Origin of the sequence: Caballeronia sp. LZ008, from assembly GCF_031451435.1 — a bacterium.
GTDB classification, from domain to species: domain Bacteria; phylum Pseudomonadota; class Gammaproteobacteria; order Burkholderiales; family Burkholderiaceae; genus Caballeronia; species Caballeronia zhejiangensis.
In genome coordinates, this window is record NZ_JARUXK010000004.1 from 587,526 (window position 1) to 644,619 (window position 57,094).

General features: G+C 64.3%; 52 protein-coding genes (2 of these 52 only partly in view). 20 read left to right on the forward strand and 32 right to left on the reverse strand.

Features of this window, described 5'->3' with window-relative positions:
- The 9 genes from QCE49_RS27450 to QCE49_RS27490 form a co-directional block, all read right to left on the reverse strand.
- Positions 1–1,136: the start of a cellulose biosynthesis protein BcsC gene (locus QCE49_RS27450; protein ID WP_250460398.1), read on the reverse strand. Its footprint begins 3,370 nt before the window's first position; the window shows 1,136 of its 4,506 coding nt (coding positions 1–1,136); the start codon lies at positions 1,134–1,136; its stop codon lies beyond the left edge, outside the window.
- Positions 1,130–2,272, reverse strand: coding sequence for a cellulose synthase complex periplasmic endoglucanase BcsZ (bcsZ, locus tag QCE49_RS27455; protein WP_175979199.1), 1,143 nt, complete (start codon positions 2,270–2,272; stop codon positions 1,130–1,132). Before bcsZ ends, QCE49_RS27450 begins: the two co-directional genes overlap by 7 nt.
- A 1-nt stretch (position 2,273) precedes the next feature.
- Entirely contained in the window at positions 2,274–4,763 is a 2,490-nt protein-coding gene (gene bcsB / locus QCE49_RS27460) for a cellulose biosynthesis cyclic di-GMP-binding regulatory protein BcsB (protein ID WP_250460396.1), read from the reverse strand.
- Positions 4,764–4,765: 2 nt separating this feature from the next.
- The gene (bcsA, locus tag QCE49_RS27465) at positions 4,766–6,982 is read right to left on the reverse strand and encodes a UDP-forming cellulose synthase catalytic subunit (RefSeq protein WP_033537141.1); all 2,217 of its coding nucleotides are present in this window, start codon (positions 6,980–6,982) and stop codon (positions 4,766–4,768) included.
- The gene (bcsQ, locus tag QCE49_RS27470) at positions 6,979–7,767 is read right to left on the reverse strand and encodes a cellulose biosynthesis protein BcsQ (RefSeq protein ID WP_175979200.1); all 789 of its coding nucleotides are present in this window, start codon (positions 7,765–7,767) and stop codon (positions 6,979–6,981) included. Before bcsQ ends, bcsA begins: the two co-directional genes overlap by 4 nt.
- Positions 7,764–8,498, reverse strand: coding sequence for a cellulose biosynthesis protein BcsP (bcsP, locus tag QCE49_RS27475; protein WP_239295024.1), 735 nt, complete (start codon positions 8,496–8,498; stop codon positions 7,764–7,766). The genes bcsQ and bcsP overlap by 4 nt, the downstream gene beginning before the upstream one ends.
- A 122-nt stretch (positions 8,499–8,620) precedes the next feature.
- Entirely contained in the window at positions 8,621–9,076 is a 456-nt protein-coding gene (gene bcsD, locus QCE49_RS27480; protein ID WP_008353636.1) for a cellulose biosynthesis protein BcsD, read from the reverse strand.
- 576 nt (positions 9,077–9,652) lie between these two features.
- Complete coding sequence (locus QCE49_RS27485; protein ID WP_008353634.1) at positions 9,653–9,850, reverse strand: hypothetical protein; 198 nt, start codon at positions 9,848–9,850, stop codon at positions 9,653–9,655.
- A gap of 52 nt (positions 9,851–9,902) precedes the next feature.
- Positions 9,903–10,139: a hypothetical protein gene (locus tag QCE49_RS27490; RefSeq protein WP_033537140.1), complete on the reverse strand. Its 237-nt coding sequence runs from the start codon at positions 10,137–10,139 to the stop codon at positions 9,903–9,905.
- A 153-nt stretch (positions 10,140–10,292) separates the two neighbouring features.
- Here QCE49_RS27490 and QCE49_RS27495 point away from each other — a divergent pair, with 153 nt between their 5' ends.
- A complete protein-coding gene (locus tag QCE49_RS27495; RefSeq protein ID WP_250460394.1) occupies positions 10,293–10,907 on the forward strand; it encodes an NAD(P)-dependent oxidoreductase in 615 nt (204 codons plus the stop codon).
- Positions 10,908–10,913: 6 nt separating this feature from the next.
- Here QCE49_RS27495 and QCE49_RS27500 read toward each other — a convergent pair whose 3' ends face one another.
- From QCE49_RS27500 to QCE49_RS27520, 5 genes are all read right to left on the reverse strand, one after another.
- On the reverse strand, positions 10,914–11,381 hold the full coding sequence (locus QCE49_RS27500; protein ID WP_144403834.1) for a DUF3331 domain-containing protein: 468 nt from the start codon (positions 11,379–11,381) through the stop codon (positions 10,914–10,916).
- A 348-nt stretch (positions 11,382–11,729) separates the two neighbouring features.
- Positions 11,730–12,566: an ABC transporter permease gene (locus QCE49_RS27505; protein ID WP_008353631.1), complete on the reverse strand. Its 837-nt coding sequence runs from the start codon at positions 12,564–12,566 to the stop codon at positions 11,730–11,732.
- A gap of 5 nt (positions 12,567–12,571) precedes the next feature.
- Positions 12,572–13,843: an ABC transporter permease gene (locus tag QCE49_RS27510; protein WP_051079071.1), complete on the reverse strand. Its 1,272-nt coding sequence runs from the start codon at positions 13,841–13,843 to the stop codon at positions 12,572–12,574.
- Positions 13,844–13,907: 64 nt separating this feature from the next.
- Positions 13,908–14,942 (reverse strand): ABC transporter substrate-binding protein, encoded by a 1,035-nt coding sequence (locus QCE49_RS27515; RefSeq protein WP_409017527.1) that lies wholly within the window; start codon positions 14,940–14,942, stop codon positions 13,908–13,910.
- A gap of 56 nt (positions 14,943–14,998) precedes the next feature.
- Positions 14,999–16,105: an ABC transporter ATP-binding protein gene (locus tag QCE49_RS27520; RefSeq protein ID WP_008353628.1), complete on the reverse strand. Its 1,107-nt coding sequence runs from the start codon at positions 16,103–16,105 to the stop codon at positions 14,999–15,001.
- Positions 16,106–16,293: 188 nt separating this feature from the next.
- Here QCE49_RS27520 and QCE49_RS27525 point away from each other — a divergent pair, with 188 nt between their 5' ends.
- The gene (locus tag QCE49_RS27525; protein ID WP_250460392.1) at positions 16,294–17,787 is read left to right on the forward strand and encodes a PLP-dependent aminotransferase family protein; all 1,494 of its coding nucleotides are present in this window, start codon (positions 16,294–16,296) and stop codon (positions 17,785–17,787) included.
- Positions 17,788–17,801: 14 nt separating this feature from the next.
- On the opposite strand, the gene QCE49_RS27530 is transcribed toward QCE49_RS27525, so the two are convergent.
- Positions 17,802–18,380, reverse strand: coding sequence for a TetR/AcrR family transcriptional regulator (locus tag QCE49_RS27530; protein ID WP_250440522.1), 579 nt, complete (start codon positions 18,378–18,380; stop codon positions 17,802–17,804).
- Positions 18,381–18,478: 98 nt separating this feature from the next.
- Here QCE49_RS27530 and QCE49_RS27535 point away from each other — a divergent pair, with 98 nt between their 5' ends.
- A complete protein-coding gene (locus QCE49_RS27535) occupies positions 18,479–18,946 on the forward strand; it encodes a nuclear transport factor 2 family protein (RefSeq protein ID WP_250460390.1) in 468 nt (155 codons plus the stop codon).
- Between the two features lie 12 nt (positions 18,947–18,958).
- On the opposite strand, the gene QCE49_RS27540 is transcribed toward QCE49_RS27535, so the two are convergent.
- A complete protein-coding gene (locus QCE49_RS27540) occupies positions 18,959–19,981 on the reverse strand; it encodes a transporter (protein ID WP_008353624.1) in 1,023 nt (340 codons plus the stop codon).
- Between the two features lie 259 nt (positions 19,982–20,240).
- Between QCE49_RS27540 and QCE49_RS27545 the strand changes: the two genes are divergently transcribed.
- The 3 genes from QCE49_RS27545 (at position 20,241) to QCE49_RS27555 (ending at position 21,676) form a co-directional block, all read left to right on the forward strand.
- The gene (locus QCE49_RS27545; protein ID WP_033537148.1) at positions 20,241–20,585 is read left to right on the forward strand and encodes a hypothetical protein; all 345 of its coding nucleotides are present in this window, start codon (positions 20,241–20,243) and stop codon (positions 20,583–20,585) included.
- Positions 20,586–20,647: 62 nt separating this feature from the next.
- Entirely contained in the window at positions 20,648–21,079 is a 432-nt protein-coding gene (locus QCE49_RS27550; protein WP_008353620.1) for a response regulator, read from the forward strand.
- A 321-nt stretch (positions 21,080–21,400) separates the two neighbouring features.
- On the forward strand, positions 21,401–21,676 hold the full coding sequence (locus QCE49_RS27555) for a hypothetical protein (RefSeq protein ID WP_008353619.1): 276 nt from the start codon (positions 21,401–21,403) through the stop codon (positions 21,674–21,676).
- Positions 21,677–21,782: 106 nt separating this feature from the next.
- On the opposite strand, the gene QCE49_RS27560 is transcribed toward QCE49_RS27555, so the two are convergent.
- Positions 21,783–22,736 carry a chemotaxis protein gene (locus QCE49_RS27560; protein ID WP_008353618.1) on the reverse strand — a complete coding sequence of 318 codons (954 nt, stop codon included), beginning with the start codon at positions 22,734–22,736 and terminating at the stop codon, positions 21,783–21,785.
- A 286-nt stretch (positions 22,737–23,022) separates the two neighbouring features.
- On the opposite strand from QCE49_RS27560, the gene QCE49_RS27565 reads away from it, so the two are divergent.
- From QCE49_RS27565 to QCE49_RS27575, 3 genes are all read left to right on the forward strand, one after another.
- On the forward strand, positions 23,023–23,463 hold the full coding sequence (locus QCE49_RS27565) for a CBS domain-containing protein (protein WP_175979204.1): 441 nt from the start codon (positions 23,023–23,025) through the stop codon (positions 23,461–23,463).
- 116 nt (positions 23,464–23,579) lie between these two features.
- Positions 23,580–24,578: a diacylglycerol kinase family protein gene (locus tag QCE49_RS27570; RefSeq protein ID WP_033537147.1), complete on the forward strand. Its 999-nt coding sequence runs from the start codon at positions 23,580–23,582 to the stop codon at positions 24,576–24,578.
- Positions 24,575–25,426, forward strand: coding sequence for a metallophosphoesterase (locus QCE49_RS27575; RefSeq protein ID WP_008353615.1), 852 nt, complete (start codon positions 24,575–24,577; stop codon positions 25,424–25,426). The genes QCE49_RS27570 and QCE49_RS27575 overlap by 4 nt, the downstream gene beginning before the upstream one ends.
- On the opposite strand, the gene QCE49_RS27580 is transcribed toward QCE49_RS27575, so the two are convergent.
- A complete protein-coding gene (locus QCE49_RS27580; RefSeq protein WP_250460388.1) occupies positions 25,410–25,805 on the reverse strand; it encodes a PPC domain-containing DNA-binding protein in 396 nt (131 codons plus the stop codon). The two genes, QCE49_RS27575 and QCE49_RS27580, sit on opposite strands and share 17 nt — an antisense overlap.
- Positions 25,806–25,909: 104 nt before the next feature.
- Between QCE49_RS27580 and QCE49_RS27585 the strand changes: the two genes are divergently transcribed.
- Positions 25,910–26,299 carry an MAPEG family protein gene (locus QCE49_RS27585; protein WP_008353613.1) on the forward strand — a complete coding sequence of 130 codons (390 nt, stop codon included), beginning with the start codon at positions 25,910–25,912 and terminating at the stop codon, positions 26,297–26,299.
- Positions 26,300–26,315: 16 nt separating this feature from the next.
- A complete protein-coding gene (locus tag QCE49_RS27590) occupies positions 26,316–26,990 on the forward strand; it encodes an alpha/beta hydrolase (protein WP_008353612.1) in 675 nt (224 codons plus the stop codon).
- A 654-nt stretch (positions 26,991–27,644) separates the two neighbouring features.
- On the opposite strand, the gene QCE49_RS27595 is transcribed toward QCE49_RS27590, so the two are convergent.
- The 9 genes from QCE49_RS27595 to cobA all read right to left on the reverse strand — a co-directional run bounded on the left by QCE49_RS27595 (position 27,645) and on the right by cobA (position 38,873).
- Complete coding sequence (locus tag QCE49_RS27595) at positions 27,645–29,660, reverse strand: hybrid sensor histidine kinase/response regulator (protein ID WP_241484858.1); 2,016 nt, start codon at positions 29,658–29,660, stop codon at positions 27,645–27,647.
- Positions 29,661–29,910: 250 nt separating this feature from the next.
- Positions 29,911–30,069 (reverse strand): hypothetical protein, encoded by a 159-nt coding sequence (locus QCE49_RS27600; protein WP_160172890.1) that lies wholly within the window; start codon positions 30,067–30,069, stop codon positions 29,911–29,913.
- 162 nt (positions 30,070–30,231) lie between these two features.
- Positions 30,232–33,027: an Hsp70 family protein gene (locus tag QCE49_RS27605; RefSeq protein ID WP_250459871.1), complete on the reverse strand. Its 2,796-nt coding sequence runs from the start codon at positions 33,025–33,027 to the stop codon at positions 30,232–30,234.
- Entirely contained in the window at positions 33,028–34,920 is a 1,893-nt protein-coding gene (locus QCE49_RS27610) for an Hsp70 family protein (RefSeq protein WP_250459869.1), read from the reverse strand. It abuts the gene before it with no gap.
- Positions 34,917–35,513 carry a DUF2760 domain-containing protein gene (locus tag QCE49_RS27615; RefSeq protein WP_250435658.1) on the reverse strand — a complete coding sequence of 199 codons (597 nt, stop codon included), beginning with the start codon at positions 35,511–35,513 and terminating at the stop codon, positions 34,917–34,919. The genes QCE49_RS27610 and QCE49_RS27615 overlap by 4 nt, the downstream gene beginning before the upstream one ends.
- A gap of 279 nt (positions 35,514–35,792) precedes the next feature.
- Entirely contained in the window at positions 35,793–36,278 is a 486-nt protein-coding gene (locus QCE49_RS27620) for an adenosine-specific kinase (protein ID WP_175979211.1), read from the reverse strand.
- A gap of 45 nt (positions 36,279–36,323) precedes the next feature.
- Complete coding sequence (locus tag QCE49_RS27625; protein WP_250459867.1) at positions 36,324–37,445, reverse strand: CmpA/NrtA family ABC transporter substrate-binding protein; 1,122 nt, start codon at positions 37,443–37,445, stop codon at positions 36,324–36,326.
- Positions 37,446–37,460: 15 nt separating this feature from the next.
- Entirely contained in the window at positions 37,461–38,033 is a 573-nt protein-coding gene (locus QCE49_RS27630) for an ANTAR domain-containing response regulator (RefSeq protein ID WP_034471835.1), read from the reverse strand.
- A gap of 72 nt (positions 38,034–38,105) precedes the next feature.
- Positions 38,106–38,873 (reverse strand): uroporphyrinogen-III C-methyltransferase, encoded by a 768-nt coding sequence (cobA, locus tag QCE49_RS27635; protein WP_250459865.1) that lies wholly within the window; start codon positions 38,871–38,873, stop codon positions 38,106–38,108.
- A gap of 618 nt (positions 38,874–39,491) precedes the next feature.
- Between cobA and QCE49_RS27640 the strand changes: the two genes are divergently transcribed.
- The 9 genes from QCE49_RS27640 to QCE49_RS27680 all read left to right on the forward strand — a co-directional run bounded on the left by QCE49_RS27640 (position 39,492) and on the right by QCE49_RS27680 (position 51,041).
- A complete protein-coding gene (locus QCE49_RS27640) occupies positions 39,492–40,817 on the forward strand; it encodes an MFS transporter (protein ID WP_008353599.1) in 1,326 nt (441 codons plus the stop codon).
- 12 nt (positions 40,818–40,829) lie between these two features.
- Complete coding sequence (gene nirB / locus QCE49_RS27645) at positions 40,830–43,352, forward strand: nitrite reductase large subunit NirB (protein WP_250459863.1); 2,523 nt, start codon at positions 40,830–40,832, stop codon at positions 43,350–43,352.
- Positions 43,353–43,370: 18 nt separating this feature from the next.
- The gene (gene nirD / locus QCE49_RS27650) at positions 43,371–43,715 is read left to right on the forward strand and encodes a nitrite reductase small subunit NirD (protein WP_008353596.1); all 345 of its coding nucleotides are present in this window, start codon (positions 43,371–43,373) and stop codon (positions 43,713–43,715) included.
- Positions 43,712–44,971: an NAD(P)/FAD-dependent oxidoreductase gene (locus tag QCE49_RS27655; protein WP_175979215.1), complete on the forward strand. Its 1,260-nt coding sequence runs from the start codon at positions 43,712–43,714 to the stop codon at positions 44,969–44,971. Before nirD ends, QCE49_RS27655 begins: the two co-directional genes overlap by 4 nt.
- Before the next feature lie 28 nt (positions 44,972–44,999).
- A complete protein-coding gene (locus QCE49_RS27660; protein ID WP_250459861.1) occupies positions 45,000–47,729 on the forward strand; it encodes a nitrate reductase in 2,730 nt (909 codons plus the stop codon).
- A 603-nt stretch (positions 47,730–48,332) separates the two neighbouring features.
- Positions 48,333–48,683, forward strand: coding sequence for a hypothetical protein (locus QCE49_RS27665; protein ID WP_175979217.1), 351 nt, complete (start codon positions 48,333–48,335; stop codon positions 48,681–48,683).
- Between the two features lie 123 nt (positions 48,684–48,806).
- Positions 48,807–49,154, forward strand: coding sequence for a hypothetical protein (locus QCE49_RS27670; RefSeq protein WP_008353591.1), 348 nt, complete (start codon positions 48,807–48,809; stop codon positions 49,152–49,154).
- A gap of 144 nt (positions 49,155–49,298) precedes the next feature.
- Positions 49,299–50,270: a hypothetical protein gene (locus QCE49_RS27675; RefSeq protein ID WP_008353590.1), complete on the forward strand. Its 972-nt coding sequence runs from the start codon at positions 49,299–49,301 to the stop codon at positions 50,268–50,270.
- 144 nt (positions 50,271–50,414) lie between these two features.
- On the forward strand, positions 50,415–51,041 hold the full coding sequence (locus QCE49_RS27680) for a hypothetical protein (RefSeq protein WP_175979219.1): 627 nt from the start codon (positions 50,415–50,417) through the stop codon (positions 51,039–51,041).
- A gap of 10 nt (positions 51,042–51,051) precedes the next feature.
- On the opposite strand, the gene QCE49_RS27685 is transcribed toward QCE49_RS27680, so the two are convergent.
- From QCE49_RS27685 to QCE49_RS27705, 5 genes are all read right to left on the reverse strand, one after another.
- On the reverse strand, positions 51,052–52,548 hold the full coding sequence (locus tag QCE49_RS27685; protein WP_008353588.1) for a heavy metal sensor histidine kinase: 1,497 nt from the start codon (positions 52,546–52,548) through the stop codon (positions 51,052–51,054).
- A complete protein-coding gene (locus tag QCE49_RS27690) occupies positions 52,545–53,258 on the reverse strand; it encodes a heavy metal response regulator transcription factor (protein WP_008353587.1) in 714 nt (237 codons plus the stop codon). The genes QCE49_RS27685 and QCE49_RS27690 overlap by 4 nt, the downstream gene beginning before the upstream one ends.
- A 92-nt stretch (positions 53,259–53,350) precedes the next feature.
- Positions 53,351–54,805, reverse strand: a complete 1,455-nt coding sequence (locus QCE49_RS27695) for an efflux transporter outer membrane subunit (RefSeq protein WP_250459859.1) — start codon at positions 54,803–54,805, stop codon at positions 53,351–53,353.
- Positions 54,802–56,043 carry an efflux RND transporter periplasmic adaptor subunit gene (locus tag QCE49_RS27700; protein ID WP_250459857.1) on the reverse strand — a complete coding sequence of 414 codons (1,242 nt, stop codon included), beginning with the start codon at positions 56,041–56,043 and terminating at the stop codon, positions 54,802–54,804. Before QCE49_RS27700 ends, QCE49_RS27695 begins: the two co-directional genes overlap by 4 nt.
- A gap of 21 nt (positions 56,044–56,064) precedes the next feature.
- Positions 56,065–57,094 carry the final stretch of an efflux RND transporter permease subunit gene (locus QCE49_RS27705; protein WP_250459855.1) on the reverse strand. 2,156 nt of this gene lie beyond the right edge of the window, so the window shows 1,030 of its 3,186 coding nt (coding positions 2,157–3,186); its start codon lies beyond the right edge, outside the window — the gene reads right to left on this strand; the stop codon is at positions 56,065–56,067.

A 57,094-nucleotide genomic window follows, 5' to 3' on the forward strand; every position in this document is an offset into this window, starting at 1 on the left:
GCCTTCGCTTGCGCGATCTGGCCGTTGCTGCGCGCGCCGATGGCATCGCTCGTATAGGTCCAGTAGGTCGCGCTCGTGAGCGCGTCTTTCCAGCGCGCCGCATTGCCGGCCCGCGACGCGCGTTCGAGATACGTGCGCGCTTCGGAAAAACGCTCCTGCTTCAACGACGCGACGCCCATGCCGCCGAGCGCATCGGCGTCGTTCGGGTTGCTCGCCAGCACCGACGAAAAACGCGCGCGCGCCGTCACGAGATCGCCGCGATCGAGCGCGGTGAAACCTTCCGCGACGGTCCGTCCGCGCGCATCGACGGCGGCGTCGGCCTGCGAGCGCTCGCGTGCCGATCTGTCCTGCTGCACCATCGAATCGAAGCGCGCTTTGACGGCGGCGTCATCGGGCGCGACTTGCAGATACGCCTGATAAAGCGGCGCATCCGATGCGCGCGCGCCGAGCCACAAGAGCGCCTGCCGCCAGCTTTTTTTCGCGTCGGCGCCGACAGCGCTGTCGCCCGACAGCTTCGCGAGCCGCGCGATGCCGTCGCGCCGCGTCGTATCGCGATACGTCAGATGCTGCGCATAGGCGAGCTGATAGCGCGGCTCGTCGGGATTCTCGCGCGCCAGTTGTTCGAGGCCGCGCCGCGCTTCGTCCCAGCCTTGCGGCGTGGCGGCGAGCGCCTGGTAATACTCCAGCTGAAGTCCGGGCGTCGCGGGCTTGCCGTCGATCGCGCGCTTGTATTCCTGCACCGCCGACGCGCTTTGTCCGCTTTGCGCGAGACGCCGCGCGTCGTTCACGGTCTGATCGCGCGAACTGGTTTCGCCAAGCCGCCGGCCGAGTTCGTCGATGTTCGGATAACTCGGCGCGACCTGGCGCAACTGCGCGAGATACTGCTGCGCGCCGCTGCCGTCCTTGCGATCGGCGAGCACCATGCCCATGCCGAAAAGCGCATCGGGCTGCTTCGGATTGATGCGCAGCACTTTCTGCCACGCCTGTTCCGCGAGATCGCCGCGCTTGTGCGCCTGCCAGTATTTGCCTTGATCGATGAGCACGTTCAGCGGATCGGCGGCGGCCTGCGCGAAGGCCATCGCCGGTGCGGCGCAGATCAGCGCCGCGATCACGCGTTTTCTGGTCTGGATCAGCATGCGCTTCTCCAGTTCGGCACGAGACGGCCGTTTTCATCGAAGCGATATCGACCGTCGATGAAACCGCCGCCAAAGAGACCGAGCACGCGATCGTAATAGACCGGCTCGCGTCCCGCGCCCGGCGGCGCGGTCAGCGCTTCGAGATGCGCGCGCGCGAGGCCCAGGCCGCGTTCGTCGTTGAGCGCCTTGAAGTACGGCGCGAGCGCCGCCCAGTAAGACAGCGGACCTTCGCCCGTCGCCGCGCCGGTCGTCACGTTGACCTTTTCCGGCGGAAAGCCCGCCTGCGCGACGCTCTGGCGCATGCCGCCGAGCGCATCGAGCCACGGACGCGCGAGCGGATCGCCCGGCGACGTCATGCCGGCCCACAGATAGACGCGGATCGCGTCGTAGCTGCCGACATCGCCGTTCTTCGGATCGACGACGAACCGGCCGTTCTGATACGCGGCCCAGTCCGGCGCGTAGCCGCGCGGCGACGTCACCTTGATCGTCTTCGCGGCGCTCTGCGCGAGCTTCGTCCACGGGCCGTCGGGCATGTCGTGCGCGAGCCCGCGCAAAACCGGCAGCGGCAGATAGCTCGGATTCAGCCGCGTCACGTCGCCGATGCGAAAGCCTTGCGGACCGGGCAGAAGCATCGGTCCGAGGCCGGGCAGGTCGACGGTTTCCTGCTTCACGATCTGCGTCGCGAGCGCGTAGGCGAGCTTCGTGTACGCCGGTTCCTTCCACAGGCGACCGGCCTGGAAGAGGTCGTACGCGATCCACACATCCGAGTCCGACGCCGAATTCGGGTCCATCACGCCGAACGAGCCGTCCGGTTTCTTGCCCCATTGCCATGCGGGCAGACGCACGTTATTCGAATCGAACTGATTGGCCGACAAGTTCGTGCGCGTCCAGCCGAGCACCCGGTCGAAGGTCGCGCGGTCGTTGGCGACGAGCGCGAAGAACAGCGCGTAGGACTGGCCTTCGGAGGTCGTCTGCTGCGCTTCGGTCGAGCGGTCGATCACGCGGCCATCGGCCTGAACGACGCGCTCCACGAACAGCCGATACGCGGACCAGTCGCATTGCTGCGCCGCGTTTGCGCCCGTCACGGACGCGGCAATCGTTGCACCAGCGAAAATCTTGGCGGTCGATACCCGCATATCAGTCCCTCAGGCGCCGCGCGGCGATCGAGCGCAGCGTACGGTAGAACAGGGCCGCGATGATGAGCGCGGCGAGCACGCCGGCGAGCACCAGCAGAATCGGATGCGACGACAGCGCCCAGCGCATGTAGTGCATCGGCGAAAGGTGGCCGACGTAGTACGCCTCGCCGTTCGACGTGACCGTCACCGTGCGGCCGTGGATCACGGCCATCGCGCCTTGAATCGACGGCAGCAGGTCGTTGTCGAGCAGGGCGGCGGAAAGATCGGCGTCGGACTGGCCCGCCGCGCTGATGAGCGCCACCGCGCTGCGCCCGTTCTTGAGCGGCGATTCGAAGCCGGTCAGAAGCGCATCGCCGTTCGAGCTGACGAGCGACAAATCCGCGCGCGCGGGCGAGCGTTCCGGGCCTTGCTCGCCATGCCACCAGTCGACGAGCTTGAACGCGACATCGGAAAGCTGGAACGTGCGCGCGTCGCCGTCGCCGGAAAAGGGCATCTGCTTCGCCCAGCGTTGCAGCAGCGGCTGGCGTCCGGGCGAACCAAGGATCAGCAGATCCTTGTCGGCGAAGCGGTCGACGTCGTTCGCGCTCGTGACCGTCACGCCCGTCACCGGATAACCCGTCGATGCGCCCATGCGGCCCATTTCGAGCAGATACAGGCTGTAGTCGGCCGAGTTCGGCTCGTTCGGCAGCACGACCGCCGTCTGCGAAAGATCGGCCATGCGCGTGAACGGGAAGCCGCCGTTGGCGAACGCGGCCAGATCGGGCAGCGCCATGTAGTGCGGGAAACCGGAGAGATCGATGGTCGAATTCGGATCGACCGCGCCGACGACGTTATCGAGCACGCGGCCCTGGCATTCGCCCGTCTTGGGGATGTCGTAATAGAAATGCAGACGCAGTTGCGCGCGCGGCGTGATGAGCAGCGGCGGCAGATAAATCTCGCGGCGCGCGGCGACCGTCTTGTCCGGCATCACGCGGCTGAAGTAGTGACCGAGATCGAACGTCGATGTGGATACGGCCGGAATGCGCAGCGACTGCACGAAGCCATTGTTGACGCTGATATTGAGCGACGAGCGATCCGGCGCGGGCCGCACCGTGTAGCGATAGCCGAGATCGACGGGCACGCCCTTCGTCTGCCACATGAAGAGATCGGGAGGCACGCGCAGATTCACGCGCACGGCATCGGCGTCGTAGCCGTAGGCGGTCAGGTCGCGCGCTTCCGCGAGCTCGCCGAAGCGCACCGGGCGGTCGGTCGGCAGCCAGTTGGGGGCATCGTACGGGCGGCGCGGCTGAAGGTCGTTGAACTGCGTGATCGTCGCGCTCGTGCCGGACAGCGTGTTCTGTCCGACGCCCAGCGCCTTCGCGGCGGTCTTCAGCTCGTTGTCGTCGCGGCCGAGCACGAGCAAGAGACGCCCGCGCGCGTTCGCATCGCGTTCGACGAGCGCGATCGTCGGACCGGAGACAGGCGGAATGTCGACGCCCGCGATCTTCGCATCGCCGATGGCGAACACCACGGCATTGCCCGACAGCGGCACGTTGTCCGTCTGCGCCGGAAAGATCGCGCCGCGATAGCCCGCGAGCGAGCCGAAGTACGACGCGACCATGCCGGCGGCTTCGAGCGTCGGCAGGCTCGGCTTGCCCGCGAACACGAAAGGCAGTTCGAGGCGGCGCACGTCGCGCCGGTCGAAGAACGGAGTCGGCAGCGCGGCGAGATCGGGCTTGTTCGCGATCGACGCATACGTGAGATCGAGCGAACTCGCGTTGCTGACGGTCGCCCAGAGCGTCGAGTTCGACGGATCCTCGCACTGCTGCGTGTAGTGGCCGATCAACTGCACGTTGAGGTGATTGAACTCGGTGATGAAGCGCGGATCGATCGCCACGTCGCGCGCGACCAGCGTGCCGGCCTGTTCTTTCGGCACCGGCAGCGTCGCGGCCACTTCGCCGTTGATGAGCACCTTCAACTGCGAAATCGACGGCAACAGCGACGGCGAATAGCTATAGATCAGATGCAGGATCGCGCCGGTCACGACTTCGTCGCCGCGCACCGAAAACGCGATGCCGTTCTGGCCATCGGTGCCGCGCAGTTGCAGCGGATCGAGCGCGCCGTAATCGGCGAAGGTCAGCGTCTGACGGCGGCCGCCCGGAACCAGCGTGCCGGGATCGGCGGTCGTCGGAATGCGCGACGTGAGCGGCTTCTCGGGCTTGCCGGAAAACGCGGGCACGGGCATCGCGAGCGGCGCTTGCTGAATCGACGCCGGGTTGTAGACGACGGCGGGACTCGGCGCGGGCACGGCGCCGACGCCGGTCGCCTGCTGCGCGCCGCCGGTTGCCGCAGCGCTTTCGGCCGCCGCCGCGATGGACGCGAAGGGCGCGGCGAACGCCGTCTGCAAGGCCACGAAGACGGCCAGCGCGCGTGCAAAGGGTCGTTCGCAAAAACGCGGCGCGCGCTCGCCCGTTTCTTTTTCAACGCGCAACTTCGACATACCGATGCCCATTTTTATTGGTCTTTGGTTTTCAGCTTCTTCACATCGACCGGGCGCTTGTTCATCCAGGTTCGAAGGTCGCTGTACAAGTGCTCGAACAGTCCCGCGATGCCGCGCGTGCCGACGAGCAGCACATGCGACAGGCCGCGCAACGGCGTGTCCGGACGGCGTCCCTCCGACCATCCGGTCCAGGCGTCCGCGCGCGCGAAAGTGGTCTTCACGAAGTCGTATTCCTGCTCGCGCGTGAGTTGCGAGAAGCGCAGGCCGACGCGTCCGGGTTCCGTATAGCCGACCGTCGCCGGAAACGCGTATTCCTCGTCGCCGCGAAAGAGCGAGACGGTGACGCGCTCGTGCATCGGCACTTCGATCTTGCTCGGCAACGCGACGCCGACGCCGCCTTCCGAATAATCGATGGTCTCGCAGGCGAGCGTGCGGCCGGTCGAGAACTTGAGCATGACGGGCATTTTCATCGTGACGCGATGCGTCGCGCGGACCTGCTTGCGCTCGCTCGCCGCCGCCACCGATGCGCCGAGAATCAGCATGTTGTAGACCGTCCAGCAGAGGTTGAGGATGGTCGTGTTCACTTCGCTGCGCACATGCCAGTTGATGGCGATATGCACGATGCCCGCGACGAAGCCGAGCAGATTGAGGAGCAGCAGGAACAGATACGGCCGCGAGATGGACCAGTCGAAGTAATCCTTCGCGATCTGCCCGCCCTTGGCCGTCACGTTGAACTTGCCGAGCTTCGGGTTGATGACGGCGAGCAGCGTCGGCGCGGTGATGTACGACGCGAGCACCGATTCGTACACTTCGGCCCAGAACGAATGGCGGAAGCTGCGCTGCATGCGCGAATTGGTGATGCTCGCGTGCATCATGTGCGGCAGCGCGAAGATCGCGATGGTGCTCGCCGCCGCTTCGATCACATGCGCGCCGAAGAACAGATACGACAGCGGCGCGGTAAGAAACACGAGACGCGGCACGCCGTAGAAGAAGTGCAGCATGCCGTTGAGATAACACAGCCGCTGGCCGATCTTGAGGCCCTTGCCGGTAAGCGGATTGTCGATGCGGAAGATCTGCGTCATGCCGCGCGCCCAGCGGATGCGCTGCCCGATATGCCCTGAAAGACTTTCCGTGGCAAGACCCGCGGCCTGCGGAATCGCGAGGTACGCGGTCGTATAGCCGAGCCGATGCAGCTTGAGCGCCGTATGCGCGTCTTCGGTCACGGTCTCGACCGCGATGCCGCCGATTTCCTCGACCATCGAACGGCGCAGCACGGCGCAGGAGCCGCAAAAGAAGGTCGCGTTCCAGAGATCGTTGCCGTCCTGCACGAGACCGTAGAACAGTTCGCCTTCGTTCGGCACCTTGCGGAACGTGCCGAGATTGCGTTCGAACGGATCGGGCGAGAAGAAATGGTGCGGCGTCTGCAGCATCGACAGCAGCTTGTCGCGCAGGAACCAGCCGAGGCAGATTTGCAGGAAGGAGCGCGTCGGGATGTGATCGCAATCGAAGATCGCGAGGAATTCGCCCTTCGTGATCTTGAGCGCCTCGTTGATGTTGCCCGCCTTCGCGTGACGGTTATGCGTGCGGATCGTCCAGTTGACGCCCACTTCCTCGCAGAATGTCTTGAATTCGGGGCGACGGCCGTCGTCGAGTACGTGGATCGCGAGCTTGTCCGACGGATAGTCGAGCGCGAGCGCCGCGTAGATCGTCGGCTTCACGACGGAAAGCGGCTCGTTGTACGTCGGGATGAATACGTCGACGGTCGGCCACTGGCTGCGGTCGGCCGGCAGCGGCAAGGGCTTTCTCTTCAGCGGCCACGCGGTCTGGAAGTAGCCGAGCATGAGCACGAGGGTCGCGTAGACTTCGGCGGCGACGAGCAACATGCCCCACGCGGCGTCGAGCGGACGTTCCCAGTAAGTCGTTTCCGTGAGCCGCCAGAACATGTAGCGGCCCGACGCGACGATCGACAGCATGATCATCACGAGCGTCGCGTACTGGCCTTGCAGGCGGCGAAAGCCGAGCGCGCAGACGAAGCAGATCGTCGCGAACGCGAGTTGCTGGCCGAACGCGAGCGGCACCGTGACGACGAAGTAAAGCGCGAACGCGGCGAAGAGCGTGAGCAGGATCACGACGATCCGGCTGCTCCAGATGCCTGCATCGACGAAACGTTCGAGGCGCGAGGTCGCGACGCTCACTTCGGTCTCGGGCGACGGGATCTTGGCGGAACTCATGCGAGCTTCCTCGGCGAAGCGGCCATCGCATCGACGGCCGAGAGGAGCCACTCGCCGCACGCGCGCAAATCGGCGGCGGCTTGCGACAGCGGATCGTAGTGGATGAGCGTCGTGTCGCACGCGAGCGATTCGGAGACGCCTTCGTCCTGATGGATGACGCCCGGAAACAGCTTCGTGCCGAGCATGTTGCGCAGCACCTTCAGCACGTCCTTGCTCAATTGACGCGACTGATCGACCTGATTCACGACGTAGCCCTGACCCGCGAAATCGGCGCGCGGCGCGGCGTAGGCGTCGATCATGCGCTCCATGCCGGGGATCGCGGCGTAGGACGCGGCATCGGCCAGCACGACGTTCAGCGCGAAGTTCGCCGCCGTCAGCGCGGTGCGCGTGTAGACGGACGAGCCCGGCGGCGTATCGACGATCACGATGTCGTTGGCGTCGAGCGCGAGCGAACCGAGCGCATGCGCGAGCCACGCCGGATCGCTATCGACGAGCGCCTCGAAGCGGCGGCGGTCGTCTTCGGTCACCGCGCCGTAAGGCAGCACGGTCACGCCGTCGACGCCATCGAACATCACCGTCTGCCAGGGATCGCGGCTGAGCGTCGCGCGCGAGATGCCGTCGATGCTGTCGAGCGGAATGCCGAAGTGCAGGCGCAGCGCGTTCTGCGGATCGAGATCGAGCACGATCACGCGACGATTGCGCGCGGCGAGCACCGACGCCAGATTGGCGGCGAGCGTCGTCTTCCCGACACCGCCTTTCGCGGAAACTACCGTGATGACTTTCATGAGCGTGAGAGGCGGCTCGCGCGAGCGTGCGTGTTCGTGGATTCGTCGCCCTGCGGACGGGCGTGGCGCAGGCGCTCGAACATGGCGTCGAGCGAGTTCGCGGACGCGCTCGGCGCGCTCTGCGTTTGCGGCTTGAAGAGCTTGCCGAGGATCGATTGCGGCGCGGCGGGCGCAGCGGCTGTCACCGGCGCAACTTGCGCAGGCGTGCGGCGCGCCGCGAAGTCCGTTCCGAACGAGGCGGCGGGGCGCGCGAGTTCAGTAGCGTTCGATTCGACCGGCGGGACCATTGTATGAACCGGCGCTGCGTTCGTCTTGGACACGGTCGCCGAATCTGGAATCGTTTCCGTTTGCGCCGGCGCCGATTCGCCGAGCACCGAAAAGCGCAGCGCGCTCAACGACTCCGCCGCCGGCGGATTGACGGCCGGAATCGTGCGGCGATGCGGCCGCGTGAAGAGAGGCTGCCTGCCGCGATGGATCGGCGTCGGCTTGTCGGCATGGTGAGCGGCGGGCGGGGCGGCGGCTTCGTCCGGGCGCGCCCGCGCGGCGTTCGGCTGCACGTCGTGGCGCGGCGCGATCTCCGGAATCGCCGGCTGCGCGAAGTCGAGCGTGGCAAGCAGCGGCCAGCGGGTGCGGGCCGTCGTGGCCTCCTTCTCCCGGCCGATTTCCTGATAGTCGCCTGCATTGCCGCCGAAATGATCGAAGAGCTTCTCGATATCGCGCGAAGTATTCATGATGCCGCTTCCTCGTCGTGCCTGTTCTTGATGCCTGGCCGGTGCTGCCTGTTTTTAGCTGCCCGTTCGGGGCGGTCGATGCCGCCGCGTCGAGGCGGCGGTCGCAATGTGCTGAAGATGCTTCAGGCCGCGACGCGCGCGAGCCTGAATTCGATGGCCGCGTCGTCGCCGAAGTCGCTCGCCTGACGGATCGCGAGTCCTTGTGCGCCGAGCCCGGCGAGCCATCGCTGATACGCGCCTTCGAGGAACGCGGGCGTCCATGCGAGCGCGCTTTCGCCGAAGGCGGGCAGCGGCGCGCAGAAATGCACGATGCTCAGATAGTCGCGCTCGTCGGAGAGCTCGACGAAGCCCCAGTCGGTGTCATGCCACAGCGCGTTGAGCGCGTCGGCGAGCGCCGACGTGGAATCGCAGGGCGGCAGCGGCCGGGCTTCGGCGAAGCGGCTGCCGACGTTGTGCATCAGTTGACGCAGTTCGTTGCGCCCGATCTGCGCTTCGAACTCCTCCGCGAGCGCTGCCAAAAGGCCGCGCCATTGTCTGGAAATCTGACTGTCCAACAGATAATCGAAAATAGCGGCCATGTTTTGTTCGGCAGGGCGTGAGCCGCCGCGCGTGGTTGATCGGTCCTGCAGACTTGTTTGCGTTCTCGCGGGGGACTGCCGAGCCGCGACGATGGATCCGGACGTTTGTCCAGGCGCTATGACACGTCTGAACTTACTTCAATGCAGTTGTTTTCGCCAGTAGAAACACTAGCAGAGGATTTTTTGTCGGATCGGGCGATCAGGACGCAGCAGACGACCCAATTCGGGCGTTCGGCCCTCGCGGGGATGGACGAAATATCGACAGACGCGCGCTATTCCGAAGTCGGATTCGGGCTCGCCCGCAACGGCGGCGGAAGTGTACCATCTCGTTAATGAGCAAAATCAGAGCGTTGGCTCTGAATCACACCGATTGACTTTTCGCGAAACGGCGCAGCCACGGCGTGAACTAAGCCATTGTTTTGTCTGATTAAACGGCCTAAACGCAATCGGACGCGTTGCGGGGCATTTATCTCCCGCAGGCAACGGCCGACAGGCAATCGAAACGCCGCTTCAAAGGGTTTCGCAAGGCCAAAAAAAACGCCCCGAATGGGGCGTTTCGTATGACGTTTAGAACGTTCAGGGATTCGCGCGTACGGCGTCCCTGACTGCGTCCATCACAATGCCGTAATTGAGCGGGATGTCCAGCGAATCGGAGTAGCCGGGTTCGTCGGCGGACTCCTTGGGGACAGCGTGAACCGGAATCGGTTCGTAGGCGGTTTCGCCTGCCGGATTGTCGCGTCCTTCGATGGCACCCTGCAATTGCGGATTCTTCACGGTTAACTCCTTCCGGTAATGGAGCGGCGAGGAACTGCAATATAAACCAATGTCATGACATTTTGGCGACTTCGATTTGGAAACTCGCTCCGAAACTGCTGCGGGCGGCGCGCCGGTAATCGCCGCTGTCGCGCATCTCGAAAGAGTGCGGGGCCTCTAGTTTAATGGTGCGGCGCGCCTCCGAAAGCGCCGTTTCATTATGACGATCGCATGCCGATATTGCGCCCGCCTCGCGAATTCGGCCCGGAAATTGCATGAGTCCATGTTTATCAGGTAAGTTTTTAATCATCGCCGCACGCTATTCGATTCTACGAATCGGTATTCTCCGGAAACAAACTCCATCGAAAGCGTCGGCTGTGGCGCCGGTTATTTCGCTCTATCATCAACCGCGCGGTCGGATCACGCCGGCGCGCCTGCCGCACATGCAAAGGAGAAAGTGGCAATGAGCAGAATCGCGATCATCGGGGCGACGGGCAATGTCGGCAGCCGTCTGGTACAAGAATCGTTGCGCCGCGGACACACGGTCACGGCGATCGCTCGCGATACGTCCGGGCTCGCGCAGCGCGATGGCCTCACTCCGCTGAACGTCGACGCGCTCGATGCCGCCGCGCTCGCCGCCGCGCTCGCCGGACACGACGCCGCGTTCAGCGCGACGCGCTTCGCCACGGTCTCCGAGCCGGCCATCGTGGAGCCGGTGAAGCGGGCGGGGGTGCGGCGCCTGCTGGTCGTGGGCGGCGCGGGCAGCCTGTACGCGGCGCCCGGCCAGCGCGTGCTCGATTTGCCCGATTTCCCCCCGGCGTACAAACCGGAAGCTACGGCGGGCGCGGCATTTCTCGACGCGTTGCGGCGCGAACGCGACGTCGACTGGACGTTCATCTCGCCGTCGGCGGAATTCGTACCGGGTCCGCGGACGCAGAAATTCCGGCTCGGCGTCGACGAATTGCTCGTCGACGGCAGCGGCCGTAGCTGGATTTCGTTCGATGATTACGCGATCGCGTTTCTGAACGAGTTCGAACGCGAATCGCACATCAAACAGCGCATCACCATCGGATATTGAACGCTGTCAGCCGTGCAAATCGACTTCCATTTGCTCGGCGTCTTTGGGCATCGCGGCGGCCAGAATCATCGCGGATGCGTTTTGCGGCTTCGGATCGCGCTGCGACGGCCGATAAACCTGATCCCCGCGATGAATCGGCATTCCCGATAGCGAGCACACGCCTTCGGCCGTCGCCGTGGTTGCGCGCCAGCCCTGATAGCCGTAGTGGCACGTACCGGGATCGGACCAGTACACGAGCGCCGTCGCGCTGCTCGGGCGCTCGATCACGCGCACGATGGCTTGCGGAAACGGCAGCCGATCATCCGAATGATGCGGATGCGTGCGATTCCAGTCGCGCGTCAGGCGTTCGAGAAACGCGCTCTCCGCGCGGGCGGATTTCTGGGAAGGCGCGGTGCGGGCGATATCCGTGGGCATCGCCTCGAGCAGGTGAACCGTCTGTGACCACGGGTCCGCTCTTTTCGTAAAAGCTGTCATGGCATTGTTCCAGGCTTTGACTCGACCTAGAACGTACGTCATTAAGCATATTCCGATAAATACCGCATCAGTGAATACACTATCCCGTTGCTGCGAATAATCGGGCGGCAACACAAGCGACCCTTCGTCGCGCCTTGGTGGGCGGGCGTTTAAGCGATTCGTAAGCTCGCTCGCGGGCCGGTGCAGACCGAAAAATCGATCGGAATCTCCCTCGTTCGCGAGGGTTTTGCGCGATTTGTACGGCAAGCGCACCTGGCGCGGATGCGAGAGCGACAGCGAGGCCCCGATCGGAGCCTCGCGGGATGGGCCCTTCGCATAGTCCGCGATGCGCGTCGCGGACCGGCCAATTTACGCGACGGCGCGCGCCGCCGCGCGGCCTCGCAGCCACTCCAACGCGAGCAGCAGGCTCGTCGAGAACACGATGAGAATCGTTGCGAGCGCCGCTATCGTCGGGCTGATATTTTCGCGGATGCCGGTGAACATCTGGCGTGGCAGCGTCGTCTGGTCGGCGCCGGCGAGAAAGAGCGTGACCACGACTTCGTCGAACGAAGTGGCGAACGCGAACAGCGCGCCCGAAATCACGCCCGGCGCGATGACCGGCAGCGTCACGCGGAAGAACGTCTTGAGCGGGCTCGCGCCGAGCGACTGACTCGCGCGCACGAGATTGTGGTTGAAGTTCTGCAACGTCGCGCCGACGGTCGTCACGACGAAGGGCACGCCGAGCGCCGCGTGCGCCAGAATCAGCCCGAAATACGTGTTCGCGATGCCGAGCGGTGCAAAAAACAGATACATGCCGACGCCGACGACGATCACCGGCACGATCATCGGCGAGATGAGCACGGCCATCAGCACGCTCTTGCCGATGAAATTCGCCTTCGTCAGTCCGACCGCGGCGAGCGTGCCGAGGATCGTCGCGACGAGCGTTGCCGAAGGTGCAACGATGAAGCTGTTCTTCGCCGCCATGCGCCATTCCTGCGACATGACGAGATTGTGATACCAGCGCATCGACCAGCCCGGAATCGGATAGACGAGGAACGTGCTCGACGAGAACGACAGCGGCACGATTGCGAGCACAGGCAGGATCAGATACAGGAGCGTCAGCACGCACAGGATGCGCAGCGCGAAATACCAGATGCGCTCTATCGCGGACGTGTGGGGCGCGAACATCGGTTTGGCGAGTTTCATCTTCTTTACCCCAGGCTCACGTTCGCGCGCGTGAAGCGGCCGTAGACCACGTAGAGCAGCAGCGTCGCGGCGAGCAGTAGCGCGCCGAGCGCGCACGCCATGCCCCAGTTGATCGTTACGTTGGTGAAGTAGGCGATGTAATAGCTGACCATCTGATCGTTCGGCCCGCCGAGGAGCGCCGGCGTGATGTAATACCCGATGGCGAGAATGAACACGAGCAGCACGCCCGCGCCGATGCCCGGATACGTCTGCGGCACGTACACGCGCCAGAACGCGGCGAACGGATGACTGCCGAGCGACACGGCCGCGCGCTGATACGTCGGCGGCACGGATTTCATGACGCTGTAGAGCGGCAGGATCATGAACGGCAGCAGGATATGCGTCATCGAGATATACACGCCGACACGATTGAACAGCAGCGCGAGCGGCGAGCCGATCAGTCCCGCGCCGATCAGCGCCGTGTTCACGAGGCCCTCGCTTTGCAGCAGCACGATCCACGCGGCGACGCGCACCAGTACCGACGTCCAGAACGGGATCAGCACGAGCACCATCACGAGGTTGGCGCGGCGTTCGGGCAGCGTCGAAATCCAGTACGCGAGCGGATAGCCGAGCAGCAAGGCAAACAGCGTCACGCCGACGCCGATCACGAACGTGCGGCCGAATACGTTCAGATAGATCGATTGATCCGGGTCCGCATGGACGATATTGCCGAAGCCGTCCTGCTTGTGATCCAGCGACGCGAGGACATAGAACGGCGAATAGCGGCCGGCGTTTTTCGCGATCGCCTGCCAATAGGCGGGATCGTTCCAGCGCTCGTCGAGTTCGACGATCTTCGACTTGATCTGCGCGGCGGGCAGTGGCTTGCCGTCGTCGCCGGTGAGCGGCATCGCGCGCGCGGTCTTCGCGACGAGCGAGCGGTAGCCCGGAATCTCGGTGTTCAGCCGGCGGGCGAGGGCGCCCATCGATTCGCCTTCGGAAATCGCGGTCAAATCCTGCGCGAGCGCGGCATACGCTTCATCGGATGGCGGCGTCTTGCGGTCCCATTTCGCGAGCGCGGCGCCGGTGTGCGGCAGCGCATTGGCCACTTCGGGATTTTCGATGGCGCGTGTGAGCAGCGCGCCGATCGGCACGACGAAAATCAGAAACAGGAAGATGGCGAGCGGCGCGATCAGCGCGAGCGCCATCGCGCGCTTTTTCGCATCGGCGATCTTCAGTTCGCGCTTCAGACGCGCGCTCGATTCGCGCGATTCTTCCGCGGGGATCGTCATGGTGTTCACGCTTGTGTCTCCTTCTTGACGGTCGCGCCTCCTGGCGACGCGCGACCGTCGCGCCAGCCAGTGCTTACTTCGACGCCCACGCGGTAAAGCGCTGCTCGAGCTCGTCCCCGTGATCGGTCCAGAACGCCATGTCCTGCAGCACGGCGTTCTTCGCGTTCTCAGGCGAGTTCGGCATGTCGGCCTTGGTCTTCGCGTCGAGCGCGGCGATCGCGGCCTTGTTCACCGGGCCGTACGCGATGTTCTTCGCATAGGTTTCCTGCGGCTTCTGCGACACCGAATACGCGATGAACTGCTGCGCCACGTCCTTGTTCGGCGAGCCCTTCGGAATCGCCCAGTAGTCGAGGTCGTAGATGCTGCCGTTCCAGACGACCTTCAGGTTCTTGCCTTCCTTGCGCGCCGCGTCGATACGGCCGTTGTACGCGGTGGACATCACGACATCGCCCGCGACGAGGAATTGCGGCGGCTGCGCGCCCGCTTCCCACCACTGAATCGACGGCTTGAGTTCGTCGAGCTTCTTGAATGCGCGATCCGCGCCCGCCTTGGTGCCGAGCACCTTGTAGACGTCCTTCGGCGCGACGCCGTCGGCCATCAGCGCGAATTCGAGGTTGTAGCGCGCGCCCTTGCGCATGCCACGCTTGCCGGGGAATTTCTTCGTGTCCCAGAAGTCCGCCCAGCCGGCCGGAGCGGTCTTCAGCTTGTCGCCGTTGTAGGCGAGCGCGGTGGACCACACGAAGAAGCCGACGCCGCAGGTTTGCGGCGATTCGGGCACGAGATCGGATTTCTTCGCGATCTTCGACCAGTCGAGCTTTTCATAGAGACCTTCGTCGCAGCCGCGGCCGAGATCGCCGGATTCCACTTCGACGACGTCCCAGTTGACGTGCTTCGCTTCGACCATCGCCTTGACCTTGGCCTGCTCGCCGTTGTATTCGACGGCCGTGACCTTGTTCTTCGACGACTGCTCGAAGGGCTGGTTGAACGCGACTTTCTGCGCGTCGCCGTTCGCGCCGCCGAAGTTGACGACGGTGATTTCCGCCGCGCCCGACACTGCCGACGCGCATGCGAGCGCCGCCGCCATGGAACACAAAGCGAACTTCTTCATGATGGTTTCCTCTCTTCTTCGACTTGGTTTTGTCAGTGGACCTACGGTTGGGAAGTTCAGGCGAACACGCGCAGATGCTCGGGCGCGAATTCGAGCGCGACGGGCGCGCCGGGCGTGAAGCCGTCGAGCGCGGGCGTGCCGAGCGGCACCTTGACGAAGCATTCGTCCTGTTCGCGCACGCCGCAGCGCATGCGAACGTGGTCGCCGAAATAGATGAGGCTTTTCGCTTCGCCGGACAGCGCGTTGATGTTGCCGTTCGCATGGCCGTTGCCTTGCGTGAGATCCGTGAGCTTCATGCGTTCGGGCCGGATGCACGCAATCGCTTCCGCGCCGGGCTTCGCGTTCGCGACATTGAGCCCGGACACGCGCGTGCCGTCGGCTAAACGGATCTCGCAGAACTCGCCCTGAATCTGTTCGATGGTCCCGCGCAGCCGGTTACTGTCGCCGATGAAGTTCGCGACGAACTCGTTGCACGGCGCTTCATACAGATGATCGACGGTGTCGAGCTGCTGCACGATGCCCTTGTCGAATACGGCGACGCGGTCGGACATGGTGAGCGCTTCGCCCTGATCGTGCGTGACGTAGACGAACGTGACGCCGAGCTTCTCGTGCAGCGCCTTGAGTTCGATCTGCATGTGCTCGCGCAACTGCTTGTCGAGCGCGCCGAGGGGTTCGTCCATCAGCACGAGCTTGGGTTCGAACACGAGCGCGCGGGCGAGCGCGATACGCTGCTGCTGCCCGCCGGAAAGCTGCGCCGGATAACGCTTCGCGAAGCTCTCCATGCGAACCATCTTGAGCGCGTTGTTCACGCGATGCGCGCGCTCTTCGGCGGACATCTTCCGAACGGTCAGCGGATATTCGACGTTCTGCTGCACCGAAAGATGCGGAAAGAGCGCGTAGTTCTGAAACACCATGCCGATGTCGCGCTTGTGCGGCGGCACTTTGTTGAGCAACTTGCCGTCGAGCCAGATCTCGCCGCCGGTCGGGAACTCGAAGCCGGCGAGCATCATGAGACAGGTCGTCTTGCCCGAGCCGGATGGCCCGAGCAGCGTGAGAAATTCGCCCTGATAGATGTCGAGATCGAGCGATTTGACGACGAGCGTTTCGCCGTCGTACGTCTTTCGAACGCCGCGAAAACTGACGATCACCTGATCGGATTTCATCTGTCCGTGTCTCCTTCGGAAAAACCCTGTTGCCTACTGCCGGACGGCTGCCGACGCGCGGAAATTATTTCCACTACCTGCGCTAACTATAGCCCGCCACGGTTCTACAATGTGGAGCCATTTCAATATTCAAAATAGAACCACTTGAGGGTGACCGGAATAGTGGTTTTCATGCGATGGGAGATACCGTGGATACGATCATCCTGGCCGACTGGCTGAGCGCGCGGCTCGATCGCACGGCCGCCGAGCCGATGTACCGGCAAGTGCTCGAACTGATGCAGCAGGCCATTCTCACGAGCCAGCTCGCGCCGGGCACGAAGTTGCCGAGTTCGCGCACGCTCGCGATCGATCTCGGCATCGCGCGCAATACCGTCCTGCATGTCTACGATCAGCTCACGGCCGAAGGCTATGTGAATTCGACGACCGGCAGCGGCACGTATGTCGCCGACACCGCGCCGCGCGATGGCGTCGCGAAGAAAGCGAAAGCCGAGGAAACGAGGGCGTCGTGCACGATCTCGCGGCGCGGCGAGCGCCTGATCGCGCAGGCGGGCGTGTCGCCGAAACAGTGGGGCGCGTTCATGCCCGGCGTGCCGGACGTCGCCGAGTTTCCGGCACGCACATGGAGCCGCTTGCAGGCGCGTCTATGGAAGCGCGCGAACCCCGATCTGCTGACGTATGCGCCGGGCGGCGGCTATCGTCCGCTGCGGCGTGCGTTGTCGGATTATTTGCGCGTCGCGCGCTCCGTGAAGTGTCAGCCGGACCAGATCATCATCACGACCGGCATTCATCAGTCGATCGATCTCGCCGTGCGCCTGCTCACCGATTTCGGCGATCGCGCGTGGGTCGAGGAGCCGTGCTACTGGGGCGCGCGCAGCGTGCTGCAATCGTCGGGGCTGACGCTCGTGCCGATTCCCGTCGACGAGGAAGGGCTCAATCCGGCCGCGCGCGACATGACCGAGCCGCCGCGCATCGCGCTCGTGACGCCGTCGCATCAATATCCGCTCGGCATGGTGATGAGTCTCGCGCGGCGTCGCGCGCTGCTCGAGTTCGCGCGCCAGCACAAGGTGTGGATCATCGAGGACGATTACGACAGCGAGTTCCGCTACGGCAGCCGGCCGCTTTCGTCGTTGCAGGGACTCGACGACGCGGGGCAGGTGATCTATGTCGGCAGTCTCGGCAAGATGCTTTATCCCGGCTTGCGCATGGGTTACATGGTCGTGCCGGAGGAGCTTGTCGAAACGTTTCGCATCGGCGTGGCGGAACTGTATCGCGAAGGGCAACTGATGCAGCAGGCGGTGCTGACCGAGTTCATTCTCGACGGGCATCTGACGTCGCATGTGCGGCGCATGCGCGGACTGTACGGCGAGCGTCGCGAATTGCTGATCAACGCGATCCGCGCGCGTTTCGGCGATACGCTCGCCGTGCGCGGCGACGAAGCCGGACTGCATTTCGTGCTCGAACTGCCGCAGTTCGTCGACGATCGCGCGGTCGCCGCCGATGCGCTGGCGGCCGGCGTCGTCACGCGCCCACTGGTCAATTACTTCATGAACCGCGACGAGGCGTTGCGCGGTTTGATGCTTGGCTACGCGTGCGTGCCGAATCATGACATCGCGCCGAATTTCGCGAAGCTCGCCGATGTGATCGAGCACGCAATGGCGCCCATGCAGGTCGCGCAGGCATGAAGCCGTTCATCGCGCTACTCGGCTGCGCCGCGCCGGACCGCGCGAACGACGCGTGCGAGCGCCTTCAATGCATCGGCGGGCGAATCGCTGAATTGCGCGGCGACGATCGCGCCGTCCACGGCGAGCGCGAGGGCTTGTGCATCGGCTTTGGCGGTGCGCGAAGCCGGCATCAGCGCGCGGATCGCCGCGGTCATGTCACGCTTGTGGCGACGTGAAATATCGATGGCCTGCGGCAGCGTCGCGCCGACTTCGACGACCGAATTGATGAACGCGCAGCCACGATAATTCTCGCTGCCGAACCATTCGGCGAGCGCGGGCACGAGCGCGTTGAGCGTTCCGCCGTGGCGCGCGAGCGCGTCGCGGAACCATGCCATCCAGTTATCGTGACGAAACGTGAGGAACGCGACGATCAGATCGTCCTTGCTCGGGAAATAGCGATAGAACGTCTTTTTCGCGACGCCCGATTCGGCGATCACGCGATCGATGCCCGTTGCGCGAATGCCATCGCGATAGAACAGATCGTGCGCGGTGTACAGGATGCGCGCGTCCGGCGCGAGCTCGGAGAAATCGCTGGAGATTGCGGAAGTATTCATGCAATCGATTGTAGACAGGTTCGTCTACCTGCGCTAGAGTGCGTCGGGTAGACAGACCTGTCTACTCATCTCATCGCTTAGAGCAAAGAGGACTCGCCATGGAATCCAAGCCGCCGTTTCCGCCGTTCGATGAAACATCCGCCAAGCTGAAAGTCCGTCTCGCCGAAGACGGCTGGAACACGCGCGATCCGGAGCGCGTATCGCTCGCGTATAGCGTGGACACGCGCTGGCGCAATCGCGCCGAATTCGCGAACGGGCGTGAGGAAGTCGTCGCGTTTCTGCGTCGCAAATGGGCGCGCGAACTCGACTATCGGCTTATCAAGGAATTGTGGGCGTACACGGGCAATCGCATCGCGGTGCGTTTCGCGTACGAATGGCACGACGACGCGAACAACTGGTATCGCAGCTACGGCAATGAAAACTGGGAATTCAACGAAGCGGGATTGATGACGCACCGTCACGCCTCGATCAACGATCTGCCGATCAAGGAAGCGGACCGCAAATATCATTGGCCGCTCGGTCGCCGGCCCGACGATCATCCGGGCCTGAGCGACCTGGGCTTCTGACTTCGGGGCCGGCTACATATCGCGTCGTCGCCGGAACGCCCACCATCCGGCGAGCGCGGTGAAGGTCGCGACGATCGCCACGAGCAGCCAGAAGCCGTGGTGATTTTCCGCGAGCGGAATGCCGCCGACGTTCATGCCGAAGAAACCCGCGACGATATTGATCGGCAGCGCGAGCACGGTCACGAGCGTCAGCGTGAAGAGCGTGCGGTTGCTTTGTTCGTCCATGCGCGTCGCGACTTCTTCCTGCAGGAGCTTGATGCGCTCGACGAGCCCGGCGAGATCGTTGAGCACGAGCGAGAACTCTTCGGTCGCGTCGCGAAGGTCCTGAATGTCCTGCGAATGCAGCCAGCGCGGCGGCCGCGCGAGCAGCCGGAACACGGAGCCGGGTTCGGGCGCGAGCAGGCGCTGCAGCCGGACGAGCACGCGCCGCAGTCCGCCGAGATCGGTGCGGGTCGCGGCGCCGCGCATCGACAGGAAACGGTCTTCGATGCCGTCGACCTCGACGCTCGTGCGCCGCACGATATGCACGAGCAGATCCGCCTGATCGCGCAGCAGATGCGCGAGCAACTCGGCGGGCGAACGGAAGATTTCGCCGCGTCTAACCGACTCGCGCAGCGAATCGACCGATCGCAAGGGCTTGAGCCGCGCCGTCACGATCAGCTTCTGATGCGTGTAGACCCACAGCGTCGCGATCTCCGAGGGCGTCAGCTCGAAGTTGAACATCACATCGTTGATGACGGCGAGGAGCGCGCCTTCCTGATGCTCGATGCGCGTCGAATGCGAGCCTTCGTTGAGCGTGTCGAAGAACGCGTCGGGCAGGCCGAGGCGGCCGCGCATCCACCGTTCGCACGAACTGTTCGCGAGATCGAAGTGCAGCCAGACGAATTCCTTGGGCGTGTCGTCGCGGGCGAGCCATTCGCTTGCGGCTTCGGCATCGATCGGCACGCCGGGCAGATCGGCATGAAATCGGAAACCGCAGACGAGGCCGGAAAAGTCGGAGCCGTAAGGCGGTCTTTGCAGGGTAGCGGGATTCATGCGGGCGTTCGGTTACATTCTGAGTATGTCGGCGTGTCGGCGGATGACGCGGCCCCGACGCTTCTGGCATGCGCGTCGCCACGCGCTAGTGTGCCATCGGTCGCGCCCCGGATCGCGATCGTATCGCGTGAACGCGAGCGAAACGACGGCCACGAACGCGGTGCGCCGTGCAAATATGACTGTCATTTTGTCGGCGTATCATCGCGCCACGCAAGACGGGCGCACGCGAGGCGCCGCGCGCGAAACTGGGGAGAAGGCAGTGGAAGACCATGACGACATGGACGGGGCGACGCAAACCACCGCGAACGGGCTGGTTCGCCTGGCGTCGGTGATTGCGGGACTGGCGCGCGAAGGCGCGATCGATACGCGCTTCGGCGCGAAGCTTCTCAAGCGGCTCGACAAGGAAGCGCGGCGCGTATCCGAACCCGGCGGCGCGCCGCTCGACGAGACGGAGCAGTCCGCGCTGTTCGGGGCGCTCGGAGAACTGGATGTCGCGTTGCGCCAGCGCGACGCGGCATCGCTCGTCGAGGCGAATGCGCGGCTGCGCGAGAGCGAAAGCGCGTCGGGAAAGCGTCGCAAAAGCCGGAAGAGCGGCGACGCCTGAGCTTGGCGGCGGGCGGGCGCGAAACATGCTGTTGGGCAGTCGTATGTTTCCGTCGAACGCCCATGCCCCTGTACTTGCATTCTCCTCATTGCGCGCTTTGGACGAATCGCAGCGTCGATGTCGACCGCGATTCGTGGCGCATCCTTATCGTCGACGACAACGCCCATAGCGCCGAAGCGCTTTGCGCCGCGCTCGAAGCGGAGGGCTTCGACACGCGTTTTGCGTTGTCCGGCGTCGATGCGCTCCATACGATCGACAACTGGGTGCCGCACATCGTCATTCTCGATATCACGATGCCGGAACACGACGGTTTCGCAACCGCGCGCGTGCTTCGCCGTATCGCCCGCACGCGCGACGCGGTGATCATCGCGTTCACGGCGCTCGGTGAGGACATCGTGCGGGCAGAGGGCATGCATTCCGGATTCGACGGTTATTGCCAGAAGGGCAACCCGCCCACGGAACTGCTCCGCCTGATCGGACGGCTCGTTCACTGAGATAACGCGGGATGTCGTTCGCGCTAGCGGGAAATTCGCACGCCCGTGCGCTAAATAATTGTTCGTTCCCCGCTAAACGAAGCAGCCGAGCGCGCCGCTTGTCAACACGCGCAATCGCCCGCCAGGCGGACGTTTAGGACGATTTGAACGATCGTGCGGCCAACTATTGTTGGTCCATATCGAAAACTGAATTGAAATTTATGGAGATAAAAAAGCGATAGTAGGGGTATACACTGCATTCCATCGACGTAGCAGACAGTTTCTCGCAAGACCGCTGCGGCGCTTTCTGATTGAACGTCAACCGTCTTTGGAGCTCACACTATGAAACGCAATCTTCTCGCTACCCTTCTGATCGCCGCTACCGCCACGCTCGCCGCTCCCGCTTTTGCAAGCGGCTACGGTCCGGCTCCGTTCTACCGTCCGGCTGTCGGCGCGCCGACGTCGCAACAAGGTCCGAGCGCACAAGCGATCGCCGCCGAAGAAAACGCGAACGGCACGAGCACGACCGCTTTCGGCGGCTCGCGCGACGCGCTGGCTCAGTCGGGCACCCGCACGCAATCGGCCAACAAGGCTCAGTCCGTCTTCTTCGGTCAATAACCGGTTCGGCCAGCCCGGCTCATCCGCCGGGCCGACAGGCTGAAAGACTGATTCGGCGCGCGCCGCGCAGGCTCAAAAGGTCGGCGTTGCGCGCGCCGAACGCGTTTCAGGCCGCGAGCGCGCCGCGCATCACGTTCGCGAGCTCCGACGCCTCGAACTTCGACACATACGCGTTCGCACCGACCTTGCGTACGTGCTGCTCGTTCGCCGATCCCGACAGCGACGAGTGAATCACCACCGGAATGTGCATCAGCCCCGTCTCCGCCTTGATGCGGCGCGTGAGGGTGAAACCGTCCATTTCGGGCATTTCCAGATCGGTGAGCACGAGCGCGATGTGATCCGCGACCTCGGTGCCGTCCTTCTCCGCCTTTCTGAGCGCCGCTTCCAGTACGTCCCACGCTTCCTGGCCGGTTTTGGTCATCACGAAGGGCACGCCCATCGCCGTGAGACTTTGCTCGATGAGCGCCCGCGCGACGCCCGAATCGTCTGCCGCAAGCACGCGCGCGCCCGGCTTGAGCTGCAGCCGACCGGTGTTGGCCTCGGTGATATCCGTTTCCTGCGACGGCAGCACATCACGCACGATGCGCTCGACGTCGAGCACCTGCGCGAGCCGCGAGCCGTCGACGTTGCCATCGAGCCGCGCGAAACTCGTCACCGTCTTGCCGCCCGAGTGCGATTCCGCCGACAGCACCTGATTCCACTCGAGCCGCACGATATCGTCGACTTCCTCGACCGCGAAGCCTTGCGTCGTGCGCGCGAATTCGGTGACGAGCAGAATTTTCGGACCGTTTTTCGGCCGGCAGCCGGTGATGCGCGCGAGATCGATCACGGGAATGATCTGGCCGCGGATATCCGCGACGCCGAGAATCTCCTCGCTCGAACCGGCGACGGCGGTGATCGTCGGCATCGCGAGAATCTCGCGCACCTTGAACACGTTGATGCCGTACAGCTCCCGTTGCTCCGAGCCCGGCGACTCGCCGAGCCTGAACAGAAGCAATTCGAACATGTTGCTGCCCGCGAGCCGCACGCGCTGCTCGATATCCTGTTGTGAACTGCTCACCTCGTTCTCCCTCTAAGCGATGCCTTCGTGTGTTTGCCGGTGGCTTCACTTTCCACCAGATGCCTGATTAGCGGCATTAATCGGCGAAACTGAAGGCATGCGTGACGACGCGCGAGATGAAACGCGCGGCGCACGTCTCGCGCGGCGCCGGTGATCTATACTTTTTTCGAATGGTCGGGTTAATGCCGATGAAGGCATCGCGCGCGAGGCTTTACGCTGCATACAGGCGCAAGATTACCCGTCGCCCAGGCGCAACAACGTTCCCCGCTCATAACGGAGGCGCTCGATGGCAACAGTCGCACAGGTTCTGAATTCGAAACCCGACCAGACGGTCTTTACCGTTCCAGCCACGGCGTCGGTCTTCGATGCAATCAAGCTGATGGCCGACAAGCACATCGGTGCGGTGATCGTCACCGAAGGCGACGAGATCGTGGGCATCATGACCGAGCGCGACTATGCGCGCAAAGTCGTCCTGATGGACCGCGTCTCGAAGCACACGCCGGTGCGCGACATCATGACGTCGCACGTGCGCTACGTGCGCCCCGACCAGACCACCGACGACTGCATGGCGCTCATGACCGATAAGCGCATGCGTCACTTGCCGGTGATCGACAACGGCAAGCTCATCGGCATGATCTCCATCGGCGATCTGGTGAAGAACATCATGGCCGAGCAGCAGTACACCATCCAGCAGCTCGAGTACTACATTCGCGGCGAGCACACTTGATTGCCGGCGATCCGGCTGTAAGCATTTCGTTATAATCGGCAGGCTTCGCCTATGAGCGCGGAGCCACGCTCGTCGTGCGCGATCCGCGCGCGCGGAGCATCGAGGGAGCGCCGCCGATGACACCGACTGCCGCATCCGCATCTCCATCCGCCGACACCGCAAAAACGCTCGCCGCCGACGCGCCGTTCTTCATCGTGATGAACGCGGGCTCGGGACGCCGTCAGTCCGACGCGACCCGCAGCCTGCTCGAAAGCGAACTCGGCGCGGCCGGGCGACGTTTCGAATTGCGCGTCGTCGACGATCCGCGCGGTCTCGCGGACGTCGCGCGCGAAACCGCGGCGGCGGCGTGCCAAGCGGGCGGCGTGCTCGTCGGCGCGGGCGGCGACGGCACGCTTTGCACGGTCGCGCACGCGGCGCACGACGCCGGCTGCCCGTTCGCGGTGCTGCCGCGCGGCACGTTCAACTACTTCAGCCGCGACCACGGCATTCCCGCCGATCTCGAGCAATCGACGAAACTTCTGCTCGACGCGCGCGCCTATCCGGTGCAGGTCGGCTTCGTGAACGCGCGCATGTTTCTCGTCAACGCGAGCCTAGGGCTTTATCCGCGCTTGCTCGAAGATCGCGAAATCTACAAGCGGCAATTCGGGCGCAGCCGGCTCGTCGCGCTCTGGTCGGCGCTTTCCACGATGCTCAAGCCGCATCGCCATCTGCGTCTGCATATCGATCACGATGGCAGCACGACCGAGATTCGCTCGTCGACGCTCTTCGTCGGCAACAACCGCCTGCAGATGGAGCAGATCGGCATGCCGGACGAAGCGCGCGCGCTGGAACAGGGCTTGCTCGTCGCGATTGCGCCGCGGCCGGTCGGACGGCTCATGCATCTGTGGCTGTCGCTGCACGGCGCGGCGGGGCGTCTGTCGGATTCCGATCACGTCGTGAGCTTCACGTTCGAGCGCATCACGGTGACGCATCCGTCGAAGAAGCGCAGACTCGTCAAGATCGCGACGGATGGCGAGGTCGCGAAACTGCAGATGCCGCTGGAATTTCGCGTGTCCGACAAACCGCTTTTCCTGCTCAAGCCTGAGCCGACAGTGGCCGAAGCCAATCGCTCATGACCTTGCTGTTGCAGATTTCCGATACGCATTTCGGCACCGAGCGGCCGCCGGTGGTCGCAGCGCTCCTGCGGCTCGCCGATGCACTCGCTCCCGATCTCGTCGTGCTGTCCGGCGATATCACCCAGCGCGCGCGCAAGCGGCAGTTCGCGTCGGCGCGCGCGTTCGTCGATGCGCTCGGCGCGACGCCGACGCTCGTCATCCCCGGCAATCACGACATTCCGCTTTTCGATCCGCTCGCGCGGCTGTGTTATCCGTACGCGAATCATCAGCGCGCGTTCGGCGCCGATCTCGAACCGGCGTTCGATTCGGCGGGGTTGCTCGTGCTCGGCGTGAACACGACGCGGGCGTATCGTCACAAGGACGGCGAAGTGTCGATGCAGCAGGTGAGGCGCGTCGCCGCGCGGCTGGAGGCGGCGAGCGCGGCGCAGTTGCGCGTCGTGGTCACGCATCAGCCGGTGGCCGTCACGCGCACTCAGGACGAAAAGAATCTGCTGCACGGACGCGAGCGCGCGGTGCCGCGCTGGGCGCGTGCGGGCGCGGACCTGATTCTCGGCGGGCATATTCATCTGCCCTACGTGTTGCCGCTGCACGATACCTTCGCGGGACTCACGCGCCGCATGTGGGCGGTGCAGGCGGGCACGGCGCTGTCGTCGCGCACGCGCGGCACGATCGACAATTCGGTGAACGTGATCCGCCACGACGCAAGCGTTGGCAATGGCGACGGGCGTCGCGCGACGGTCGAACGCTGGGACTATTCGGAGACGACCGAAGCATTCGAGATGATCGCGCGCCACGATCTCGCGCTCGGCGTCGCGCAACCGACGGATGCTGTCACGTCGCCCGGATGACGAGTTCGGCGAAGCCCGTCGCGGCATCGTGCTCACGCGTGTAACCTTCGCCGGGCAGATGCGCGACGATGATCTCCGCCGTCGTCCGCACGATGCAGCCCGGCGTGACGTGGCCGCCGGAGACGCGGCCATCGGCATCGGCGATGCTCATGTGCAGGTGCGGGCCTTGCGCTGACAGCGTGCCGGCGAGCGTGACGATTTCGAGATCGCCGCGCAATTCAACGGCTTCGTCGCGGCCCGCGTAGCGCAGACGCGCGACGTTCAGGCTGCCGATGCCCTGAAGGACGAACGCGGCGGAGAGCGCGTGCGCGCGGAAGGCATGATCGAGCGCGGCGCGCAGATCGTCGCCGGGCGACAGACGAAGGGTCATCGCATGCATGGATGAAGGACTCGTAGGGGATCACGTTCAAGACTACACGCTGGCGGATCGCGGTGGCATCATGGGCGCGGTCCGCCGTGGCTATTTCTTACTGTGGAGACGCCATGAGTTTCGAACTGACGATGCTTGCCTGGACGCTCGTGCTCGCGCTGGTGCAAGTGTTGCTCCCTGCGGTCGTGCGCAACCGCGAAGTCGGCATCAGATACCAGGCCGGCCCGCGCGATGCCGCCACGCCGCCGCCCAGCAAGCTTTCCGGACGGCTGATGCGGGCGCAGTCGAATCTGTTCGAGACGCTGCCGATTTTCGCCATTGCGGTGCTGATCGTGCACGTCACGGGGCGCGAGAACACGCTCACGCACTATGGCGCGCTCGCGTATTTCGTCGCGCGTCTGGTCTACGTGCCGCTCTACGCTGCCGGCGTGCCGTTCGTGCGCTCGCTGGTGTGGCTGGTGTCGGTCGTGGGCATCGTGCAGATTCTCGTTCCCATCATCTGACGAGGAGTGAAGGGCAATGACCGATCAAGCTTCGACCATCGAGATCGAAACCGCGCCGAATCCCGAATTCGCCGTGATCCTGATGCACGGCCTCGGCGCCGATGCCAACGACTTCGTGCCGCTCGTGCCCGAATTGCGTCTCGCCGATGCGCCCGCGATCCGCTTCGTGTTTCCGAACGCGCCGGAGATCGCCGTGACGGCGAATAACGGCTATGTGATGCGCGCGTGGTACGACATTCTGTCGTTCGAGGGCATCAACCGGCGCGTGGACGAGGCGGGCATCGTCGCTTCGGTCGGGCGCGTGCGGGCGCTTATCGAGGCGCAGAACGCGCGGGGAATTCCCAGTGAGCGCATTTTTATCGCGGGATTTTCGCAGGGCGGTGCGATGACCTATCAGGCGGGGCTCACTCATCCCGAGAAGCTCGCTGGGTTGATCGTGCTGTCGGGCTACATTCCTTCCGAAGGGCTGATCGATGAATCGCTTTCCGAAGCGAACCGATCGGTTCCCATCTTTGCCGCGCATGGGAGCTTCGATGATGTACTCAATGTGGCTCTCGGTGAGCAGGCGTGCGAATTCGCTCGCGGGCAAGGGTGTGAGGTCGAATGGCATGCCTATCCTATGGCGCATTCGGTTTGTATGGAGGAGGTTGAGGCGTTGCGGGCTTGGTTGGGGGGGCGGTTGCGGGGGTGAGGTTTTTTTTCGCCGGATCCCGTATTGGCGTCGGTCTATTAGCGTTGCCCCTGTGCGGGGCGGCACTCACTTTCTTTGCTGCTGCAAAGAAAGTAAGCAAAGAAAGCAGCTTTTCAGGCCCGCGGTCACACGCAATTTGGGTAGTCCTCTCGTCCTCGATGGCACTCGCCTAAAGAGTGCCCTCATCACAATAACGGGACTTGGATCGCGCACGGTCCGCCGCCCGAATACGTTGAGCGCGCTGGTTCAGCACGAAAGAGCTTCGGCACAGCGCTACGCGCTGCCGCCGGGTATGCAAGGGAAACCAACGTGCGGCACTTGCGGTGAGATGGAGACGTTAGTAGCGGAGCACATGCATCCCCGATTGACCCATCGGCCGCGAAGCGGGCCGGAGCTATTTGGTGCTGAACCAGTTTGTTGTGTGGTGCGATGACACAGACCGTGCGCGAGCCAAGCCCGATGGGGTGTTTGGGGGCACTCTTTAGGCAGCCCACGATGGACGAGAGGACTACCCAAATTGCGTGTGACCGCGGGCGTATCGGAAGCTGCTTTCTTTGCTTACTTTCTTTGCAGCAGCAAAGAAAGTGAGTGCCGCCCCGCACAGGGGCAGTGCTAATAGACCGACGCGAAACCGGGATCCGGCGAAAAAAAGACTCACGCACCCGAGTCACAAAAACCAGCAATCAAGGCAAGCATCCCACGCCGCAATTCCCCAGGACTAACGGGCTTGGAAAGCACGTCCTGCTCACACGCGAGCGGCACGATACACGCGGCCGGTTCACCGGTAACGACGAGACAAGGACAAGGCCGCCCAAGCCGCGTCGCACCGAGCATCGCCACTTCCCGCGCGGTCTTGGCATCACGCAGTCGAAAGTCGGTAATGATGAGATCCGGAAACCGCTCGATATCGCCGAGAATCGTCTCGAACTCCTCGAAGCTCGCCGCCGAGTCATAAAGCACGCCCCATTGCGACAGCAGCGCTTCGGTCGACGCCCGCACGAGCCCATCGTCCTCGACGAGCAACACATAACGCCCCTTGAGCTGCGCCATTTCCGCCGCCTCGGAACGCGCCGGCGCTCGCGCCGACGGCGTGTCGGGCGACGGTCCGCACAGCGGCATTTCGAGCGAAAAGCGCGAACCGCGCCCTTCGGTGGACTTCAGTTCGATGCGATGCTGATCGAGCATCGACATCACCGCATTGACGATCGACAGCCCGAGCCCCAGCCCCTTGTCGCGATCCTGCTCGGGATTGTCGACCTGAAAGAACGGCTGAAAAATCGCATCGAAATAATCGGCCGGAATGCCGATGCCGTTATCCAGCACGTCGATACGCGCGCGCGTCGGCGAACGCACCACGCCGACGATCACGGTCGGCTTCGAAGTCTTGCTCTGATCTGCATACTTGATCCCGTTGGACACCAGATTGGCCACGGCGCGCCCGAGCCAGTGCGCGTCGCTGCGCACGCAGACGACATCGTCCTTCGGCAGCCGCAGGCGCAATTCGACGCCGCGGCTCATCGCGAACGGACGCAACTGCTCGGCGGCTTCCTCGACGATCTGTCGCACGTCGAATACGTGATAGCGCGGCACGACGCGCCCCGATTCCAGCCGCGAGAGATCGAGCACCGCGTTCAGCAGCCGCGCGAGGATAACGGACGAACGCCCGCACTCGTTGATGAGCCGTTCGGCCTGATCGAATTCGCCATTGCGGATGGCCTCGGCCGCCGCCTGCAGGAACAGATTGAGCGCGTGCATCGGCTGACGCAGATCGTGCGTCGCCGCGGCGAGAAAGTTGGATTTCTCGCGGCTCGCGGTCTGCGCGGCGATCATCTGCTGTTCGCGCAGCGCGAGCAGCGCGTTGGTCTTGTTCTCCTGATCCTTCTTGGAGACTTCGAGCTCGCGATTCTTGCGGCCGAGCGAAACATTCGCGGTGCGCAATTCGTCGTTGAGGGAAGCCAGCGCGCGCTCCGAACTATAGCGCTCGCGCGAGACGCGCTCGGCGTGCGTGCAGACGCCGTGCCCCACGACCACGACGTTGAACATATAGAAGAGCCCCGCGAAGAAATCCTCGGGGTTGAGCAGATGAATCGTCACCTGCAACACCACGATCGACGCCAGCGTGATGATGCCCGCTGTCAGCGCGACGCGAGAGCGCAGATAAAAGAAACTGAACTGGAAGAACAGCGCAAGGCACAGCCCGATGAAATGCTGCGTGTAGTTATAGGGCGCGGGCGTGATCGCGACCATTGCGAGGATCAGGCACAAGAGCCCGTAAATGCCCGTCAGAATGATGCGTTGCGCGGTGGCGTGCGAGCGGAACGACGGCCGCAGCACCAGCACGCCGACAAAAAACAGCAGCGCGATGCCCGCGAAGCGCAGCGCGAGGATGTCGGGCAGGCGCGAATCGAGCGCGCGGTTGCCCCGCGCGAAGCTGAAGTCCCACCAGAGGAAGCACGTCCAGATGGCAAGCGCGAGCAGCGTCGACGCGCGCCGGAATGCGCAGAAGCGCTGGCTGTGGTCTTCGAGAAACTGCGCTTCGAGGACGGGATCGGAAAACGGCGCCGGAATCGAGAGATTGCGCACCAGGCTCGCGCCGGCCTCGCGGGCCGCCGAGAGAAGAATGCCTGGATTGCGCACGCCGGCGGCGCGTTGCGGTACGGCCATCTTCATGCTCGCTCAGGGAATCGGGATATCTACTTTATGCCAACGCGGTCAGACAAATACGCCTTTTTTTAGCAATCGGCCATTATCTCCGGCAATTATTGCGCTTTTTTGGCGAGTTGCGAGGGCACGCGGCGAGACGGAAGGAAGGAGGAAGGGAGCCGATCGGCGGGCGTTTGATCGTTTGCCCGCCGATTCGAAGGACAGCCACAACGAATGCCCCCCGCACGATGACGAGGGCGGTCTCGAGGAGAACCGTTCAGCTTTTCGGTTTGGCCTTGGTGGTGCGCTTCGTGACCTGCGTTTCCTTCGCGCCTGCGGCCTTCGCGGGCGATGCCTTGCTGCCGGCCGTTTTCTTGCGGCTCGACATTTCCGTTTCTGCGGGTTGGCTCGCTTGAGCCTTGCGTGGGGATGGCATGTTGACCTCCTTCAGTATGTGTCCATATCGACACATTGATAACCATAGGATGCGGTCAGCCGGTATTCAAGACTCGGCGGGCTTCTCGCGCGGCGCATCGGCCAAAAACTTCTGAGAGCGAAGCATTTCGCCCGATGCCCGCAACGAGCGCGACGAGCGCGATCAGTGGATGAGCTTCAGCCCCGCCGGCAGCGTTTCGCCGAACACGCGTCCGACGTCGGCGCGATCGAGCTCGACGGTCTCGCGGACCATCGCGATCCACGCCTGCGCCGCGCCCATCGTTTCGAGACGCTGCACGACAGCCGCGCGCGCATCGTCGGGCAGATCGCGCGAGCGGTCGCCGGTCATGCGCGCGATCTGCACGGCGGCGAACGCGGCGGGATCGACCTTCTTCCAGTCGAGCGCGAGGATCGCATCGAGCCAGACGACGGCGACCTCGGGCGGCACGACACCGTGCGCGCTGCCGTAAAAGGGCGCGCGGGCGCCGATGCGGCCCAGCGCCCACCAGCTTTGCACGCTCTCCGAAGGCTTTTTCAGGCGCGTGAGCAGCCATTCGCCGACCTCGATCTTGCGCTCGACCGGCACGCGTTCCAGCGACGCCGCGAGCCGCACCATGTCCTCGTAGCCCGCGCGCGCAGCGCCCGCCGCCTTGCGATAGCGGCTCGTGCCGGGCGGTTGCAGCACGAAGGCCATGTCGTCGAGCAGCTTGAGTTGCGCCGCTTCGGGCAGGCCACCGGCCGCGCGGCGCCAGAGCGTCCACCATTCGGACCAGATCTGGCTTTCGTTGCTGTACTGAATGCCCTGATCGAAAAGCGTCCAGAGTTGCTCGACACGCCATTCGTCGAGCGGATGCCCGAAGCCCGGACGCATGCAGTAGCCCGCGAGATTGAGCCACAGACGCTCGTGATCGGCGGTGCGGCGGCGCTTTTTCGCGCGCTCGAACAGCGCGCCGAAGACCTCGCGCAAGAGTGCGATGTCCCAGGTGTCGCGCGGGCCGAGCGTCTGTTCGAGCTGCGCGCGCAGGCGTTTGACTTCCTTCGGCCCGACATCGTGCGACTTCGCGCCGAACGTGCGGTCTATCAGTTCGATGGCTTTCGGCAGCGCCGGATGCGATTCGCTCACGGTCTCGTCGGTCTGCGGCGCCTCGCGGCGCAACTGGAATTCGAGCAGCCAGCGTTGCGCGGGATCGTCGACGGCGATGCAGTGCATCTCCAGCGTGCCGACTTCGGTGAGCGAGGTCGTCAGCTGAACCGCCGTTTCGCGCGCTCGGCCCTTGCCGGCGGCATGCGGATCGACGACGGTCGCGATCGGCGGCAGACGGATGAAATCGCCCGATGCGGCCGCGAGGTCTGCGAGCGCGCCCGCTTCGTAAGCCGTCTCCGACACCGACGACGCCAGGTGAAAGCGCACCGGCGCGCCGAGCGTGAGCGCGAAGGTGCGATCGGCGAGATGGATCGCCTGGCCTTCTTCGGTGCCGCGCGGCAGGACGCAGACGCCACGCATCGCGTTGGCATCGTCTTCCAGCAGCAGAAAGAAGCTGCGCGCCGAGCCACCGCCGATCTTCGGCGCATTGCCCGCGCGCGCGAGCGCGTAGGCGACCGCGCCGCGCGCGACCGCGACATCGGGATTGCCGTTCGCGAGCACGTTGACGGCTTCGCCGCGCCAGCCGGAAAGCGTATCGGCGATGCGGCGCGCGAGCGGAGCGGCGCGAAACACGCCCCCGTTCAACAGCAAGGTGTCCGGAATGGCGAGCGTTTCGGCGGGCGCATCGACGAGGCCGAGCGCCTTCTTCGCCTCGCCGGCATGCTGGCCGAGAAACGCCGCGATATGCCGCGTGATGGCCGCGTCGCTCGCATACGGCAGCCCGAATTCGACGATGCCGCCGCGCGAACGGCCGGGGCGATCGCTCGGGGCGACCATCGGAAAGAATCCTTCGACGATGATCCGCTCGATCTCGTCGCGCGTGACATCGGCCGAACGCGCGCCGCCGATCAGCTTCGAGCCCGCGCCGAGCAGCGTGATCGACGTGGATGCGGGCGCGTTGTCGCCTAGCAATTGCTCTTTCGCCGCGCGGCAGCGCTCGACGAGTTGCGACAGGCGTCCGGCGGAAAGACGCGTATCGCTGCCCGCGAGACGCTTCTCGACGAGATGCGCGAGCGCGAGATCCATGTTGTCGCCGCCGAGCATCAGATGGTTGCCCACGCCGATGCGCGTCAACACCGGCTCGCCGTTCTCCATCGCGACCTGGATGAGCGTGAGGTCGGTTGTGCCGCCGCCGACGTCGACGATCATCACGAGCCGCGTCGCCTTCAGATCATCCGCGAGCGTCGCGCGATGATGAAACAGCCAGTCGTAAAACGCGGCCTGCGGCTCTTCCAGCAGCCGCAGTTTTTCGAGTCCCGCCATGCGCGCGGCTTCGAGCGTCAGCGCGCGGGCGCCTTCATCGAACGAGGCGGGCACGGTCAGCACGACGTCCTGCGTGTCGAGCGGTGCATCCGGAAAGCGCTCGTTCCACGCCGCGTGGACGTGCGCGAGATAGCTCGCGCTCGCCATCACCGGCGAGATTTTTTCGACGTCGTCGCCCGCGCCCCACGGCAAGATGGCCGCGAGGCGATCGACCGCCGCGTGCGACAGCCAGCTTTTCGCGCTCGACACGAGCCGTCCCGGCACCTGCGCGCCGAGCATCCGGGCGAATCTGCCGATGACGGCGGGCGCTTCCATCTCGCCCCACGGCAATTGCAGATCCTCGGACTTGAGTTCGCCTGGCGCGAAGTGATAGCGCAGCGACGGCAGAAGCGGCAGCGCCGCGACTTCCCCCGCGCCGACGAGCTGGTCGATGTCGAACACGCGGATATCGTTCGAGCCGATTTCCGCGTACGCGACGACCGTATTGCTCGTCCCGAGATCGATGCCGACGCTGTACCGCGCGCCGGACACCTTTTTCTTGCGCCCGGACACTTACAGGCCCATGCCCTGATCCGCGCCCGCGTTCGCGCCGCCGCGCACGTCGAACTCGACCTTCCAGCGCTCGGACGAGCCGCGCGGAATCGCTTCGAGTTCGAGCGTGCCCGCTTCGGTCACGCGTGCGTGCAGCTTGACGGGCACGACCTCGCCCGGCGTGCGGCCTTCGGGCGGCAGCGACGCTTCGATCTCTTCGAGTTCCTGCAATTCGTCCGGTTGCCAGTAATCGAGCAGCGTGCCGACCTGATCCTGACGACGCACCGAGGAGCCGAAGAAGCGGAAATGCACCGGCTCGCCGACGACGAGCCCGAATTCCTGCGCGGGCAATTCGGCGTCCGTGCCTTCCTCCATGCCGAACGGCGCGACGCACAGCGCCTGCACGGGCGGCTCCAGTCCGGGAACGGCCGGCATCGCCGATTCGACCGCGACGTAGTACGCGCGCGCTGTGCCGCCACGGATGCGCACGCCCTTGCCGCGCCGCACATAGCCGTAATAGGCCGCGCCGCGCGCCACCGCGAGATCGAGGTCCGCGCCTTCGAGCAGACGCGCGGCGGGCGCGTTTTCGGAGGCGAGCCATGAATTCAGCGTCGTCATCACGCGCTCGACGAGCAGCGGCGACTTGAACACGCCGCCGTTGAACAGCACGACGGTCGGATGCAGCAGCGTCGCGCCCTGCGGCGCCTGATGCTGCAGGCCTTCGACTTCCGTGAGCGCGTTGACCTGACGGCCGAGGAACGCGGCGAGATGGCGCGTGACGGCGGCGTCCTGCGCGTACGGCAGACCGAGTTGCGTGAGACCGACGCGCGCGCGCGAAACGGGGCGAGCCGCGGCATCGACTTGCGGGAAAAAGCCTTCGAGCAGGATCTGCGTGAGTTCGGCGCGCGTGAGTTCGGTGCGCAGCGACCCGCCGATCAGCTTCGAGCCGCGGCTCGGGACGACGAGCGGCACCGCATCGACGGACGGATCGGAAAGCAGCGTTTCCTTCGCCGAGCGGCACGCGTAGGTGAGGGCGCGCAACTGCCACGGATCGGGCTGCGTGCCCGATTGCGCGAGCTTGCGCGCGACGGTATGCGCGAGCGCGAGGTCCATGTTGTCGCCGCCGAGCAGGATGTGCTCGCCAACGGCCACGCGATGCAGTTCCAGATTGCCTTCGCGCTCGACGACCGCGATCAGCGACAAGTCGGTCGTGCCGCCGCCGACATCGACGACGAGAATCACATCGCCCACTTTGACCTGCTTGCGCCAGCCGCCCGACGATTTTTGAATCCAGCTATAGAGCGCGGCCTGCGGCTCTTCGAGCAGCGTCATGCGCGTGTAGCCGGCTGCGGCGGCGGCTTCGGCGGTGAGTTCGCGCGCGGCGGGATCGAAGGACGCGGGAATCGTCACGGTGACGTCCTGCTGATCGAAAGGCGCATCGGGATGCGCGTGGTTCCACGCTTCGCGCAAATGCGTCAGATAGCGCACCGAGCTTTCCAGCGGCGACACGCGCTCGACTTCCTCGGGCGCATCGGACGGCAGGATTGACGCGCGGCGATCGACGCCCGGATGGCACAGCCAGCTTTTCGCGCTGGAAACGAGGCGGATCGGCGTGCCCGCGCCCCGGCTGCGCGCGAGTTCGCCGACGATGAACCTGCGCTCCTGCGTCCACGGCAGCGTGAGATCGCCGGGCGCGAGCTCGTTCTCGTGCGGCAGATAGAGAAACGAGGGCAAAAGATCGCGTTCTTCGGCGGCGCCGGGCGCGGTCAGTTGCGAGATGGGCAGCACGCCTTGCGCGGTCTTTTCGCCGTCGCTCGCGCCCATGTCGACGTAGGAGAGCGCGCAATGCGTCGTGCCGAGATCGACGCCGATCGAGTAGCGCGCCGGGTTATCGTTCGCTTGAATGTCGCTCACAGTTCCACCTCCGCGGGCGCGACGATGCTCGCATCATGGGACGGCGCGAGCTTCGGCAGGCGCGTGTCCTCGACCTTCCATCCACGATGGCTGATGCTGCCCGAAAAGGGCGGCTTGCCGACTACGTTGCCCGTCAGCCGGATGGCGGCGGCATCGAAACCCTCCTGCAGCGTGATGCGCGTGCCTTCCGCTTCGGTGCGCACGGGCTTGACCGTGAAATGCTCGCGCAGCACGTTACGGCAGCCGTCGTGCACGAGGCGGGCGGCCGCGCCGATATCGGCGTCGCTGTAATTGACGATGTCTTCTTCCACGAAATCGATGAAACGCGCGTCGCGCTGCAAAAGGCCGAGCAGTTGCAACGCGGCGACCGGGCTCGCCTCCTTCAGCGCGGACGGCGCGGGTTGAACCGGCGCGGCGGCAGGCTTCGGCGCTTCGGCTTTGAAATCGGGCGCGGCTGCGGGGGCTTCAGGCGCTTCGGGCGCTTCGCGCAGGCGCTGCACGCGGCCCGCGAACGATGCATTGCCGAGAATGCCGAAGAAGGCGCCGAAGGCAATGCCTATCCTGCCGAAAAAGCCTGGATTCATGTCGGTCATGTGATGCTCCTGTAGGCCGCGCGAGGACGACCCTATCCTCGGGCGGCGCGGGTGGCCGGTGTTCGGTGCCGTATCGGCGGGGTGATGCCGGGAATGTCTGCCCGTGCGGCTTTTCAGAAAAGGCACGAAAAACGCCAACGGCCTTTATACCGTATCCCGATATTTTCCATGATGTCGCGCCCCGGCCGGGAAAATCGCTCCGGATGGGCGCGCGGCGGCGGGCCTCATTCTCGCGATTTGCGCCGTCAAGTCAAGGCGCGGCAGGCTTCGCGGCGCGCTTCAGGCCTTGTAGCCGATCTTGCGCAGCAGGTCGTGGCGCCACTTCACGTCGTCTTCGCTTTCGACGCCAAGCGGCGGGAACCCGTCCACCACGCCGACGATCCCGCGTCCCTGATCCGTCTGCGCGACAAGCACCTGCGTCGGATTGGCGGTCGCGCAGAAGATACGGCACACCTCCGGCACCGCCTTCACGGTATTGAGCACGTTGACGGGAAAGAAGCCGTCGCCGAGCACGACGATGAAGCTGTGTCCCGCGCCGATGTTCTGCGCGTTGCGCGCGGCCAGCTCGACGCCATGCTCGTCCGTGCCCGACGTGCGTACGAGCCGCTTGCCCGACGCCTCGCAGAACGCGAGTCCGAAGCGGATGCCGGGCACCGCGCCGACGAGCGCCTCGTGCAGATCCTCGACCGTCTTGATGAAATGCGACTGACCGAGGATGAAGTTGGTGTCCTCGGGCTTGTCGATGGCGATGGCGAGCAGTTCCATGGCGGATCTCCGGTGCGCGCTGGAAATTCCATGGTAGGCGCTTTTCTACGCGCGTATTTCGAACCCCGCGAGATACGCCGCCGCATCGCCGCCGTCCCAGACGCGGCCATCGCAGAACGTCGCCGCGCGCCGTTCACCGGGAATCGCAATGCCCGCCGCCTGCGCCGCCTCCCGATAAAGCGCGGTCTGATTCACGCTCGCCGCGATGGCCGCATCGTCGATATCGGCGCCGAGCATGCCCCAGCGCCGGTATTGCGTAATGAACCAGACGCCGTCCGATACGCGCGGATAGTTCACCGCGCCTTCATCGAAGAAACGCACGGGCAGCGCGCGCGCATCGCCGCCATCGGATGTGGCGAGGCGCGGCTCGATCAGCGCGCGCGGCACGCCGAGCAGCGCGGACGACGACAGCGCCTCGGCGATCTCCTCGCGATGCGCCCGCGTATCGAGCCAGGCGCACGCATCGAGCATCGTGCGAACGAGCGCGCGCGCCGTCGCGGGATAGAGCGCCGCGAAATCGCGCCGGCACGCGAGCACCTTCTCCGGATGATCCGGCCAGATCTCGCTCGTGTACGCGACCGTCCTGCCCGCGTCGCGCGCCTCGGCGACGGCGTGCCACGGCTCGCCCGCGCAGAAGCCGTCGAGCGCGCCCTCGACGAGCGCATCGGCCATGCGCGGCGGCGGAATCACGATGCTCTGCACATCGCGCAACGGATGCACGCCGTGCGCCGCGAGCCAGTAATACAGCCACATCGCGTGCGTGCCGGTCGGAAAAGTCTGCGCGATGACCGGCGGCCGCCCGAGCGAATGCAACGCTTCCTTCACGCTGGCGCCGTTCCGGATCGCATCGGCCAACGGACGCGACAGCGTGATCCCCTGACCGTTGCGATTGAGGACCATCAGCACGGCCATGTCCGCCTGCGGCCCGCCGATACCCAGTTGCACGCCGTACACGAGGCCATAGAGCGCGTGCGCCGCGTCGATCTCGCCGGACAGCAGCTTGTCGCGCACGGCCGCCCACGACGGCTGACGGCACAGCTCGATCGAGATGCCATGACGCGCGCCGAGATCGCGCAACGCGGCGACGGCGAGCGGCGCGGCATCGGAAAGGGCGACGAAGCCGAGCCGCAGATGCGTGCGTTCGGGTTGGGAGGAAGTGATGTTCATGAGATGTCGATAAAGCTAGAGCAGATCGGCCATCGAAAGCAATTGGCGCGCGATCTCGGCGACCTTCACGCCCTGATCCATCGCGCGCTTGCGAAGCGCCGCATAGGCTTCGTTTTCGGACATGCCGCGCCTGTCCATCAGAAGACGTTTCGCGCGGTCGATGACCTTGCGCTGCTCCAGTTCGTCCTCGACCTTCGCGAGCCGCTGACGCAACTGCGCTTCATGCGCGAAACGCGCGAGCGCGACTTCGATGATCGGCGCGAGACGCTCGGGCGCGAGTCCTTCGACGGAATACGCGGTGACGCCCGCGCCCACTGCCGCGCGAATGAACTGCTGATCCGCGTCGTTGCTGAACATCAGCACGGGACGCGGCGCGGCCTTGTTCATCACCGCGAGCTGTTCGAGCGTGTCGCGCGAGGGCGACTCGGTATCGATGATGACGACATCGGGCTTCTGGCTCTCGACGGCCTTGTGCAGCGCCGAAGGCGCGGCCGCTTCGGCGAGCATGTCATAGCCCATGCGCGCGAGTTGCTCGCGCAAATCGCCTATGGGCTTGTCGGTGTCGGTGACGAGAAGAACGCGAAGCATGCGGGAAGCGGAAGCGGTCATGCGAGGGACGCTTGAGACTTTAACGCGCCGTCCGCGCTTTGAGAACCCGCTTTACGCGGCATGAGCGAAGCCTTTGGCGCTCTGCATATGCGCCGCGAATTCCGCCGCTTCGCCGATCGCACCGCCGATCAGAATCACCGCCGGACTGCCGAGGCCGGCAGCGTTGGCATCATCGGCAAGACGATCGAGCGTCGTCACGAGCCGCTTTTCCTGCGACGATCCCGCGTGCTGCACGACGGCCGCAGGCGTGCTCGCGGGCAACGTATCGAGCAACGATGCCGTCAGACTCGCGATGCGGCTCATGCCCATATAGATCGCGAGCGTGGTGCCCGTTGCGGCGAGCGCGGCCCAATCCGGCTGACTGTGATCCTGCATGTGCGCGGTGACGAACGTCACGCCCTGACAATGATCGCGATGCGTGAGCGAGATGCCGAGTCCAGCCGCCGCCGCGAATCCCGATGACACGCCATTGACGATATCGACCGGAATATCCGCCTCGCGCAATGCGGCGATCTCTTCGCCCGCGCGTCCGAAGAGCAACGCGTCGCCGCCTTTCACGCGCACCACATGCAGTCCTTTCTTCGCGTATCGCTGCATGAGGCGCTGAATGAAGGCTTGCGGCGTGGACTTGCATCCGCCGCGCTTGCCGACGCGAATCACGCGCGCGTTCGGCGCAAGCGTGACGATGTCGGCGTTGGCGAGATCGTCGACGAGAAGGACGTCGGCGGCGGCGAGCGCCTTCGCGGCGCGCAAGGTCAGCAAGTCCAGATCGCCGGGGCCCGCGCTCAACAGAGTGACTTTGCCTTTGATGGTGCTCATCGTTGCTTCCTGAGTCTGCGTGCTTCGTATGTGAGGCATCGGCGCGGCAAACGCAGATAGCGTCCGCTCGTGTCGCTGCACGATGGGGACGCCTTTGTCCTTGCTTTCATGTATCGGGGCGCCGCGAACGCCGTTGCTCGCAGCGCTTTCGACAATGCAATAAGCGGGCCATTGGTCGGATAAGGCTTCGAGCACGTTATCCGCACTGTCGTTGTGCGCGGGCGGCACCGCGAGGGCGCATGGGCGCTTGCTCGATGTGAATGCGTGCGTTAACCGTGCAGTACAAAGTGAGGAGCGTACGAAGCGATCGCTTGCACGTTCGCACGGCATCAGTGCTGCGTCGCACCATCCCTGTGCCCGCCTGCATCGAAACATGACGTGAAGCTGATGCGCGCAGTCCGTGCATATAACGCGCAAAGCCTTGCGCGACAAGCGTCTGAAGTCGATGCGGCGCGCATGGCATAGGCCTTGCCTTATGTCTCGCCATCGGATCAACGGCGATCCGTCCTGAATACAGCGCCCGGCAAGTGAAAAACATGCGGGCATCGGACAACGGCGTCCCCCGCATCGGCTTCCCGGCCCATGCGCGGGACGCCTTTCTTTTTTTGCGGAAAGACGATGGACAAAGCCACCCGGATCGATCTCTTCAGCATGCGCAGCGCGCCGATGCGCGCCTTCCATCTCACGTGGATGGCCTTCTTCGTATGCTTCTTCGCGTGGTTCGCCTGCGCGCCGCTGATGCCGCTCATCAAGCGCGAATACGGACTCACGGCGGATCAAGTTGCGAACATCAATATCGCGGCCGTCGCCGTGACGATTCTGGTGCGCCTCGTCGTCGGACCGATGTGCGATCGCTTCGGCCCGCGCCGCGTGTATGGCGCGCTGCTGCTCGCGGGTTCGGTGCCTGTCATCGGCGCGGCGCTCTCTACGGGCTACGACAGCTTCCTGTGGTGCCGTCTCGCGATCGGCGCAATCGGCGCGAGCTTCGTCATCACGCAGTACCACACGTCGGTGATGTTCGCGCCGAACGTGGTCGGCACCGCGAACGCAACGACTGCCGGCTGGGGCAACGCGGGCGCGGGCGCGGCGCAGGCGATCATTCCGCTTCTCGTCGCGGCAGCGATCGCGCTCGGCGTGGGCGAAGCATCGGCATGGCGCGTCGCTTTGATCGTGCCGGGCATCGCGATGCCGGTGATGGCCTTCTTCTACTGGCGCTATACGCAGGATTGCCCGCAAGGCGACTTCGTCGCGCTGCGCCGTGCCGGCGTCGCGATCGACGGCGGCAAGAAGGGCGGCTGGCAGAGCTTCCTGACCGCGTGCTCGAACTATCGCGTGTGGATGCTCTTCGTCACGTACGGCGCGTGCTTCGGCGTCGAAGTGTTCATCCACAACATGGCGGCGATCTATTACGTCGATCACTTCGGCCTCTCGCTCGCGCAAGCCGGCATGGCGGCGGGCAGCTTCGGTCTGCTCGCGCTCTTCGCCCGCGCGCTCGGCGGCTGGCTCTCCGATAAAGCCGCCGCGAAGAAAGGCCTCGATATCCGCGCGACCTTGTTGTTCGCGCTGATCGCGGGCGAAGGCATCGGCCTCTATGCGTTCGCGCATGCGCCGAGCGTCGTGCTCGCCATCGTCGCGATGCTTGCGTTCGGCCTCTTCACGCACATGGCATGCGGCGCGACTTACGCGCTCGTGCCGTTCATCGATCGCAAGGCGCTCGGCGGCGTGGCTGGCGTGATCGGCGCCGGCGGCAACGTCGGCGCGGTCGCAGCGGGCTTCCTGATGAAAGGCCTCGGCAACGCGCAAGCCACGCTCTCGATGCTCGGCGTGATCGTCGCGACGACGGCGCTCTGCGCGCTCGCCGTGCGCTTCTCCCCCGAACACAAGGCACGCGAAGCGGCACTGCGCGAAAGCGCGCTCGCAGCCAATAACGTCATTGCAAACTGAGAAGGCCCCGTCATGAAAATCGTCGTCATCGGCCACGGCATGGTCGGCCACAAGTTCCTCGAATGTCTCGCCGAGAGCGGCAACGAAGCGCTCGACGTGACGGTCCTGTGCGAAGAACCGCGCGCCGCGTACGACCGCGTGCATCTGACCGAATTCTTCACGGGCAAGAGCGCGGATGATCTCTCGCTCGTCGAAGAGGGCTTCTTCGAACGTTCGGGTTATACGCTGAAACTGAATGCGCGCGCGGTGTCGATCGATCGCGCGGCGCGCACGGTGACGGCTTCGACGGGCGAAGTGCTCGCGTACGACAAGCTCGTGCTCGCGACCGGCTCCTATCCGTTCGTGCCGCCCATCGAAGGCCGTGATCGCGACGGCTGCTTCGTGTATCGCACGATCGAAGATCTCGAAGCGATGCAGGCATGCGGCGCGCGCTCGAAGACGGGCACGGTCGTCGGCGGCGGTCTGCTCGGTCTCGAAGCAGCGAAGGCGCTGCGCGACATGGGACTCGAAACGCATGTGATCGAATTCGCGCCGCGCCTGATGGCCGTGCAGGTCGATGACGGCGGCGGACGCGTGCTGCGCGCGAAGATCGAGGAACTCGGCGTCACGGTTCATACGGGTAAGAACACGCTTGCGATCGTCGATGGCGAAGGCGCGGCCAACCGCATGAATTTCGCCGATGAGACGCATCTCGACACCGACATGATCGTGTTCTCGGCAGGCATTCGTCCGCGCGACGACATCGCGCGTGCAGCGGGTCTCGACATCGGCGCGCGCGGCGGCATCGTGATCGACGACGCCTGCCGCACGAGCGACGAAGCGATCTATGCCATCGGCGAATGTGCGTTGTGGAAGGGCCAGTTGTTCGGCCTCGTCGCGCCGGGTTACGACATGGCGCGCATCGTCGCGAAGCAGATCATCGGCGAGGAAGCGGCGTTCGCGGGCGCGGACATGAGCACCAAACTCAAGCTGATGGGCGTCGATGTGGCGAGCATCGGCGATGCACACGGCAAGACGCCCGGCAGCCGGACGTATCAGTACAGCGACGAGCGCAAGCAGGTCTACAAGAAGATCGTCGTGTCCGACTGCGGCAAGTTTCTTCTCGGCGGCGTGATGGTCGGCGATGCAGCGGAATACGGCACGCTGCTGCAGATGATGTTGAACAAGATCGAGTTGCCCGAAGCGCCCGAATTCCTGATCCTGCCGTCGAGCGATGGAAAAGCGAAGCCCGCGCTCGGCGTCGAAGCCTTGCCCGATGCGGCGCAGATCTGTTCGTGCAACAACGTAAGCAAGGCTGAAATCTGCGCGGCTGTCTGCGCGGGCGCAACGAGCATTGGCGCGATCAAGTCGTCGTGCAAGGCGGGCGCATCGTGCGGCGGCTGCGTGCCGCTCGTCACGCAAGTGATGAAGTCGGAGATGAAGCGGCAGGGTCTCGCGGTGAACAATCATCTGTGCGAGCACTTCCCGTATTCGCGTCAGGAGCTTTATCACATCGCGCGCGTGGAAGGACATCGCACGTTCGGCACGCTGCTCGCGAAGCACGGCAAGGGACGCGGCTGCGATATCTGCAAGCCTGCCGTCGCGAGCATTCTTGCTTCGTGCTGGAACGAGTTCGTGCTGAAGAAAGAGCACGCGAGCCTGCAGGATTCGAACGATTACTACCTCGCGAACATCCAGCGCGATGGCACGTACAGCGTCGTGCCGCGCATGCCGGGCGGCGAAGTGACGCCCGATGGCTTGATCGCGGTCGGCCAGGTCGCGAAGAAGTACGGCCTCTATACGAAGATTACGGGCGGCCAGCGTGTCGACATGTTCGGCGCGCGCGTAGAGCAATTGCCGTTCATCTGGGAAGAGCTCATCGCGGCGGGCTTCGAATCGGGTCATGCGTATGGCAAGGCCCTGCGCACCGTGAAGTCGTGCGTCGGCTCGACGTGGTGCCGTTATGGCGTCGGCGATTCGGTCGGACTCGCGATCGAACTGGAGAATCGCTACAAGGGTCTGCGCACGCCGCACAAGATCAAGTTCGGCGTGTCGGGCTGCACGCGCGAGTGCGCCGAAGCGCAAGGCAAGGACGTCGGCGTGATCGCGACGGAGAAGGGCTGGAATCTCTACGTATGTGGCAACGGCGGCATGAAGCCGCGTCACGCCGAGCTTATTGCGTCCGATCTCGATCACGACACGCTCGTGCGGTACATCGACCGCTTCCTGATGTTCTACGTGCGTACGGCGGATCGCCTGCAACGCACGAGCGTATGGCGCGACAACCTCGAAGGCGGACTCGAGTATCTGATCGACGTCGTCATCAACGACAAGCTCGACATCGCCGCCGAGCTCGAAGCGGAGATGCAACTCGTCGTCGATACCTACGAGGACGAATGGAAGAAGGCCGTCACCGATCCGCATACGCGCAAGCGCTTCCGTCACTTCGTCAACAGCGAACAGGGCGATGCGAACGTGACCTTCGTGGAAGAGCGCGGCCAGATTCGCCCCGCCACGCTCGAAGAGCGCAAGTCGAAGCTTGCCGAAACCGTTTAACGCGTGAGGAAAAACATCATGAACGACCGTATCGAACAGGACTGGACCGCCGTTTGTGAACTCGACGATATCGTGCCGGATACGGGCGTGTGCGCGCTCGTGAAGGGCACGCAAGTCGCGGTGTTTCATGTCGCGGGCGAAGAGGCAGCCGTGTACGCGATCGACAACTACGACCCCCATTCGCAAGCCGCGGTGCTCTCGCGCGGCATCGTGGGAAGTCTGGGCGAGCGTATCGTCGTTGCATCGCCGATCTACAAGCAGCACTTCGATCTGCGCACGGGCGAATGCCTGGAAGCGCCGGAGCTTTCGGTGAGCGCGTATCGCGTGAAGGTCGCGGGCGGCAAGGTGTGGGTCGCGGCATGAAGACCGAATATGCGGTTGCGGGCATGGCGGCGTTGAAGCACGCCGCATCGCGCCAGCGGCTCGTGGTGATCGGCAACGGCATGGCCGGTATGCGTACGGTCGAAGAACTGCTGAAGATCGCGCCCGAGCTGTACGACATCACCGTATTCGGCGCCGAGCCGTACGGCAACTACAACCGCATTCTGTTGTCGCCGGTGCTCGCGGGCGAGAAGAGCGTCGACGACATCATTCTCAACACGCGCGAATGGTACGACGCGAACGGCATCACGCTGCATGCGGGCGATGCCGTGATCGAAATCGATCGTGCGCGGCGCGTCGTGCGTTCGGAGAAGGGCGTGGAAGCGCACTACGACCGTCTGCTGATCGCGACCGGCTCGAAGCCATTCATCATTCCGGTGCCGGGTTGCGAGCTTTCCGGTGTGATCGCATTTCGCGACATTCAGGATGTCGAAACGATGATCGAAGCGGCACGCGATCATCGGCACGCGGTGATCATCGGCGGCGGTCTGCTCGGGCTCGAAGCGGCCAACGGCTTGCAGCGGCAGGGCATGTCGGTAACGGTCGTGCACGCGAGCGGCAGCCTGATGGATCGTCAGCTCGACGCTACCGCGTCCGCGTTGCTCAAGCGTTCGCTCGAAGCGAAAGGCCTCAACTTCGCGATGGCCGCGCAGACCACGGAGATCGTCGGCGACGACCGCGTGCGCGCCGTGCGTTTCGCGGACGGCACGCAGATCGACGCTGATCTCGTCGTGATGACGGCGGGCGTGCGGCCCAACATCGCGCTCGCGAAAGAGGCGGGGCTGCACTGCGAGCGCGCCATCGTCGTCGACGACACGCTGCAGACTTTCGATCCGCGCGTGTATGCGGTGGGCGAATGCGTGCAGCATCGCTCGGCGACCTTCGGTCTCGTCGCGCCGATCTGGGATCAGGCGCGCGTGGCGGGCGCGCATCTCGCGGGCGCGGGGCATCGCCGTTACGTGCAGCGCGCGACGGCGACGAAGCTCAAGGTGACGGGCGTCGATCTGTATTCGGCGGGCGATTTCATCGGCGGCGAGGACAGCGAGGATCTCGTGCTGCGCGATCCGCGCCGCGGCGTGTACAAGCGTGTCGTGCTGCAGGCGGGACGCGTGATCGGCGCGGTGCTGTACGGCGACGTGAAGGACGGCGGCTGGTATTTCGATCTGATTCAGAGCCGCGCGGACGTATCGCATCTGCGCGGCAAGCTTCTTTTCGGCAAGACGCTTTGTGAAGCCTGAATACGGCCAAGGATAGAGAAACGTGAGCATGTCCATCATCCCCATTCAAACGGCTTCTGTTAAAACGACTTGCCCGTATTGCGGCGTCGGCTGCGGTGTGAACGCATCGCCGAAGAGCGCGACCGAAGTGTCGATCGCCGGCGATGAAACGCATCCATCGAACTTCGGCCGTCTGTGCGTGAAGGGCTCGGCGCTCGGCGAAACGATTGGACTCGAAGGGCGTCTGCTCAATCCGAAACTGCGCGACCGCCGCAGCGGCGCGCTTACCGATGCATCGTGGGCCGATGCCATCGGCACGGTTGCGAGCGGCTTTTCGCGCATCATCGCGGAGCATGGTCCCGACGCGGTCGCGTTCTATGTATCGGGTCAGTTGCTCACCGAGGACTACTACGTCGCCAACAAGCTGATGAAGGGCTACATCGGCAGCGCAAACATCGATACGAACTCGCGGCTGTGCATGTCGTCGTCGGTGGCGGGACACAAGCGCGCGTTCGGCGAAGACCTCGTGCCGATGAGTTATGAGGACCTCGAACTCGCGGACCTCGTCGTGCTCGTGGGATCGAACACGGCATGGTGTCATCCGATTCTCTTTCAGCGCATCGTGAAGATGAAGGAGAAGCGACCGGAGATGAAGATCGTCGTCATCGATCCGCGCTATACCGCGACTTGCGAAATGGCCGATCTGCATCTGCCGCTCAAGCCTGGCAGCGATGTGGCGCTGTTCAACGGCCTGCTCGCGTTCCTCGCGGAGCACGGCGCAATCGATGCGGCTTTCGTCGATGCACATACCAGCGGTTCCGACGACGCGCTCGCAGCGGCGGGTTCTTCGGATCTCGCGCAAACCGCGAAAGACTGCAAGCTCGATCAACACGATCTGATGGAGTTTTATCGTCTTTTCGCACGCACGGAGCGCGTGGTGACGGTCTATTCGCAAGGCGTGAATCAGTCGAGCGCCGGCACGGACAAGGTCAACTGCATCATCAATTGCCATCTGCTGACGGGGCGAATCGGCAAGCCTGGCATGGGACCGTTCTCGTTCACCGGCCAGCCCAACGCGATGGGCGGACGCGAAGTCGGCGGCCTCGCGAATACGCTTGCCGCGCATCTCGAGTTCGGCGATCCGCTGCATGGCGAGATGGTGCGGACGTTCTGGAATTCGCCTGCGATTGCAGAGCGCGCCGGATTGAAGGCCGTCGAGTTGTTCGATGCAATCGAAGCGGGCCGCGTGAAAGCCGTATGGGTGATGGGCACCAATCCTGTCGTCAGCCTGCCCGATGGCGATCGCGTGAAGCGCGCGCTCGAGAAGTGCGAGCTCGTGGTTGCATCGGACATCATCGAAAAGACGGATACGAACGCGTTCGCCGATGTGCTGCTGCCCGCGCTCGGCTGGGGCGAGAAGGATGGCACCGTGACGAACTCGGAGCGGCGCATCTCGCGTCAACGCGCGTTCATTCCGACGCCGGGCAAGGCGCGCGCGGACTGGCGCATCATCTGCGATGTCGCGCGGCGCATGGGCTTCGAAGGCTTCGATTTTGCGGGTCCGCATGAGATTTTCGACGAGCACGCACGGTTGAGCGCGTATCGCAACGATGCGTCGGCGGGCGTGCATCGCGCGTTTCATATCGGTGGACTGGCCGGGCTCGATCGCGCGCAATACGATGCGCTGCAGCCGACACAATGGCCGTTGCGCGAATCGGCAGAGGGAGGAACGGAGCGGCTCTTCGAAGATCACCGCTTCAGTCATGCAGATGGCCGTGCGCGCTTCGTAGCAACCGTTGCACGCGCGCCCGTGAATGCGCCCGATGCCGACTATCCGCTCGTGCTCAACACCGGGCGCGTGCGCGACCAATGGCACACGATGACGCGAACGGGCCGCTCCTCGAAACTCGCGGGCCATATCAGCGAATCGTTCATCGACATGCATCCGCAAGACGCGCTCGCATGCGGCGTGCGCGAAGGCGAACTCGCGCGCGTGTCGAGTCGCTGGGGCTCGATGATCGCGCGCGTGCAGCATGGCGGTGGCATGCCGCGCGGCAGCGTGTTCGTGCCGATCCACTGGAACGATCAGACCGCCTCCGACGCGCGCGTCGGTGCGGTGGTGAATCCCGTCGTCGATCCGGTTTCGGGCGAACCGGAGTTCAAGCACACGCCTGTCGCAATCGAGAAGTTTCACGTGACATGGCACGGCTTTTCGCTCTCTCGCGCCGCGCCGGACCTCGACATGGTCACGCACTGGACGCGCGTGCATGGCACGGGCTTCGTCCGCTATGAAATGGCGGGCCGTAATCGTTTCGATGCATCCCATGGCGATCATCACGATTGGGCGCGTGCGCTCTTTCATATCGACGATGAGCACGCTGACTGGATCGAATACGAAGACAAGAGCGCGGGCGTGTATCGCGCGGCGCATGTGGTCAATGAGCGTATCGAGAGTTGCGTGTTCATCTCCGAGCGGCCCGATCTGCCCGCGCGTGCGTGGCTCGCGACGCTGTTCGAAAAGGGACGCCTCGACGACGAGGACCGCGCGAGCCTCCTGCTCGGTCAGCCGATAGGCAAGGGCGAGGACACCGGGCCGACCGTGTGCTCGTGCTTCGGCGTCGGACGCAATACGATCTGCAACGCGATCCGCGACAAGGGATTGAAGACAGCCGCCGAAATCACCTCGTGCGTGAAGGCGGGCGGCAACTGCGGATCGTGCGTGCCGGAGTTGAAGAAGCTCATCGTTGAGACGGAAATGGCGCGTCTCTCCACGGTCTGATTCGTCCGTGGTCTAACGAACGAACGCGGGCGCATGTCGCCCGCGTTTCGCGTTTTCAAGCCTTCCGATTCCTGCGGAGATCTCCGGACAAACCCTCGGAAACAGGGCGTTTCCGGGCTATTGGTATGCTCGAATGAGCGCTCGCCAACCAAACTCCTTACGATTTATTACCACGTGAAATGGTGTGTTGGATTGCCAACGCATTCGCCGGTTCATCTTCCGTACAGTCACCTCAAAACACAGGCACTAAACAAACGGATGCCTGAAAACAACACCAAAAGGTAATACGGGGATTGCGATGAAGAACGCAAAACTATTCGAACAAGCGGAAGGCCAGCGCGCCACGATCCGCTCATCCCAGGCCAGCATCGACCTGTTGCACGAACGACGACTTCTGATCGACGTGCGAGCCTCATTCCCAGTCTGATTCGTCAAGCCGCCCCAAAGGGGCGTCCTTTCTCAAACGCTCGCTGATCCATCGAAGCCAGATTCGATCAGACGTCGGAGATAGGAATACTAACGAAACGATATTTGCTGTATCCGCTACATATCGGCGTCGATGTAGCTGGAATTGACTGTGCGCCTACACTTGGAGACCTCACCATGCAACGCAAACTGATCGCAGCAGCCGCCGTCCTCTCGCTCGTTTCCGCCGCTGCCTTCGCAACGGGCACGAACTCCAGCTCGAGCTCGACCTCGGGCGGCACGACCAGCGCAGCCGTGTTCGGCTTCGGCTCGTTCACCGCAACCAACGCGGGCGCCGCCAACGGCCACGCTTCGTCGATCGCCGGCCAGGGCTACGGCGTGACGGGCAACGCGACCAACGCGACGACGAGCCACATCAACACGTCGTCGGTGGGCGGCAAGGGTTTTGGCGGCTCGACGGCGACGGGCGTCTCGGGCGCCGACGCTGCCGCGAATGCCTGGAGCAAGCTGGGCGGCGGCTGGCGCTAAGCACACGGCGACGGACGGCGAACTTCGCCGCAACGGGGTTCGCTTTCCCGCAACCGATGTGATCCCGGTTCGAACAACAAAAAACGAAATCCAATCTTACCGATTCGATAAGGAATGCAAATCATGAAACGCACTCTGATCGCTGCTGCACTGCTCTCGCTCGTCTCCGTCGCCGCGATGGCCACGACCACGAACTCCAGCTCGTCCTCGACCTCGGGCGGCACGACGTCCGCTTCGGTCTCGGGCTTCGGCCGCTTCACGGCGACGAACTCGGGCACGGCCAACGGCAATGCGCAATCGATCGCCGGCAACAAGTTCGGCGTGACGGGCAACGCCACCAACGCAACGACGAGCCACACGAATACGTCGACGGTGAGCGGCTTCGGCCACGGCAACGCACAAGCGGGCGGCACCTCGGGCGCGGACGCAGCGGCCAATGCATGGAGCAAGCTGGGCGGCGGCTGGCGCTAAGCTGGTCGGCGACTCAAGGCAGGGGCGGCGTCATGACGAGCGTGCGCTTGCGGGATACCGCCTTTGCCGAACTCATAAAAATACTCTAAGTCGTCCGGGACCGTCATGCGCTGTGGCGTTCCCCTTTTCTTCCGGAGAACCAAAATGAACAAGACCACTCTGCAATTGGCATGCGCGGTGCTGTTTTGCGCCGCGCAACTCGCCCACGCCGACACCACCGCCAATTCCTCGTCGGGCTCGGTTTCGGGTTCGACGTCGACGGGCATCGGCCAGGGCGGCGGATCGAGCCTCAACAACATCGGCACGTCGGCGAATTCGACGGCCAACACCAGTTCCAATTCGTCGTCGGTCGGCGGCCTCGGCGTCGCGACGGCGAGCGGCGGCCGTTCGACCGCGCAGGGCGGCTCATCGAATGTGAACATCTCGCTGACGATGCCGCAACTGACGACATCCGGCACGGATGCAAGCGGCGCCGATGCGACCGGCAAGGCGGCCACGAGCGGCCCCGGCACGAGCGCCTTCGACACGCGCACGACGGTCGACTACAACCAGAGCTCGTACTCGGTCCGCACGACGCCGTCGATCGCCGCACCCTCGCTCACCACGACGCTCTCCGACACCTGCATGGGCTCGGCCAGCTTCGGCCTGTCGATCACCGGCTTCGGCGCGACCGGCGGCACGACGCTCGTCGATCAGGCTTGCGTACGCCGCCTCGATGCACGCGAATTCCGCGCAATGGGCCTGACCGATGTCGCGCTCGCGCTCCTCTGCCAGAGCGAAGCGAACCGCCGCGCCGTCGAGGCGACGGGTCATCTGTGCCCGGGCACGACCACGCCGCTCGCGAAATCGGGCGAGGACGCGGTGCTGTCGGATGACGAGAAGTATCGCGATCCGCTGGTGCGTGCGCGCCTCGGCCTGCCGGTGACCGCCGCCAACAATCCGGAAGTCAGCATGAAGACGCAGAACGAGGCCAAGCAGGCTCAGCCGGCGCCCGCGAAGCAGGTCGCGCAGCCGACGCCGGTCGCCGCTCGCGTGTACGATCAGGCTGATACGAATGGCGTCGAAGTGGCGAGCACGCCCATCGGCGAAAAGATCGAAGTCTCGCTGGTGAAGTGAGGAAGCAACAGGTCCAATGGCAGGGTGACGCCATGGAGCGAGAGAGACGCGCCTGAGCAATCGGGCCGTCTCTACCTTTGAAGGGTTGGCTTTTGAAAGACTGGTCCCGGAGAGTCAACCCTCGTTTTCCCGCTGAGGCATGCGATGAAGAGTCACAAGAAAATGGCGGCCATCGCGCTCGCGGCGAGTGCGACGGTCTCGATGATGCCGATGAGCGCGCGCGCCGATGCAAGCGCCGGCGTGATCTGGGCCGCGAACCCGGTCGGCGTGCAGTCGATGCCCGATGCGCAGGCGCTCGCGCTCTTGCCTTCGAGCGGCTACGTGCCCTTGCAGACGTCGGGCGGCAAGTGCCTGCTCGTCGCGCGGCGCGGAACGCAGATCGTCGCAGTGGAGTTGTCGCCGCTCGCGATCGGCGCGAAGGTGATCGGCTGGAAGCCGCAGCAGATCGACATGAGCACGGTCACGTCGAAGTGGGGCTACGTGCCGCCGCAATCGTCGATCGATACGAAGAGCTTCGGCAATCCCGTCACGAGCACGATCTCGGAAGCGAACAAGACGGATACGTCGAAAGGCGGATCGTATGCGCGCGCGAGCAGTTGGGGCAATGGCAACGTCGAAGCGCATAGCAGCGCGATCGCGTCGGCAACGGGCGAGACCGAAGCCGCCGAATCGGTGACGGTGAACGGCAAGACGTATCGCAAGTACAGCCACTTCAGGCCGGCGACAGCCGAAGCGCCGATGGCCGCATCGGATGAATACTTCTGTCAGTGATGCACGCGCTTCATGTCGTGGCGGACTTCCGTTCCACGACCGGCGGCACGGGCAAGGCGACGTCTTCGACGGGTCGCGATTCAGTGCCGAAACGCGCGACCGAGAACGAGAACGTGTTGACGCCGTTCTCGCTCGTCGCCGACACGGTGCCGCGATGCATCTCGGCCACCGCCTTCACGATGGCAAGCCCGAGGCCGTGATTCTCGCGGCTATTCGTGCGCGAACTTTCCGCGCGATAGAAGCGGTCGAAGAGATGCGCCATCACATGCGGCTGGATCGATTCGCCGGGATTGGCCACGGCGATGCGAATGCGCCCATGTTCCCGCGTGATGGCCACGGAAATCGTCGCGCCGGGCGCGCAATGCTGAATTGCGTTCATCACGAGATTGGACAGCGCACGGCCGAATAGCGACGTATTGACGAACGCGCGCGCATCGCCGTTCGCGACGGCGCGCACTCGCGCTTCTTCCAGCGGAATCTCGAGAAACTCCAGTGTGCGATTGACCTCCGCCGCGAGCGACACTTCGACGAGTCCCGTCGCGCGTTCGCCTTGATCGGCGCGCGCGAGAAACAGCATGTCGTTGATGATCGCGCGCACGCGTTCGAACTCCTCGAGATTCGATTGCAGCGTGTGACGCAGCTCGTCGATCGAACGATCGCGCGTCAAGGCGACTTCCGTCTGACCGATGAGAATCGTGACCGGCGTGCGCAATTCGTGCGCGACATCGGCGTTGAAGGATTCGAGGCGGCCATATGCGTGATCGAGCCGTTCGAGCGCGCCATTGAAGGACTTCGCGAGATCTTCGAGTTCCATCGGCAGCGCGCGCGTGTTCAGGCGTTGCGATCGATTGGTCGGACTCAGCTTCGATGCATCGCGCGTGAGGCGCGTGAGCGGTGCGAGGCCGAGCCGCGCGACCGAATAACTCAGCAGCAGGACCGCGACCGTGGCGAGCGCCATCAGCGCGGCGAGCGCGAGACCGAACGCGCGCATCGTATGAACGTTCGGCGAGCAATCGATCGCGACGAAGAGCTGCAGCGGCGGACGATCCCCGTTGGGCGGAATCGTGAGCGTGGTCATCAGCATGTCGTAGGCGCGATCTTCCGGACGGAAGTGAACGTAACCGCCCATCACGCGCTTGACGACGCGGCCCGCGGGCGGCGAGCCGTATTCATAGCGCGGATCGTTGCTGGACACGGCAAAGAGCGTGGAGCCGTCGCGCGGGGTGATGTCGGCGAGCTTCTCCTTCGCGATCTTCCATTTCTCCGGCGTCGATACATGCGTGACGATGAGCCGCGCAATCTCCGCGCGATTGTCGAGCGAGTCGCGCAAATGCTGCTCCAGTTGCACGCGCAGCACGAGAAAGAGTCCCGAGCCGACAAGCGCAAACACGAACAGCGCGACGAGCGCGAACATGACGGCGAGCCGCCGCGAAATGGAGCGTTGCGTGCGCGGCTCGCGCGCGTCGCGTGCCTCGCGTGGCGTCGACGATATCCACTGCGTGTTCATGATGGTCTCGCGTCTTCCCTTGCTTCGCGCGTGTCGCGAACTTCGCGCACTTCGAGCACATAGCCCATGCCACGCACGGTATGAAGCAGTTTGGTGCGGAACGGTCCGTCCAGTTTCGCGCGCAGCCGCTTGATCGCCGTTTCGACGACGTTCGTGTGACTTTCGAAATCGACTTCCCAGACGAGCTCGGTGATCGCGGTCTTCGAGAGAATGTCGCCGTGACGGCGCGCGAGCACCGAGAGCAACTGAAATTCCTTCGCGGTGAGGTCGAGCCGCACGCCGTCGCGTGTTGCGCGGCGGCCGATCAGATCGACATACAGATCGCCGACCGATATCAATGTCGATTCCTGCGCGCGCGTGCGGCGGGCGAGCGCATGCAGACGCTCGACGAGTTCGAGAAACGAGAACGGCTTCGTGAGGTAATCGTCCGCGCCTTCGCGCAGGCCGCGCACACGATCGTTGATGTGATCGCGCGCGGTCAGCATGATGACCGGCGTCGACTTCTGGAGGCGCAGCGCCTTCAATACCGCGAAGCCGTCGCGTCTTGGCAGCATCACGTCGAGCACGATCACGTCGTAGTCGTATTCGATGGCGAGATGCGTGCCTTCCTCGCCGTCCATCGCGACATCGACGACCCAGCCTTGCTCGGTCAACCCCGAGCGCAGGTAATCCACCACTTTGTGTTCGTCTTCGACTATCAGGACTTTCATGCCTGGCACCTGTGCGCGTTCAGTGTGTGTTTACCGCATTGTTCAACTGCTAACTATACGAGCCTCGCGGGCATCGTGCTTACGTTTTCTTTCTACTCGCCCGAAGTAGTTGCGTTCGCAAGCTTCTGATCGTCGTTCGATGCAGTGTCCCATCCGCCGCCCAATGCCTTCACGAGCGCCACCGATACGGTGCGCTGCTGTCCGCGAATCTGCACGTCCTGTCGTTCGCTCGTGAGCAATTGCTGCTGTGCGGTGATGACGTCGAGATAGGCGACGAGCCCGCCCGAATAACGATCGTTCGCGAGCGACAGCAAGCGTTGCGCATCGACGACCGCGGCGTGCGACTGTTTCGCCGCGCCGTCCAGCACCGACAATCCGACGATGCCGTCCTGCACTTGCTGAAACGCGCCGAGCACCGTCTGCCGATAATTCGCGACGGCCGCGACATAGCCTTCGTTCGCGAAATCGACGGCTGCCGAGCGCCGTCCGCCATCGAAGATGACCTGGCTTGCCATCGTCCCGATGGTCCACAAAAGGCTCGGCGCGGAAATCAGACTTGAGAATGCCGTGCTTTCCCAGCCGACCGTGCCGTTCAACGTGAGGCTCGGAAAGAACGCCGCTTTCGCGACGCCGATCTGCGCATTGGCCGCGGCCATCGCACGCTCGGCGGATGCGACATCGGGCCGGCGTTGCAGTACATCGCTCGGCACGCCGAGTGGAATCGGCGGAAGCGGGCGTTCGTTCAATTCAGGCGCGATCGAGAATTGCGGCGCGGGCGTCCCGACGAGCGCGGCGATCGCATGTTCGAATTGCGCGCGCTGATTGAGCAGCAGTTGCGCCTGCACGCGCGTCTGATCGAGTTGCGCTTGCTGCTGCAATACATCGAGGCCTGACACCGCGCCGAGATCGTGTTGCGCCTGCACGTAATCGAGCGCTTTCTTTTGCAGCACGACAGAACGATTCAGCACGTCGATCTCCGCATCGAGCTCGCGCATCGAGAAGTAGTCGCTGGCGAGATCGGTGGTCAGCACGAGACGCGCATTCGCGAGATCGTCGCGCGACTGATCCGCCGATGCATGCGCGGCCTCCTCTTCGCGACGGATGCGGCCGAACAGATCGACGTCGTAGTTGACCGTCGGCGCGAGCTTCAGATCGCTTTGAACGGTAGCGTTGCTCGGCGTCGCGTAGTTGGTGACTGGCCGGTTCTTCGAAATGCGCGAGCGCGACGCGTTTGCACCGAGATCGACTTCAGGCAGCGCCAGCGCGGATGTTTGCGCGAGCGTCGCGCGAGCCTGTGCGTAGTGCGCGCTCGCCGCGGCGAGCGTCTGATTCTGTGCGAGCGCCTGCGTTTCGAGACCGTTCAACGTCACATCGCCGAAGCCTTGCCACCAGTCGAGCGCGAGCGGCGCATGCGACGGCTCGCCCACGCGCCAGTACGAATCCGTCTTCCACGTAGGTGGCGTTGCGGCGACGGGCCGATGATAGTCGGGCCCGACCGTACACGCGGCAAGCAGCGAGACGAGCGTGATGCCAAGCGCGGTCTTCATGATGCGGCCTTGCTGCCCGACGCGGGCTGTCGTTGCGTTTGCTGCGGCGCGATCACGACGTGATCGCCATCGGCGATCGAATCGCTCGGGTTGATGATGACCTTGTCGGTCGCGTCGATTCCGCTCTCGATCTCGAGCGATTGTCCGAGATCCTGCGCGATCACGATCTTGCGCAGGCTCACATGACCGTTGCCATCGACGACCGCGAGACGTGGACCTTCGGAACGGAAGAGCAGCGCGTTGCCTGGCACGAGCAGACGCGCATGCGCGGTCGCGGGCACGGCGACCTGCACATACGCGCCGGGCCGTAGCCGCCCATCGGGATTCGGCAGCGTCACTTCGACTTGCAACGAGCGCGTGGGCACGTCGATCGCGCCGGAGATGTGGGTGATCTTGCCGTGGAACTGTTCGCCGGGCAGCTCCGCCTGCGTGACCGTCACGTCCTGTCCGACCGATACGTTCTGCGCATAAGCCTGCGGCAACTGCACGAACACGCGCAACGGGTCCGACTGGGCGAGCGCGAAGAGCGCGCGGCTCGTGCCGCTGCCCGCATCGATCAGATCGCCGACATCCACATTGCGCTGCGTGACGACGCCCGCAAAAGGCGCGACGATGCGCTTGAACGATTCGAGCTGACGCAGACGCTTCACGTTGGCATCGGCGGCCGCGAGATTCGCGACGTCCTGGTTGTACGTGCTCTGACGCTCGTCGAGTTCCTGTTGCGACACGGCATCGCGCTGACGCAATTGCTGCCAGCGTTCGAGCGAGCTCTTCGCGAGTCCGAGGCTCGATGCAGTCTGTTCGCGTTGCGCGACCGCTTGCGCAAGCTCCTGATCGATCTCGGGCGTGTCGAGATCGGCGAGCAACTGGCCTTGCTTCACGCGCGATCCGATATCGACATACCAGTGCAGCAGATAACCCGTCGCACGCGCATAGATCGGCGATTCGACGAAGCCGCGCAAGGTCCCCGGCAACGTCGTTTCGCCGCCGCCATCGGTCTCTTGAGGCATGACGACGTTCACGTATTGCTGCGCGTTCTGCTGCGTGCGCGCGGCGATGGAATGGCCATGCAGCACATCGGTGACGACCGTGCGCGCCGCGCCTATCGCGAGCAACGCGAGCACGATCACGAGCGCGATCTTCGCGCGTTTCCATTCGACGTTGCGCGGCGGCAGCGCGGGCCCTTCGTTCGGGTCGCGAGCGGGAATCGCAAGCGATGCGTGGTTCTTTTCAGTCATGTTCGTCGGGATGCTTTGATGTCAGTGTTGGCCGCTGCCGTCTTCATGTTGCGTGTTACCTCTTCGCGCGGCGCGCCGTGCAAGACGTGCGTGAATGCCTGCGAAGACGAGCGGCACGAAAAAGAGCGTGGAAACCGTTGCGAACAGCAGGCCACCGATCACCGCGCGGCCGAGCGGCGCGTTTTGCTCGGCGCCTTCGCCGAGGCCGAGCGCCATCGGAATCATGCCGATGATCATCGCGAACGCGGTCATCAACACGGGGCGTATGCGGCTCGCGCCCGCCTCGAGCGCGGCGGTGAGCGGCGGCATGCCCGCGTTCAGACGCTGTCGCGCGAACGAGACCATCAGGATGCTGTTCGCGGTGGCGACGCCCATCGTCATGATCGCGCCGGTCAGCGCGGGCACGCTCAGGTGCGTGGCGGTGAGAAAGAGCATCCAGATGATGCCCGCGAGCGCGGCGGGCAATGCGCTTACGATGATGAGCGGATCGATCCACGACTGGAAGTTCACGACGATCAGCAGATACACGAGCACGATCGCCATCGCGACGCCCAATCCGAGGCCGACGAACGACGTCCGCATCGTCTCGACCTGACCGCGCACGACGATCTGGCTGCCGCGCGGAAGCGTCTTCTGCGCTTCATCGACGAGATGATTCACCTGGCGCGCGACGCTGCCGAGATCGCGGCCTTCGACGCTCACGAAGAGATCGATCACGGGCCGGATGTTGTAGTGCGTGACCACCGCGAACTGATTCTTCGGCGAGAGGCGCACGAGATTGCCGAGCAGTTGCGTGGGACCGTTGAGCGATGCGGACACCGGCGTTCGCAGCAGTTCGTCGATCGATGAAATCTGATACTGCGGCGTCTGCACCGCGAGGTTGTATTCGACGCCGTTGCGCGGGTTGAACCAGAATCCCGGCGCGGTTTGCGAGCTTCCCGAAAGCGAAACCAGCACGTTCTGCGCGACGTTGCTTGCGGACAGATTGAGTTGCTGCAGGCGCGTGCGATCCATCTGCAAATCGATGGCCGGTTCGTCTAGCTTCTGCTGG

Excerpts from the sequence above, each read along its gene's own strand:
- QCE49_RS27565 (WP_175979204.1), top strand. The coding sequence starts at position 23,023 with ATGGCAACAGTCGCACAGGTTCTGAATTCGAAACCCGACCAGACGGTC.
- QCE49_RS27585 (WP_008353613.1), top strand. The coding sequence starts at position 25,910 with ATGAGTTTCGAACTGACGATGCTTGCCTGGACGCTCGTGCTCGCGCTG.
- QCE49_RS27550 (WP_008353620.1), top strand. The coding sequence starts at position 20,648 with ATGCCCCTGTACTTGCATTCTCCTCATTGCGCGCTTTGGACGAATCGC.
- QCE49_RS27575 (WP_008353615.1), top strand. The coding sequence starts at position 24,575 with ATGACCTTGCTGTTGCAGATTTCCGATACGCATTTCGGCACCGAGCGG.
- cobA (WP_250459865.1), bottom strand. The coding sequence starts at position 38,873 with ATGAGCACCATCAAAGGCAAAGTCACTCTGTTGAGCGCGGGCCCCGGC.
- bcsD (WP_008353636.1), bottom strand. The coding sequence starts at position 9,076 with ATGGCCGCTATTTTCGATTATCTGTTGGACAGTCAGATTTCCAGACAA.
- QCE49_RS27490 (WP_033537140.1), bottom strand. The coding sequence starts at position 10,139 with ATGATTAAAAACTTACCTGATAAACATGGACTCATGCAATTTCCGGGC.
- QCE49_RS27500 (WP_144403834.1), bottom strand. The coding sequence starts at position 11,381 with ATGACAGCTTTTACGAAAAGAGCGGACCCGTGGTCACAGACGGTTCAC.
- bcsZ (WP_175979199.1), bottom strand. The coding sequence starts at position 2,272 with ATGCGGGTATCGACCGCCAAGATTTTCGCTGGTGCAACGATTGCCGCG.
- nirD (WP_008353596.1), top strand. The coding sequence starts at position 43,371 with ATGAACGACCGTATCGAACAGGACTGGACCGCCGTTTGTGAACTCGAC.
- QCE49_RS27615 (WP_250435658.1), bottom strand. The coding sequence starts at position 35,513 with ATGACCGACATGAATCCAGGCTTTTTCGGCAGGATAGGCATTGCCTTC.
- nirB (WP_250459863.1), top strand. The coding sequence starts at position 40,830 with ATGAAAATCGTCGTCATCGGCCACGGCATGGTCGGCCACAAGTTCCTC.
- QCE49_RS27680 (WP_175979219.1), top strand. The coding sequence starts at position 50,415 with ATGAAGAGTCACAAGAAAATGGCGGCCATCGCGCTCGCGGCGAGTGCG.
- QCE49_RS27695 (WP_250459859.1), bottom strand. The coding sequence starts at position 54,805 with ATGAAGACCGCGCTTGGCATCACGCTCGTCTCGCTGCTTGCCGCGTGT.
- QCE49_RS27590 (WP_008353612.1), top strand. The coding sequence starts at position 26,316 with ATGACCGATCAAGCTTCGACCATCGAGATCGAAACCGCGCCGAATCCC.
- QCE49_RS27570 (WP_033537147.1), top strand. The coding sequence starts at position 23,580 with ATGACACCGACTGCCGCATCCGCATCTCCATCCGCCGACACCGCAAAA.
- QCE49_RS27640 (WP_008353599.1), top strand. The coding sequence starts at position 39,492 with ATGGACAAAGCCACCCGGATCGATCTCTTCAGCATGCGCAGCGCGCCG.
- QCE49_RS27540 (WP_008353624.1), bottom strand. The coding sequence starts at position 19,981 with ATGAATCCCGCTACCCTGCAAAGACCGCCTTACGGCTCCGACTTTTCC.
- QCE49_RS27625 (WP_250459867.1), bottom strand. The coding sequence starts at position 37,445 with ATGAACATCACTTCCTCCCAACCCGAACGCACGCATCTGCGGCTCGGC.
- bcsA (WP_033537141.1), bottom strand. The coding sequence starts at position 6,982 with ATGAGTTCCGCCAAGATCCCGTCGCCCGAGACCGAAGTGAGCGTCGCG.
- QCE49_RS27630 (WP_034471835.1), bottom strand. The coding sequence starts at position 38,033 with ATGCTTCGCGTTCTTCTCGTCACCGACACCGACAAGCCCATAGGCGAT.
- QCE49_RS27600 (WP_160172890.1), bottom strand. The coding sequence starts at position 30,069 with ATGCCATCCCCACGCAAGGCTCAAGCGAGCCAACCCGCAGAAACGGAA.
- QCE49_RS27530 (WP_250440522.1), bottom strand. The coding sequence starts at position 18,380 with ATGAATACTTCCGCAATCTCCAGCGATTTCTCCGAGCTCGCGCCGGAC.
- QCE49_RS27660 (WP_250459861.1), top strand. The coding sequence starts at position 45,000 with ATGTCCATCATCCCCATTCAAACGGCTTCTGTTAAAACGACTTGCCCG.
- QCE49_RS27535 (WP_250460390.1), top strand. The coding sequence starts at position 18,479 with ATGGAATCCAAGCCGCCGTTTCCGCCGTTCGATGAAACATCCGCCAAG.
- QCE49_RS27700 (WP_250459857.1), bottom strand. The coding sequence starts at position 56,043 with ATGACTGAAAAGAACCACGCATCGCTTGCGATTCCCGCTCGCGACCCG.
- QCE49_RS27670 (WP_008353591.1), top strand. The coding sequence starts at position 48,807 with ATGAAACGCACTCTGATCGCTGCTGCACTGCTCTCGCTCGTCTCCGTC.
- bcsQ (WP_175979200.1), bottom strand. The coding sequence starts at position 7,767 with ATGAAAGTCATCACGGTAGTTTCCGCGAAAGGCGGTGTCGGGAAGACG.
- bcsB (WP_250460396.1), bottom strand. The coding sequence starts at position 4,763 with ATGGGCATCGGTATGTCGAAGTTGCGCGTTGAAAAAGAAACGGGCGAG.
- QCE49_RS27555 (WP_008353619.1), top strand. The coding sequence starts at position 21,401 with ATGAAACGCAATCTTCTCGCTACCCTTCTGATCGCCGCTACCGCCACG.
- QCE49_RS27690 (WP_008353587.1), bottom strand. The coding sequence starts at position 53,258 with ATGAAAGTCCTGATAGTCGAAGACGAACACAAAGTGGTGGATTACCTG.
- QCE49_RS27620 (WP_175979211.1), bottom strand. The coding sequence starts at position 36,278 with ATGGAACTGCTCGCCATCGCCATCGACAAGCCCGAGGACACCAACTTC.
- QCE49_RS27505 (WP_008353631.1), bottom strand. The coding sequence starts at position 12,566 with ATGAAACTCGCCAAACCGATGTTCGCGCCCCACACGTCCGCGATAGAG.
- QCE49_RS27595 (WP_241484858.1), bottom strand. The coding sequence starts at position 29,660 with ATGAAGATGGCCGTACCGCAACGCGCCGCCGGCGTGCGCAATCCAGGC.
- QCE49_RS27495 (WP_250460394.1), top strand. The coding sequence starts at position 10,293 with ATGAGCAGAATCGCGATCATCGGGGCGACGGGCAATGTCGGCAGCCGT.
- QCE49_RS27655 (WP_175979215.1), top strand. The coding sequence starts at position 43,712 with ATGAAGACCGAATATGCGGTTGCGGGCATGGCGGCGTTGAAGCACGCC.
- QCE49_RS27580 (WP_250460388.1), bottom strand. The coding sequence starts at position 25,805 with ATGCATGCGATGACCCTTCGTCTGTCGCCCGGCGACGATCTGCGCGCC.
- QCE49_RS27515 (WP_409017527.1), bottom strand. The coding sequence starts at position 14,942 with ATGAAGAAGTTCGCTTTGTGTTCCATGGCGGCGGCGCTCGCATGCGCG.
- QCE49_RS27665 (WP_175979217.1), top strand. The coding sequence starts at position 48,333 with ATGCAACGCAAACTGATCGCAGCAGCCGCCGTCCTCTCGCTCGTTTCC.
- QCE49_RS27675 (WP_008353590.1), top strand. The coding sequence starts at position 49,299 with ATGAACAAGACCACTCTGCAATTGGCATGCGCGGTGCTGTTTTGCGCC.
- bcsP (WP_239295024.1), bottom strand. The coding sequence starts at position 8,498 with ATGAATACTTCGCGCGATATCGAGAAGCTCTTCGATCATTTCGGCGGC.
- QCE49_RS27685 (WP_008353588.1), bottom strand. The coding sequence starts at position 52,548 with ATGAACACGCAGTGGATATCGTCGACGCCACGCGAGGCACGCGACGCG.
- QCE49_RS27520 (WP_008353628.1), bottom strand. The coding sequence starts at position 16,105 with ATGAAATCCGATCAGGTGATCGTCAGTTTTCGCGGCGTTCGAAAGACG.